51 protein-coding genes and 1 tRNA gene (1 of these 52 running past the window's edge) are annotated in these 57,671 nt (G+C 55.9%); 24 read left to right on the forward strand and 28 right to left on the reverse strand.

Translation table 11 applies throughout. The annotated features are described in order from the left end of the window. Together VEV40_RS11690 and VEV40_RS11695 are read right to left on the reverse strand one after the other, a co-directional pair. A partial coding sequence (locus tag VEV40_RS11690) for a nucleotidyltransferase family protein (protein WP_324832521.1) occupies positions 1-1,066 on the reverse strand: 1,066 nt, incomplete at its 3' end. Between the two features lie 54 nt (positions 1,067-1,120). Beyond that, complete coding sequence (locus VEV40_RS11695) at positions 1,121-1,873, reverse strand: acylneuraminate cytidylyltransferase family protein (RefSeq protein WP_324832522.1); 753 nt, start codon at positions 1,871-1,873, stop codon at positions 1,121-1,123. A 215-nt stretch (positions 1,874-2,088) separates the two neighbouring features. On the opposite strand from VEV40_RS11695, the gene VEV40_RS11700 reads away from it, so the two are divergent. The 3 genes from VEV40_RS11700 to VEV40_RS11710 are packed head-to-tail and all read left to right on the forward strand — an operon-like array spanning position 2,089 to position 3,361. Beyond that, positions 2,089-2,481 (forward strand): N-acetylneuraminate synthase family protein, encoded by a 393-nt coding sequence (locus tag VEV40_RS11700; protein ID WP_324832523.1) that lies wholly within the window; start codon positions 2,089-2,091, stop codon positions 2,479-2,481. Continuing rightward, complete coding sequence (locus tag VEV40_RS11705; protein ID WP_324832524.1) at positions 2,465-3,022, forward strand: N-acetylneuraminate synthase family protein; 558 nt, start codon at positions 2,465-2,467, stop codon at positions 3,020-3,022. The genes VEV40_RS11700 and VEV40_RS11705 overlap by 17 nt, the downstream gene beginning before the upstream one ends. A gap of 39 nt (positions 3,023-3,061) precedes the next feature. Beyond that, positions 3,062-3,361, forward strand: coding sequence for a hypothetical protein (locus VEV40_RS11710; RefSeq protein ID WP_324832525.1), 300 nt, complete (start codon positions 3,062-3,064; stop codon positions 3,359-3,361). A 64-nt stretch (positions 3,362-3,425) separates the two neighbouring features. On the opposite strand, the gene VEV40_RS11715 is transcribed toward VEV40_RS11710, so the two are convergent. Further along, positions 3,426-3,659 (reverse strand): hypothetical protein, encoded by a 234-nt coding sequence (locus tag VEV40_RS11715; RefSeq protein WP_324832527.1) that lies wholly within the window; start codon positions 3,657-3,659, stop codon positions 3,426-3,428. Between the two features lie 280 nt (positions 3,660-3,939). On the opposite strand from VEV40_RS11715, the gene VEV40_RS11720 reads away from it, so the two are divergent. From VEV40_RS11720 to VEV40_RS11735, 4 genes are all read left to right on the forward strand, one after another. Continuing rightward, positions 3,940-4,479 (forward strand): DUF4136 domain-containing protein, encoded by a 540-nt coding sequence (locus VEV40_RS11720; RefSeq protein ID WP_324832528.1) that lies wholly within the window; start codon positions 3,940-3,942, stop codon positions 4,477-4,479. Between the two features lie 43 nt (positions 4,480-4,522). Continuing rightward, positions 4,523-5,245 carry a hypothetical protein gene (locus VEV40_RS11725; protein ID WP_324832529.1) on the forward strand — a complete coding sequence of 241 codons (723 nt, stop codon included), beginning with the start codon at positions 4,523-4,525 and terminating at the stop codon, positions 5,243-5,245. A gap of 156 nt (positions 5,246-5,401) precedes the next feature. Continuing rightward, positions 5,402-6,913: a DUF3300 domain-containing protein gene (locus VEV40_RS11730; protein ID WP_324832530.1), complete on the forward strand. Its 1,512-nt coding sequence runs from the start codon at positions 5,402-5,404 to the stop codon at positions 6,911-6,913. A 186-nt stretch (positions 6,914-7,099) separates the two neighbouring features. Further along, positions 7,100-7,933, forward strand: a complete 834-nt coding sequence (locus VEV40_RS11735; RefSeq protein WP_324832532.1) for a DUF2950 domain-containing protein — start codon at positions 7,100-7,102, stop codon at positions 7,931-7,933. 52 nt (positions 7,934-7,985) lie between these two features. Here the strand turns inward: VEV40_RS11735 and VEV40_RS11740 are convergent. Next, positions 7,986-8,075: transfer RNA gene (locus VEV40_RS11740), tRNA-Ser, on the reverse strand. A gap of 136 nt (positions 8,076-8,211) precedes the next feature. Here VEV40_RS11740 and VEV40_RS11745 point away from each other — a divergent pair. From VEV40_RS11745 to VEV40_RS11770, 6 genes are all read left to right on the forward strand, one after another. Continuing rightward, positions 8,212-9,576, forward strand: coding sequence for an MATE family efflux transporter (locus VEV40_RS11745; protein WP_324832534.1), 1,365 nt, complete (start codon positions 8,212-8,214; stop codon positions 9,574-9,576). 65 nt (positions 9,577-9,641) lie between these two features. Further along, a complete protein-coding gene (locus VEV40_RS11750) occupies positions 9,642-11,024 on the forward strand; it encodes an APC family permease (RefSeq protein ID WP_324832535.1) in 1,383 nt (460 codons plus the stop codon). A gap of 349 nt (positions 11,025-11,373) precedes the next feature. Next, positions 11,374-11,709: a PadR family transcriptional regulator gene (locus VEV40_RS11755; RefSeq protein ID WP_324832537.1), complete on the forward strand. Its 336-nt coding sequence runs from the start codon at positions 11,374-11,376 to the stop codon at positions 11,707-11,709. A 5-nt stretch (positions 11,710-11,714) separates the two neighbouring features. After that, on the forward strand, positions 11,715-14,414 hold the full coding sequence (locus VEV40_RS11760) for an ABC transporter permease (protein WP_324832538.1): 2,700 nt from the start codon (positions 11,715-11,717) through the stop codon (positions 14,412-14,414). Between the two features lie 198 nt (positions 14,415-14,612). After that, on the forward strand, positions 14,613-14,942 hold the full coding sequence (locus tag VEV40_RS11765) for a PadR family transcriptional regulator (RefSeq protein WP_324832539.1): 330 nt from the start codon (positions 14,613-14,615) through the stop codon (positions 14,940-14,942). 1 nt (position 14,943) lies between these two features. Next, positions 14,944-17,601 (forward strand): ADOP family duplicated permease, encoded by a 2,658-nt coding sequence (locus VEV40_RS11770; RefSeq protein WP_324832540.1) that lies wholly within the window; start codon positions 14,944-14,946, stop codon positions 17,599-17,601. Between the two features lie 108 nt (positions 17,602-17,709). Here VEV40_RS11770 and glgA read toward each other — a convergent pair whose 3' ends face one another. After that, positions 17,710-19,164, reverse strand: a complete 1,455-nt coding sequence (gene glgA, locus VEV40_RS11775; protein WP_324832541.1) for a glycogen synthase GlgA — start codon at positions 19,162-19,164, stop codon at positions 17,710-17,712. A 100-nt stretch (positions 19,165-19,264) separates the two neighbouring features. Here glgA and rsmA point away from each other — a divergent pair, with 100 nt between their 5' ends. Continuing rightward, complete coding sequence (rsmA, locus tag VEV40_RS11780; RefSeq protein ID WP_324832542.1) at positions 19,265-20,053, forward strand: 16S rRNA (adenine(1518)-N(6)/adenine(1519)-N(6))-dimethyltransferase RsmA; 789 nt, start codon at positions 19,265-19,267, stop codon at positions 20,051-20,053. Positions 20,054-20,180: 127 nt separating this feature from the next. Here the strand turns inward: rsmA and VEV40_RS11785 are convergent, their stop codons facing one another. The 7 genes from VEV40_RS11785 to VEV40_RS11815 all read right to left on the reverse strand — a co-directional run bounded on the left by VEV40_RS11785 (position 20,181) and on the right by VEV40_RS11815 (position 27,652). After that, entirely contained in the window at positions 20,181-21,767 is a 1,587-nt protein-coding gene (locus VEV40_RS11785) for a DUF6600 domain-containing protein (protein WP_324832544.1), read from the reverse strand. Between the two features lie 132 nt (positions 21,768-21,899). Continuing rightward, a complete protein-coding gene (locus VEV40_RS11790; RefSeq protein ID WP_324832545.1) occupies positions 21,900-22,526 on the reverse strand; it encodes a hypothetical protein in 627 nt (208 codons plus the stop codon). A gap of 49 nt (positions 22,527-22,575) precedes the next feature. Next, a complete protein-coding gene (gene ruvC / locus VEV40_RS11795) occupies positions 22,576-23,085 on the reverse strand; it encodes a crossover junction endodeoxyribonuclease RuvC (protein ID WP_324832547.1) in 510 nt (169 codons plus the stop codon). A 227-nt stretch (positions 23,086-23,312) separates the two neighbouring features. After that, a complete protein-coding gene (locus VEV40_RS11800; protein ID WP_324832548.1) occupies positions 23,313-24,965 on the reverse strand; it encodes a B12-binding domain-containing radical SAM protein in 1,653 nt (550 codons plus the stop codon). Positions 24,966-24,982: 17 nt separating this feature from the next. Beyond that, positions 24,983-25,216: a hypothetical protein gene (locus VEV40_RS11805; protein ID WP_324832549.1), complete on the reverse strand. Its 234-nt coding sequence runs from the start codon at positions 25,214-25,216 to the stop codon at positions 24,983-24,985. Between the two features lie 344 nt (positions 25,217-25,560). Further along, on the reverse strand, positions 25,561-26,331 hold the full coding sequence (locus VEV40_RS11810; RefSeq protein WP_324832550.1) for a thiazole synthase: 771 nt from the start codon (positions 26,329-26,331) through the stop codon (positions 25,561-25,563). 529 nt (positions 26,332-26,860) lie between these two features. After that, positions 26,861-27,652, reverse strand: a complete 792-nt coding sequence (locus VEV40_RS11815; RefSeq protein ID WP_324832551.1) for an ABC transporter ATP-binding protein — start codon at positions 27,650-27,652, stop codon at positions 26,861-26,863. 47 nt (positions 27,653-27,699) lie between these two features. Here VEV40_RS11815 and argJ point away from each other — a divergent pair, with 47 nt between their 5' ends. The 3 genes from argJ (at position 27,700) to VEV40_RS11830 (ending at position 31,987) form a co-directional block, all read left to right on the forward strand. Beyond that, complete coding sequence (gene argJ, locus VEV40_RS11820; RefSeq protein ID WP_324832553.1) at positions 27,700-28,920, forward strand: bifunctional glutamate N-acetyltransferase/amino-acid acetyltransferase ArgJ; 1,221 nt, start codon at positions 27,700-27,702, stop codon at positions 28,918-28,920. Between the two features lie 202 nt (positions 28,921-29,122). Beyond that, positions 29,123-29,929 (forward strand): thiamine pyrophosphate-dependent enzyme, encoded by an 807-nt coding sequence (locus VEV40_RS11825; protein WP_324832554.1) that lies wholly within the window; start codon positions 29,123-29,125, stop codon positions 29,927-29,929. 261 nt (positions 29,930-30,190) lie between these two features. After that, positions 30,191-31,987, forward strand: a complete 1,797-nt coding sequence (locus VEV40_RS11830; RefSeq protein WP_324832556.1) for a capsule assembly Wzi family protein — start codon at positions 30,191-30,193, stop codon at positions 31,985-31,987. Positions 31,988-32,034: 47 nt separating this feature from the next. Here VEV40_RS11830 and gpmI read toward each other — a convergent pair whose 3' ends face one another. From gpmI to eno, 3 genes are all read right to left on the reverse strand, one after another. Next, complete coding sequence (gene gpmI / locus VEV40_RS11835) at positions 32,035-33,651, reverse strand: 2,3-bisphosphoglycerate-independent phosphoglycerate mutase (RefSeq protein ID WP_349255859.1); 1,617 nt, start codon at positions 33,649-33,651, stop codon at positions 32,035-32,037. Between the two features lie 29 nt (positions 33,652-33,680). After that, positions 33,681-34,304 carry a DUF2059 domain-containing protein gene (locus tag VEV40_RS11840; RefSeq protein WP_324832559.1) on the reverse strand — a complete coding sequence of 208 codons (624 nt, stop codon included), beginning with the start codon at positions 34,302-34,304 and terminating at the stop codon, positions 33,681-33,683. A 68-nt stretch (positions 34,305-34,372) separates the two neighbouring features. Then, the gene (gene eno / locus VEV40_RS11845) at positions 34,373-35,665 is read right to left on the reverse strand and encodes a phosphopyruvate hydratase (protein WP_324832612.1); all 1,293 of its coding nucleotides are present in this window, start codon (positions 35,663-35,665) and stop codon (positions 34,373-34,375) included. 374 nt (positions 35,666-36,039) lie between these two features. Between eno and VEV40_RS11850 the strand changes: the two genes are divergently transcribed. From VEV40_RS11850 to VEV40_RS11865, 4 genes are all read left to right on the forward strand, one after another. Next, complete coding sequence (locus VEV40_RS11850) at positions 36,040-36,978, forward strand: hypothetical protein (protein ID WP_324832560.1); 939 nt, start codon at positions 36,040-36,042, stop codon at positions 36,976-36,978. 87 nt (positions 36,979-37,065) lie between these two features. Further along, positions 37,066-37,887, forward strand: coding sequence for a helix-turn-helix transcriptional regulator (locus VEV40_RS11855; protein ID WP_324832561.1), 822 nt, complete (start codon positions 37,066-37,068; stop codon positions 37,885-37,887). Between the two features lie 67 nt (positions 37,888-37,954). Next, the gene (locus VEV40_RS11860; RefSeq protein ID WP_324832562.1) at positions 37,955-38,407 is read left to right on the forward strand and encodes a VOC family protein; all 453 of its coding nucleotides are present in this window, start codon (positions 37,955-37,957) and stop codon (positions 38,405-38,407) included. A 12-nt stretch (positions 38,408-38,419) separates the two neighbouring features. Next, positions 38,420-38,758, forward strand: coding sequence for an MmcQ/YjbR family DNA-binding protein (locus VEV40_RS11865; RefSeq protein ID WP_324832563.1), 339 nt, complete (start codon positions 38,420-38,422; stop codon positions 38,756-38,758). Positions 38,759-38,769: 11 nt separating this feature from the next. On the opposite strand, the gene VEV40_RS11870 is transcribed toward VEV40_RS11865, so the two are convergent. The 5 genes from VEV40_RS11870 to VEV40_RS11890 all read right to left on the reverse strand — a co-directional run bounded on the left by VEV40_RS11870 (position 38,770) and on the right by VEV40_RS11890 (position 44,518). Next, positions 38,770-41,232: a protein kinase domain-containing protein gene (locus VEV40_RS11870; protein WP_324832565.1), complete on the reverse strand. Its 2,463-nt coding sequence runs from the start codon at positions 41,230-41,232 to the stop codon at positions 38,770-38,772. Between the two features lie 58 nt (positions 41,233-41,290). Then, entirely contained in the window at positions 41,291-41,557 is a 267-nt protein-coding gene (locus VEV40_RS11875) for a hypothetical protein (RefSeq protein ID WP_324832566.1), read from the reverse strand. A 17-nt stretch (positions 41,558-41,574) separates the two neighbouring features. Continuing rightward, positions 41,575-43,404 carry a sodium:solute symporter family protein gene (locus tag VEV40_RS11880; protein ID WP_324832567.1) on the reverse strand — a complete coding sequence of 610 codons (1,830 nt, stop codon included), beginning with the start codon at positions 43,402-43,404 and terminating at the stop codon, positions 41,575-41,577. 179 nt (positions 43,405-43,583) lie between these two features. After that, positions 43,584-43,958, reverse strand: coding sequence for a hypothetical protein (locus tag VEV40_RS11885; protein ID WP_324832568.1), 375 nt, complete (start codon positions 43,956-43,958; stop codon positions 43,584-43,586). Then, positions 43,955-44,518: an RNA polymerase sigma factor gene (locus VEV40_RS11890; RefSeq protein ID WP_324832569.1), complete on the reverse strand. Its 564-nt coding sequence runs from the start codon at positions 44,516-44,518 to the stop codon at positions 43,955-43,957. The genes VEV40_RS11885 and VEV40_RS11890 overlap by 4 nt, the downstream gene beginning before the upstream one ends. A gap of 126 nt (positions 44,519-44,644) precedes the next feature. On the opposite strand from VEV40_RS11890, the gene VEV40_RS11895 reads away from it, so the two are divergent. Further along, positions 44,645-45,061, forward strand: a complete 417-nt coding sequence (locus tag VEV40_RS11895; RefSeq protein ID WP_324832571.1) for a hypothetical protein — start codon at positions 44,645-44,647, stop codon at positions 45,059-45,061. A gap of 232 nt (positions 45,062-45,293) precedes the next feature. On the opposite strand, the gene VEV40_RS11900 is transcribed toward VEV40_RS11895, so the two are convergent. From VEV40_RS11900 to VEV40_RS11920, 5 genes are all read right to left on the reverse strand, one after another. After that, positions 45,294-45,851: a peroxidase-related enzyme gene (locus tag VEV40_RS11900; RefSeq protein WP_324832573.1), complete on the reverse strand. Its 558-nt coding sequence runs from the start codon at positions 45,849-45,851 to the stop codon at positions 45,294-45,296. 10 nt (positions 45,852-45,861) lie between these two features. Further along, entirely contained in the window at positions 45,862-46,434 is a 573-nt protein-coding gene (locus VEV40_RS11905) for a peroxidase-related enzyme (protein ID WP_324832575.1), read from the reverse strand. Positions 46,435-46,541: 107 nt separating this feature from the next. After that, positions 46,542-47,780 (reverse strand): ABC transporter permease, encoded by a 1,239-nt coding sequence (locus VEV40_RS11910; protein WP_324832577.1) that lies wholly within the window; start codon positions 47,778-47,780, stop codon positions 46,542-46,544. 18 nt (positions 47,781-47,798) lie between these two features. Beyond that, positions 47,799-49,055, reverse strand: a complete 1,257-nt coding sequence (locus tag VEV40_RS11915) for an ABC transporter permease (protein WP_324832578.1) — start codon at positions 49,053-49,055, stop codon at positions 47,799-47,801. A 160-nt stretch (positions 49,056-49,215) separates the two neighbouring features. Beyond that, the gene (locus VEV40_RS11920) at positions 49,216-49,428 is read right to left on the reverse strand and encodes a hypothetical protein (protein ID WP_324832579.1); all 213 of its coding nucleotides are present in this window, start codon (positions 49,426-49,428) and stop codon (positions 49,216-49,218) included. Positions 49,429-49,557: 129 nt separating this feature from the next. On the opposite strand from VEV40_RS11920, the gene treY reads away from it, so the two are divergent. Then, positions 49,558-52,497: a malto-oligosyltrehalose synthase gene (treY, locus tag VEV40_RS11925; RefSeq protein WP_324832581.1), complete on the forward strand. Its 2,940-nt coding sequence runs from the start codon at positions 49,558-49,560 to the stop codon at positions 52,495-52,497. A gap of 25 nt (positions 52,498-52,522) precedes the next feature. On the opposite strand, the gene malQ is transcribed toward treY, so the two are convergent. From malQ to VEV40_RS11940, 3 genes are all read right to left on the reverse strand, one after another. After that, a complete protein-coding gene (gene malQ, locus VEV40_RS11930; RefSeq protein WP_324832583.1) occupies positions 52,523-54,052 on the reverse strand; it encodes a 4-alpha-glucanotransferase in 1,530 nt (509 codons plus the stop codon). An 86-nt stretch (positions 54,053-54,138) separates the two neighbouring features. Then, on the reverse strand, positions 54,139-56,118 hold the full coding sequence (locus VEV40_RS11935) for a peptidylprolyl isomerase (RefSeq protein WP_324832584.1): 1,980 nt from the start codon (positions 56,116-56,118) through the stop codon (positions 54,139-54,141). 127 nt (positions 56,119-56,245) lie between these two features. Beyond that, positions 56,246-57,121, reverse strand: coding sequence for a metallophosphoesterase (locus VEV40_RS11940; RefSeq protein ID WP_324832585.1), 876 nt, complete (start codon positions 57,119-57,121; stop codon positions 56,246-56,248). A 91-nt stretch (positions 57,122-57,212) separates the two neighbouring features. On the opposite strand from VEV40_RS11940, the gene VEV40_RS11945 reads away from it, so the two are divergent. Beyond that, positions 57,213-57,671 carry the beginning of an ABC transporter permease gene (locus VEV40_RS11945; protein WP_324832586.1) on the forward strand. It continues 1,983 nt past the right edge of the window, so only the first 459 of its 2,442 coding nucleotides appear in the window; the start codon lies at positions 57,213-57,215; its stop codon lies off the right edge, out of view.

The following is a 57,671-nucleotide window of genomic DNA, read 5'->3' on the forward strand; positions in this document are numbered from 1 at the left end:
GCGCAGCGTCTACCGACGCGCGCTCGTATTGTTCCATCTGTCCGACATCAAGCCAGTATTCGCGTATGGGAAAACAAATTACCCGTCTGCGCGCGCTGATCAGGCTTGTAATCAGATCGGGCATGTCGAACGCCGAGTCTGGAGGAACCATGCGGCATACGTCCGGTTGAACCAGGTAGATACCAGCATTGATGAAGTGACGCACGGATGGCTTCTCCGCAATACTGACCGCATCAATGCCCTGAGTTGCGATCACGCCATACGGGATTTGCATTTCGCGCTGCTGAACAGCAACGGTCATGTCAGCCGCGTGCTCGCGATGAAATTCGAGCATCGCCCGGAAATCGATAGATGTGAGAATGTCTCCGTTGATAACGAGCAGAGGAACGTCGCCGGTGGAAGCGCTCGCCAATGCTCCGGCAGTGCCCATAGGACGGTCTTCGCCGACATATTCGATGTTGATGCCGAAATTTTTCCCGTCCTGAAAGTGCTCAACGATGCTGTCCGCCATGTAGTGGGTCGAAATGCTGACATGCTGGATTCCAGCAGCGCGAAGATTGCAGACCAGATGTTCAAGGATGGGTCTACCGCTCACGGGCAGCATCGGTTTCGGACAGTTTTCAGTCAGGGGCATCAGGCGCTTGCCAAAGCCGCCCGCCATGATAAGGCCATCCAGTTGCAGGGCCGATTGAGCTAAATAATCTGACTCGATAGCGATGTCTATGACACGCCCATCCGCATCAAGCAGCGGAATCTGCCGGACCTGATACTCGGACATTAGCTGGCGTAATTCCTCGGGTAAAGCTCCATCGCGGGCAGTTACAGGAGTACCGCTGCGTCCGTTGTCCTTGCGCGTTGCAAGGAGACTGCTGATCGGCTGGTCAAGTCCGATTCCAAGGAGCATAGCGCGTCTCACGTCACCATCGGTGATGGTCGCCTCGAGCCATTGGCGCTCATCAATGATCAAAGCGATGCCTAATGCGCAATGGTCCATGAGGGCCATCAATTCACGCACCGCACCCATTTTCGTTATGAGGGGCAACTCACGCGACGGGTTAGCGGTCATAGGGGCGTTTCCGCATATTGCCGCGAGTATAGCATCTGATCAATGCGCTCTCCATCATGGCTTCGGCGTGTGTAGATCAAGCCACGGGAAGCCAATCACTCCGTCCCGCAGCATCAACTCGGCGAGGCGGAAATCGTGCAGGGTATCGATGTCTATAACTCGGTTTTCAGGAATTTCTAACATGCAGTGCGGCAATTCAAAGTAGCGAGGAGAATCGGAGCCTGCGACATGATCACGCCGCCATAAATAAAGCGCACCGTTGATGCGGTAAATGGGCGGAACGTCCTGCCGTCTTACATAAACATTGCCGTCGGGAAAGCTCTGCTGCATGTAACCGTCAGCAGTGATGTCGATGCAGGCCCAGCGCGGATTGAATGATGGAGTGGATGCGGCGACAACTCCGACTGCCTGCTCGTCTTGTTCAAGCAACTGTGCTGCATGCGAAACATCTTCAGGCAGACGCGATGGACTGACAGGCGAAAGCAGAAGAACGCTGCCGTAGCGGCAGCGTTCGCGCGATTCCATTTCGGTCAATGCGTGACGGAGAACAGGCCACATAGGCGTATCATCCTGGGCAAGATCTGAGGGGCGCCGAAACGGAACCTCGGCGCCATATTCGCGAGCAACCGCAGCAATCTGCCTGCTGTCCGTTGAAACGATGCACCTCGCAATTTCGGGGCATAATTTTGCAAGCCGGATCGAGTGAGCAATGAGAGGGATCCCTGCCAGTGGACGGATGTTCTTTACCGGCACGCCTTTTGGGCCGCCGCGGGCGGGAACTACAGCCAGTACGGGTTGAATGCTCATGTTGGTCCATCATCGGTCGTGATAACGCAGGAAGCAAGGCTGTATGACTGCAATACGAGTCGTGGAATAATCCTGGTACGGTCTTGAAGAAGGGAATCTTAGTGGTTCACGAGGCAGAGAGCAAAACCATTTCCGTTGATGCGCGACGGGTAGGGCATGGAGAACCCTGCTTCATCATTTCCGAAGCAGCGGTCAATCATAACGGAACCTTGGAAATGGCCCGCGAACTAGTCTACGTGGCCGTCGAGTCCGGATGCGACGCGGTCAAGTTTCAGACTTTCAAGACGGAGAATGTGTGCTCACCTCTGGCTCCAAAGGCAACATATCAGATGCAGACTACGCAGGCCACAGAATCGCAACTAGACATGATAAGGAAGTTCGAGCTTTCTTTTGAGGCATTCCGCGAGCTTTATCGCTATTGCATCAATAAAGAGATCATTTTTCTGTCTACCCCTTTTGATTACGAAAGCGCAGACCTCCTGGCTGCATTGCCGGTGCCTGCATTCAAGGTTCCATCGGGCGAGATTACAAATTTTGTATTTTCTGGAACATGTGGCGAGAAAAGGGCGTCCGTTAATTGTTTCAACTGGCATGGCGACCATGGATGAAGTGTCGGTTGCGGTTGAAACCATCCATGCATCTGGAAACAGGCAAATGGTGCTTCTGCAATGTGTCAGCAACTATCCGGCTAGTCCTTCCAGCATGAATTTGCGCGCGATGCAGGCTCTGGAAGAGGCGTTTGGAGTAGATGTTGGGTTGTCTGACCATACAGCTGGAACGGAAGTAGCGTTTGCCGCGGTCGCGCTTGGCGCATGCGTAATAGAAAAACATTTCACGCTGAGCCATGAGCTCCCTGGTCCTGACCATCTCGCATCAATGGAGCCGAAAGAGCTTGCCAGTCTGGTAAAAGGCATTCGCAATATCGAAACGGCGATGGGAGACGGGGTCAAGCGTCCTGTGGCGGAAGAGCTGAACACTGCCGACGTGGCTCGCAGATCGCTGGTTGCGGCCAGGTTCATACCGGCAGGAACCGCGATCACGGTGGACATGCTCGACATTTTACGGCCTGCACCGGACTTCCGCCCGCGATGCGTCCGCAACTCTTGGGAAGACGTGCGCGCCATGCTATTGAAGCAGGCACGATATTGAGACTTGATATGCTGGCATGACGAAACAGCGATCCCGCCTATGCATGACCTTCCCTCGCAAAATGTGACAGCACCTGAATTGGAGGCTGCGGTTCCAGTTATCCACACCATGATACGACGGCTGGCGAAGTCGTTTGCCGTGTATGGAGGGGCTAACTTTGGCATCCGGGTGCTGAACTTTCTTCTCGTCGTGGTTTACACGCATTATCTGCGTCCTTCTGATTATGGAATCATTTATCTCGGCGAGATTGTCGCCTCGTTTCTGGTAATCTTCGCAGGGCTTTCCATGGATAGCGCGCTGGAGCGCGCTGTACTTCCAACACAACTGTACTGCAGATGAGCTTCGCAGCTATCTAGGGAGTGCGATCCGATTCGGATTCCTTTGGATGGTCCTGTTCCTTGTTTTAGTTTTGCTTGTTGGCGCGGGTATTCAGCTTCATCTTCCTGCTCATGCGTCTGTACCGTTCTTCCCTTACTTTGCGATGGCGCTTACTAGGCTGCCGCCGGCTGCCGGTGCCGCGGTCCACAGCATAGGCGTCGCCACCGACTTCAGCACCAATAGATGTCTGCCTGACCCAATAGCGCATAGATCGGTTGCGGATTAGGAATGAAGAAATCGGGTCGAGATTGGGATTCATGTATCCGTTGCAAGGTTAATTAAACCAATGAGATATGTTGGCTCTTCCTGGAAAGACCCTGGGTAATTTACATATCCCAGACAGCAAGATATTCGCTCGAGATCATTCACTTCGCCTGAACTGAATGCAGGATAAAAATCTTCCTCGTGATCAAGCGCTTCCTAACTGTCTCATCTGACAGTTGTCGACTCATTCCGGCTGCAATAAACTCAGACCCGAGCCGTTGATTTGCGCAAAAAAAATTGGCCCTCGAAGGCTCTTGCTTTGTCAGGAGGTAACTATGCACGCCAAAAGAATTCACAAGATAGTCGGGCCGGCTATTACCGCTGCATTTCTAATGCTTATTGCGGTGATGATGGCCGCGCAGGACGTTACTTACAACGCTATGCCCGGTACAAATTTCTCGAAATACCACAGTTACAAATGGATCGATATTCCCGGTGGTGCTCATCCCAATCAGATTATGGATGCGGAAATCAAGCAGGCTGTGGATGGGCAACTATCGCCAAAGGGCCTGACCAAGACCGATGCCGAGAACGCCGATCTCCTGGTCGGCTACCAGATCGCTGTCGATCAGCAGAAGCAATGGAACGCGTATGGAATGGGCCGTGGATTTGGCGGCGGGATGGCTACTGCCAGCAGCTCGAACATCGACATTGGGACCATGGTTCTCGACATGTATGATCCGGCGACGAAGCAGCTTGTTTGGACCGGACGGGCGACCAAGACACTGGATCCCAGCTCGAATCAGGAAAAGAACCAGAAGAACCTCGACAAAGCGATGGCAAAGCTGTTGAAAAATTATCCGCCGAAACAGTAGTGAAAGGACGCGCGCCGTTCGCCCGAGGAAAGGATTTTTTGTCATGAGAGATAGATCACACCGTAAAAGGATTTACTTAATCCTGAGCTTTCTCGCGGCTGGTTCAGCAGTTACGTATTCCACTGCGGCGCAGAGTCCTGAATTGCAACAGAAAGTTGCAGAGATCAAAGAAGCAGTTGCGCAGAACAAGCAGGCTCTTGCGCAATACACGTGGGTTGAGCAGGATACGATCTCGCTGAAAGGCGAGCAGAAGAAGCAGGAACACTTCCAGGTGCGCCTGGGTCCTGACGGCAAGCCCCAAAAGACTCCCCTTGACGCGCAAGCAGCACCCGCTGCCCCTAGTGGCGGGCGTCTGAAACAACATGTCGTCGAGAAGAAGAAAGAGGAATACAAGGATTACGCGGACCAGATCAGAGCCTTGATTCAGCAATATCTCCCGCCGGATAAAGATGCAATCGAACAGGCACGTCAAAAGGGGAACATTGCTTTGAGTCCGGAAGCCGGCACGCCCGGACAATACAAGCTGGTGATTTCCAACTACATCAAGCAGGGGGACAATATGACACTGGTCATGGACAAGACGCAAAAGAATCTCGTGAGCTTATCCATAGCCAGCTATTTGAACGACCCCAAGGATGCGGTGAAGGTAACAGTTCAATTCAGCGCGATCCCAGGCGGACCCAATCATGTGTCAACGGAAACCATTAACGGCGTAAGCAAACAGTTGACGATTGCCATCGAGAACAGCAACTACCAGAAGACATAGCCAGCAAATTCACTCTTGCTGCTCCAGTTCGGCCAGTACTCCACGAATCTCAGTGATGCTGTCACTTCTGCCAGTGGAAGTGCGCCCCTTTGTTCGATAACTTAGGGGCGTCTTGAAAAACCGCGGATGTTTGCGAATGAATTAAGGAGTGGAGATATGGGTACTTCCTTGCTGCTGGAGACGATGCGCAGGGATGCCGTCGGTGCTGACCCTTCCATCGCGCACTTCGAAGCTGAGATGAAACCGATCTTCGCCAAGCTGAAAAAGATACTGGTATATCCGCTCAGCTGCATTTTGATCCTCGCGGCGATCCCCGAGGATATATTGTCACAGGCTCCGGAACCGCAAAACGCGCCAAGCGGGGCTTCGTCGTATGCGGGACAAGGCGCACCACTATCGACGAACCAGCTGCAACAACTGGTGGCGCCCATTGCTCTATATCCCGATGCCCTGGTTGCCCAGGTTCTTGGAGCCGCCACTTTTCCAGACCAGGTTGCGGCAGCCAACGATTGGCTTCAGCAGAATAAGAACCTCACCGGCCAAGCTCTTATGCAGGCCGTTGATAGCCAACAGTGGGATCCGAGTGTGAAAGCACTTTCACAGTTTCCCTCTGTCCTCGACAACATGGCGAAGAATCTCAGCTGGACTTCTGCGCTGGGAGAGGCGTATAGCACGCAGTCGGCTGACGTGATGACGGCGGTCCAGACTTTACGTGCCCAAGCGCAGGCGGCCGGCAATCTGAAATCGGGCTCGCAAATTACGGTCGTGCAGCAGTCGCCGCAGACGATTGTGATTCAGCCGACCAATCCGCAGGTGGTGTATGTTCCGCAGTACAACCCGACGGTGGTCTATGGCACGCCATATACGACGCCGGGTTACAGCACCGGAGCCATGGTGGCTACCGGGCTGCTTGCTTTTGGCGCCGGCATCGCAGTAGGCGCGGCGATCAATAACAGTTGTTGCGGATGGGGCTACAGCTACTGGAACTGCAACTGGCACGGCGGTGCCGTGGTCTATGGAGGCGGCGCCTATTACGGAAACAATGCATGGCACGGCGGCTATTACGGATCCAGCGCGACGGCTTATGGCCCGAACGGCGTCGCGCGGGCCGGCAACGCGTACAATCCTTCAACCGGGACTTATGCGCGAGGCGGATCGGTGTCAACGCCCTATGGACACGCGGCTGCTGGTCAGGCTTACAACCCGAATACCGGGGCTTACGCAGCCACGCGCCAAAACTCCAACGCGTACGGGAACTACGGTAGTTCGGTTGTCTCAAAGAACGGCAATACGGCGTACACCCAGCACCAGACAACTGCGAACGGCTCAGTGGGAACAGTGCAAACTTCCGACGGTGGCAGGGGTGTTGCCGGAACGAACGCGAACGGGAACTATGCTGCGGGCCAAGCAGCCAACGGCAACAAGTATGCGACTGCGAACGGCAACGAATACAGAAACACTGGAAGTGGATGGCAGAAAAACACAGACGGAACCTGGAACAATGTGCAGAAGCCTAGTTCCAGTTCCTCGAACGGATGGGGGCAGCGGGAAGGCGCCAACCGCACATCGGCCTTTGGTGGGGGAGGCAGCGGATGGCAATCGCGAGAGGCGAGCGCTCGTGGCTCGGCAAGCCGCGGTGGTGGCGGCGGATGGCATGGTCGCAGGTAGAGCCGACAGTATGCCTCGAAACGAAAATTCACCTCTGGTCCGTGGTATTTGCAAGAGGTTTGCTATGGATTCTTGGAGGACTTGATGTCGCATAAACTCGGCCGAATTGCACTTACGGCACGGTTCCTGCTTCTGGCGGTGGTAATCCCACTCGCAGCTTGCAATTCGAGCAAGCCTTCGCTAGGAATGTTTGCTACGCCCGACGAAGCTGGCAGCGCACTCGTGGCTGCAGCGAAATCAGGCGATCAAAACACACTACTCGCAATTTTTGGCCCTGACTCAAAAGAGCTAATCTCCTCAGGCGATGCCATCCAGGACAAGAACACCGTCGCGGCATTTGTGGCAGGGTATAACGTGATGCACCGCTGGCGCAGGATGCCTGATGGCTCCCAGATCCTGCTGGTCGGATATGACAATTTTCCATTTCCTATCCCGCTGAAGAAGAACGATCAAGGACAGTGGTATTTCGACACTGCGTCAGGAAAGGAAGAGATCCTTAATCGCCGCATTGGTCGGAACGAACTAGCAATCATCGATGTTTGTAATGCGGCGGCCAATGCGCAAGCTGAGTACTTCTCGCAACTACATGACGGCGCAACCACGAAACAGTACGCTCAGAAGTTCATCAGTGATCCCGGCAAGCACAATGGTTTGTACTGGAGTTCTCCTGCAGGTCAGCCCCAAAGCCCGCTTGGGCCGCTGGCGGCGTTTGCAACCGCCGAAGGCTATAGTGTGAAGCCCGACGCTCACGCACCTTTCCACGGCTACTACTTCCACATACTGGAGGGGCAAAGTGGTAATGCGCCGGGCGGTGCAAAGCAATACGTAGCGGATGGGAAGATGACCGGCGGATTTGGTTTCGTTGCGTATCCTGCCGAATACGGCAACTCCGGGGTAATGACCTTCATGATCGATCAGGATGACGTGCTGCTCCAAAAAGATTTAGGGAAGAACACTGCAGAAATAGCAACTACCATGAGCAAGTTCGATCCCGATAAGAGTTGGACAGTTGTGGAGTGACGGCGCAGACCTGATAGTGGTGGATGTTATTGGAACAGGAAAAATAGGGGAATGGCGGAGAGAGTGGGATTCGAACCCACGTTAGAGTTTCCCCTAAACACGCTTTCCAAGCGTGCGCCTTCAGCCACTCGGCCATCTCTCCAGACGCACAAATCTCTTTTAAAGTTAACACATTTGAGCAGTGGCCTTTGGTGCGCCTCTCAGTGACGCTGCTTCATAAGAGCGCATATAAGGGGCCTAAATTACTCATCCACAACCTCATTGGTTAGAGTTGTGCTATGCGGGCACAGTCAGCTCAGACCGGTTTGAAGGAGGAGTTGCGCTCGCTGCTCGCGCTTGCCATCCCTGTCATTTTGTCTGAGCTGGGATGGATGTCGATGTCGATCGTGGACACGATCATGGTGGGGCGGTTGAGCGCCGAAGCAATTGGCGCGGTCGGCATGGGGAATGCCATCTATTACGCGCCGGCGCTGTTCGGCATCGGAATACTGCTGGGACTCGACACTCTTGTCTCGCAGGCTTATGGGCGCGGAGACTTTGACGAGTGCCATCGCTGGCTCTCGCAAGGCGTTTACATTGCGCTTGCCTTTACGCCTGTGCTGATGGTGTTTCTCTGGGCAGCGCCGCTGGCGTTCCCTTATCTGAGGATCAATCCGGCGGTCAGCCAACAAACTTCGGATTATCTGCGAGTGCTGAACTGGGGCACTCTGCCGTTGCTGCTGTATGCGGGCTTCCGCCGCTACCTGCAGGGGGTGAAGCGCGTTGGGCCGGTAACGTTCGCGCTCATCTCCGCCAACCTGATCAACTGGGGCGGCAACTGGGCGCTCATTTATGGGCATCTGGGATTTCCAGCAATGGGCGTGCGCGGGTCTGCGCTCTCCACTTGCTTGGCCAGGGTTTACATGGCCGCTGTGCTGATATTTGCAGCGTGGAAGAATGAAGCAGGACGCGGTCATCCGCTTTTTGCCCACTGGCCGGGTATCGCTCTTGAGCGTCTTAGAGGGCTGCTGAAGCTCGGAGTTCCAGCGGCAGGCCAGATCGTGATGGAAGTCGGAGCATTCGGCGCGGCCACTGTCATGGCTGGACGCCTTGCTCCCGCCGCACTGGCTGCGCACCAGATTGCGTTGAATTGTGCTGCATTTTCATATATGGTCCCGCTGGGAACCTCTGCTGCGGCCGCTGTGGCTGTTGGTCATGCTGTTGGCGCGGGCGATGGTCCACGCGCGCGTCGCGCCGGATGGCTAGCGCTGGCCATAGGAGTCAGCTTCATGGCGTGCGCGGCTGTTGTTTTCCTGCTCGCGCCTCATGCGATTCTCGTCATCTACACGAACCAGGAAGCGGTAGTGGAAATGGGCGTGCCACTGCTAGCGCTGGCGGCTGCATTCCAGATATTCGATGGCATTCAGACCATCTCTACCGGAGCGCTACGCGGCCTGGGTGAAACGCGTATGCCGATGTTGGCCAATTTCGCCGGATACTGGATCTTCGGTCTGCCGCTGGGCTATGTGCTCTGCTTTCGGCACGGAAGAGGCATCTTCGGTCTCTGGACGGGGCTTACGCTTGCACTGATCTTCATTGCGCTGGTGCTGCTCTTTCAGTGGAGGCGCGATTCATCGCGGCTTGCCCTCGCTACTCTGCCGTAGCCAGACAGTTCTCCTATCAGGCAGACTGGTAGGGACTCAAGCCACATCATCAGGAGCTCCGTTCGTTGCCGGCAACACAGCAAACCACACAGACACACGATCTGCCGCGCGTATTGGGCGCGTCGCACGCCACTGCCATCGTAGTAGGGACGATTATCGGCAGCGGCATCTTTCTTGTGCCGCACGAGATGATGCGGGCGGTCGGCAGCTCGGGGCTTGTTTATCTGGCGTGGATTGTTGGCGGGCTGCTTTCGCTCTTCGGCGCGATGACCTATGCCGAACTCGGCGCGATGATGCCCTATGCGGGCGGCGAATATGTCTATATCCGCAACGCGTATGGCGATCTGCCGGCGTTTCTCTACATGTGGACGTGGTTTGCCGTGGCCAAACCGGCGTCGATTGCCAGCGTGACGAGCGGGCTGGCGCGCACACTGGCAATCTTTGGCGTGTTTGCGTGGCTGGAGCGGCCTGTCTTTCACGGCTCGAACGCGCTCTACTGGTCGCAACTGTTTGCCATTGGCGCGACCTGGCTTATTACGGGACTCAATTATCTCGGCATGAAGAAGGCGGGCGACTTTCAGCTTATCTTTACCTGGCTGAAGGCTGTCCTGATTGTAGTGATCGCAGGTTTCTGCCTCTTCTCGCATACCGGGTCGCTCGGGAACTTCAGAACGTCGTTCACTGAAGCGCAGGGCGGATTTGGCGGATTCATGGTGGCGATGATCGCCGTGCTCTGGGCGTACGATGGCTGGAACGATCTGACGATGGTTGCGGGCGAAGTGAAGCGCCCGGAGCGCAGCCTGCCAATCGCTTTGATCTTCGGGCTGTTTATCGTCGGCGCGCTTTACATGGCGACGAATGCGGCTATCCAGTACATTCTGCCCGCGGCGCAGATTGCCGCGTCACCGCGCCCCGCGGTTGCGGCGATGGCGGTTGTGTCGGGACACGCTGGTGCGATTCTGGTTTCGGTGGCGATGGCGCTGAGCATATTTGTAACTCTGAATGGCACAATTATGTCGGGCGCGCGCGTTCCCTTTGCGGCGGCGCGCGACAGGCTGTTTTTTCAGAGCATTGCGCACATCAACCCGCGGTTTCAGAGTCCGTCTACTTCGCTGGTGGTGCAGGCGCTGCTCAGTACGCTGCTGTTGCTTGTGGTTGGGCGGTTCCAGCAGCTTTTTGAGCTGGCGATTTTTGCCGAATGGCTCTTTTATATGATCACGGCCACTACGATTTTTGTGTATCGCAAGCGGCAACCCGATGCGCCACGGCCTTACCGGGTGTGGGGATATCCGGTGCTCCCGGCGTTATTTGTTGCGGCTTCAGCGGTGCTGCTTTATTTTTCGTACGCCGAGAACTTCAAGAATTCTCTGGTGGGGACGGCGATTATTCTGGCGGGTGTTCCGCTGTTTCTGGGGATACGCAGGAATTATGCGGGCGCCAGAGTCTGACCTCCCTCCCCTCCTCCGGTTTACGGTTTTTCAATGACTTAGCGGGGGGTCATCCCCTGCTATGCTGCTGATTATGCTTGAGTTAGATGCATTCTAGTGTTTTCAATCACTTACGAGAGGATAGCTCTTCTGTGCAATTAAAACGCCCGCTTTGCGCGGGCGTTCTTGTCCTGTTTTCTCTCGATTTCATCATAGCAGGGCTGTCAAGAAGCAGCCCGGGCCACCGCAATTAATTCCGATGGCCAATCACTCCGATCAATAAGTGACTCGCCCTGTTGTCAGCAAATTGGATTTGATATGATCATCACATCTTGACAATCAAACGGAACGAGGCATAGCATACTCCGGCATGGACGACAAGAACACCGATATTATCCAGGGAACTCTCGACATGCTCATCCTCAAGACCCTCAGTCTTGAGCCAATGCATGCCTTTGGGATCGCCCGGCGGGTTGAGCAGATCTCGCGCGGAGTCTTCAAGGTCAATCCCGGTTCCCTGCTCACCGCATTGCAGCGCCTGGACAGGTCGGCATGGATTGATGCGGCGTGGCGGCAGACCGAGAACTCACGGCGGGCCAAATTCTACTCGTTGACCCGTGCAGGAAAGAAACAGCTTGAAGTAGAGACTGCCGACTGGGCGCGCCGGTCGTCGGCGATTGCAAGGCTGCTCAAAGCGGAGGCTTAGCCCCGATGTCCGTCTGGCGTCACCTCTTCATTGGCCTACGCAGGCTGGTCAGCCCAGCCTCGAGGGATAAAGAGTTAGATGAAGAGGTACGCCAGTATTTCGAAGAGACGACGGCCATATGGGCTGCTCGTGGACTCTCCCCGGAAGATGCAAAGCGGGCAGCAATCCTCGAGGATGGAAATATGGCGGCAGTCCAAGAGCAGGTACGTTCTTACGGGTGGGAAAACAGTGTCATCGCACTGTTTTCTGATTTCCGTTACGCGCTCCGTCAAGTCATTCAGAATCCAGGCTTCGCGATAGTCGCTATCTTCACACTGGCCCTTGGGATCGGCTCCGCCACCGCGATCTTTAGTGTGGTCAAAGCGGTTGTTCTCAATCCCCTCCCATTTCGGGAGCCTCAGAGGCTCGTTCACCTGTGGGAAGGCGTGGGAGACGAGCGCTACCGCATGGGTGATGAAGCGTACTTCAGCAGCGTGCGTCCAGGCAATTATTTCGGGTGGAAGCTCGGCAGCCAGAGTTTCGAAAACATGAGTGCTTATTTCTGGCGGACGATGCTGCTCAGCGACAAAGATCGAGCCGACCTGGTATCCGCACACGAGGTGTACCAACAGTTTTTCGAAACGCTCGGAACGCCCGCTCTTTTGGGCCGCACCCTGCAAGCCACCGACTACACGTCTAATGCCGGCCGCGTTGTCGTGCTCAGTTATACGACATGGCGAAATCGTTTCGCCAAAGACCCCGGGGTGCTCGGCAGGCGCATCCTCCTGGACCGCCAGTCTTACGAAATCGTGGGGGTAATGCCGGACGGCTTTTATCCCACTCCAGGCGGCCGTCCGGAACTTTGGACTCCGCACTGGGCATCGCAGACAGAGCTACAGGATTTCTCCACCTGGGGAAGGGTCGTGATCGGTCGCTTGAAGCCGGGCGTGACATGGACTGAGGCGCAGACCGAATTGTTTGTGCTTTCGGCGCAGATCACGCGCGACCGGCCAATGCTGGAGAAAGTGCATGCCATCGTGGTTCCCATGAGCGCACAAGTGATCGGCAGCAGTTGGAAGCTGCTACTGCTTCTCTCGGTGGGTGTCGGGTTGCTGCTACTGATAGCTTGTGTCAACGTCGCCAACCTGTTCCTTGCGCGGACTGTCGATCGGCAACGCGAATTCGCGGTGCGCGCGGCACTGGGCGCCAGCCGGGTTCGTCTGATCCAGCAACTGATTTCTGAGAGCCTCGTCATCGCCGCGGCTGCCGGTCTCACCGGACTTGGCTTCGCGTGGACCGGCATCCACACCATGCTTGCCCTGCTGCCACAATCGGACATGTTGCCGCGTCTTGACACAGTCCGCCTCGATCTGGGAATGCTGACCTTTGTCTCCGCGCTCACTTTGCTGATCAGCCTGCTTTTCGGCTTCATTCCGCTGCTTCGGACATCGAAGATGCGCCCCTATGATCTGCTCAAGATGAGCGGGCGCACGGCTTCGGCCAGCAAGAGCACACGACGCCTTGGGCAGATCTTCATCTTTTGTGAATTCGTTTTTTCTCTGGTACTGCTCATCCTCGGTGCATCGCTGGTCGAGAATTTTGTCGAGTTGCTTCACGCTGATCCGGGATTCGACACGAGCCACCTGCTCGTATTTCAGATCCGCGTTCCGGATGCGGACTACGGAAAATACATCGACGGCGAATATAGTCCCACACGAGAACGGCTATATGAGCAATTAGAGTCGGTTGTGCTTTCGGCACCGGGCGTGGAGTCGGCCGGCTTCACCGAGAGGCTGCCGCTTTGGACTGAGGGGGGCGGTTCCCCGGTGCAGATCGAAGGCCACGCCATTCCGCCCTCCCGCAGCGAAGGTGACACTGGTACGGAGATGGTGAATCCCGACTTCATACAGGCGCTGCGATTACGGCTCGTTCGGGGCCGCTTTCTTGAGGAGCACGACAGAACCGGCACTCCCGTGGTCGCGGTCGTCAATGAGTCCTTCGTCCGCAAGTTCCTGCCCTCGGAGGACCCCATCGGGAAGCATGCAAACGTGTGGTTTGCCAATGCGCAAATCGTCGGCGTCGTGGCCGATTTCAAGCTCAATGCACTGGATAGGAATCCCCATCCCGAAATCTTCTGGACCGTGCGCCAATCGCCTCCCCGTAACGTGTGGATCATGGCGCGAACCAGAGCCAATCCTTCTGTCGTTGGCGATGCCCTTCGCCAAAAAATTCGGCACTTCGATCCTGATCTGCCCGTTGTCGAAATGCAGCCTATGTCCAACGTTGCCGCCAACTCGCTGTGGCTAAAGCGCATATCTGCTGATCTGATCGGGCTGATCGCAGTCTGTGGCATGATCCTGGCGGCCACGGGCATCTATGGCATCACCTCGTACGCGGCAGCTCAACGCGAGAAGGAAATGGGTATCCGCATGGCCTTCGGCGCCGACAGGACCGCTGTATTCGGACTTGTGATGAAAGAAACATGGTGGCTGGCCCTCGCCGGCTCCGCTGTTGGGTGCATCGCGGCCGTGATCGTTGCGCGGGTGGCGACTAACATTTCTTACCTGTCTCCAGAAATGGCATCTACGCAATCCCGTGATGTGCTCCATCCGGGAGTCTTCATCTTGAGTTCTTTGTTTCTTTTCGCTGTCGCCAATGTTGCCAGCTATGCGCCTGCTCGCCGAGCTCTCAATACCGACCCAGCGGACATCCTGCAGCACGAATAGTCCACCAATGACGGGTTCAATTTGGCGGCTTTGACCAGCATCGCATCTGAGCAGCTTACGGCATGGCTAAAAAGCCATGCCCTTACGAAACCCTGACTCAATCAGAGATTCCCGTTTCCGAAACCTGGACTTCATCAGAGATTCCATAGGTTGCCTATTGACATCCATACCTAGATATCTATATAAAGACATCTAAATATGGCCAAGACCGATGCTCTGCAAGGTTCACTCGATTTGCTCGTGCTCAAGATATTGTCGCGGCGTCCGCGGCTTCACGGATACGCAATCATGGCTGCGGTTGCCAGTACATCCGGCGATGTGCTGCGCGCAGAGGAAGGTTCGCTCTACCCCGCGCTGCACCGGATGGAGGAAGCGGGCTGGATTCGCGCGGAGTGGATCAAGAAGGATTCCGGCCGCCGCGCCCGCGTCTACGAGCTGACCGCTGCAGGCAAGAAGCAACTGGGCGTGGAAGAGTCGCGCTGGCAGTCCGTCAGCTTGGCAATCAACCGGGTTCTCAGGGAGGCATGACATGTCTCTGTGGTCGCGTATCTTAAATGCCGTGCAAGGCGAACGCTTGAATCGAGAGATCGACGAAGAGTTGCAGTCGCACATAGAAGAAGCGATTGCCTCGGGGCGCGACCCCGACGAGGCACGCCGCACCTTCGGTTCGATTCTGCGCCAGCGCGAGGCGAGCCACAGCATTCGTGTTGCCGGATGGCTTGAATCGCTTCTCGCCGATGTAAGATTCGGCTGGAGGCAGCTATGCCGTAACAAGGTCACGTCCGTGGCTGCTGTGCTTTCTCTCGCTCTCGGCATCGGCTCCTGTGTCGCCGCCTTCCGTCTTATCGACGCCCTGCTCTGGCGCCCTCTGCCCATCTCCAATTCCAGCAACCTATACGTCCTCTCCCACAAGATGACCGGCTTCGACGGCAAGCCTCTCGAGGACGACCATTGGGCCACGCCGGAGTTCAACCTCATGCGCAATGCCGTCAAGGACCAGGCTGATCTCATCGCCATCAGCGAGGCCGACCGCATGGACATCACCTGGTCCACCGACGACGACGTGGAGAAGGCCCACGTTGTTTATGTCTCCGGTAACATGTTCCCGCTTTTCGGCCTTGAGCCTGCGCTCGGCCGCCTGTTCGTCGCCGCCGATGACCGCGCCCCCGGCGCCGCTCCCTATGCGGTCCTCTCCTGGGACTACTGGAATCACCGCTTCGGCCGTGATCCTCACGTCCTCGGCCGCTTGCTCCATATCGGCGACCAAAACTTCCAGATCATCGGCGTGGGTCCGCGGGATTTCACCGGAGTCGAAAAAGGAACTGTCACCGACATCTTTCTGCCCCTCAGCATGAACACCTTGGCCGCTCAGGACAGGGCCGACTGGCACCGCGTCTTCCTGATGTTGAAGCCCGGCGTCAACCCGACTACCGCCCTCGAGCCGCTGCGGCAGCACCTCTCCGCCGTCAATCACACCTTCGGAAGCGCGTGTTCCACATGCTTCCGTGGCGAGACCCAGGCGGACATCGACCGCTATCTCAATCAGAAACTTGTCTTCTATTCGGCTGGCGCCGGCATCTCCGCGCTCCAGAAGGAATATCGCCGGTTACTTGTCGTCCTCGGCCTCCTGGCCGCTCTCGTTCTGTTCATCGCCTGCGTCAATGTCGGTAACATGATGACCGCCCAGGCCGCAGCCCGCGCCCAAGAGATGGCTCTGAGGATTTCGATCGGCGCCGGCCGTCGTCGCCTCGTGCAGCTCATCCTGGCCCAGAGCGCGCTGCTCGCGCTCCTGGCTTCCGTCCTCGGCGCACTCTTTGCGGCGTGGTCGGCGCCTTTTGTGCTCGGCCTCATCAATCCGCCCGACAACCCTGCGCGCCTCGCCCTTTCCGCCGACTGGCGTGTACTTCTCTTCGGCTTCGGGCTGATTATTCTCGTTGTTCTATTGCTTGGTTTGCTTCCTGCTTTACGTGCCTCTGCCGTCCGGCCCGTTGCCGCGCTCAAAGGTGGTGAAGATCCGTACTCGCCGCGACGCCTTATGCGCGGAGCTATTGCTCTTCAGGTTGCTTTCTGCTTCCTCACTCTCTTTCTTTCTTCACTCTTCGTCGCCTCCTTTCAGCGCCTGCAGAACCGCCCCCTTGGTTTCTCCACTGACCGCCTGCTCCTGCTTGAAACGGTTGCCGGAAAAGGCCAGACCTCGGTCGTCTGGAATCAAACTGCCGAGGCCCTCCGTGCCGCCCCGGGCGTCGACTCGGTCGCTATCTCCGGCTGGCCCCTTCTTGGGCGCATCAGGATAAACAGCGACATCTCCATCAATGGCGCGCCTCCCAGTCCGACTCCTGCCTTTTTCCTGAACATTTCCCCCGGCTGGCTCCCGACGATGAAGATCCCTCTCGATTCCGGCCGCGACTTTGGCCCTCAAGACACCTCGCCGGGAGCCGCCATCGTCAGCGAAACCTTCGTCAAGACCTACTTCCCCGGCCAGGACCCCATCGGACGCACCTTTTCACGTGGCGCCAATCAACCTCTTAATACAATCGTTGGCGTCACCCCCGATGTCCCTGACCACGACCTGCGCGAGCCCAATCTTGCTGTCTTCTACGTCCCCTTCAACGAAGTCGACGACAAATCCGTCCCCAAGACCGTCGACTTCGCCACCTTCGTCATTCACACCGATACCCGGAACCCCCTCGCTCTCACCGATTCCCTCCGCCAGCTCATCGCACAGCGCCACAACGGACTTCGCGTCTCAAACGTCACCACGCAGCTCGAACTGGTCCGCGACCAGACCGTTCGCGAGCGCCTGATCGCCATGCTCGCCGCCTTCTTTGCCGCCGTGGCGTTGCTCCTCGCGGGCATCGGACTCTATGCTGTCCTCAACTACTCGGTTCTCCAGCGCCGCCGCGAGATCGGTATCCGCATGGCGATGGGCTCGCCTCGTGCGAGCATAGTGCGCGTCGTCACACTCGATGTCTTTTTGATGATCGCGCTCGGAGGCTGTACGGGTGTCGCGCTTGGATTCGGCGCGGCGCGCTATGTCGAGTCGCTCTTCTACCAGGTCAAAGCAACCGATGCGGGCATGATCGCTTTGCCGGCGTGCGCCATTCTGCTGACCGCGCTCGTTGCCACACTCCCGGCCGTGCTTCGCGCATTGCGCACCGACCCCACGGAGATTCTGCGCGCGGAATAAACGTCATGAAAAGCAGATCCTTCCCCTTCATTCCACTCAGCGTCAGGATGACAGCACCTATAAAACTGGTTCGGCAGCGCACGTCTAGTGAATTTTCGGAACAGCACACTAGCTTCTTCTCTGCGCCACTTCCTTGTATAACTTGATGTACTCCTCGCTGGGTTTAGCCCAGGAGTAATCCAGCCCCATGCCGTTGCGTATAAGCGTATGCCAGGTGTCCTTGTCCTGGAATACGGCGAGTGCGCGCTGAACGGCGTTCAGATATTCGTCTGCATAATAGGTACGGAACTTGAAGCCGGTCCCGGTGCGTGATTCGGGATTCCATTCTTCTACGGTGTCGTCGAGGCCGCCGGTCGCGTGAACTACAGGCACCGATCCGTACTTGAGGCTGTAGATCTGGTTCAAGCCGCAGGGCTCATAGCGCGATGGCATAAGGTAGATGTCGGACCCGGCGTGCACCTTGTGCGCAAGCGTCTCATCGTAGGTGATTCGGACAGAAACCTTTTCCGGGAATCTTTCATGCAGTGAACGGAAGAGGTTTTCATAGTAGGACTCGCCCGTGCCCAGGACGACGAGGAAGATGTCCTCAAATGTGAGTCGCTCGATGATCTGGGCGGTGAGGTCAAAGCCTTTCTGCGTGGCCATGCGAGAGACGATGCCAAGTACGGCTGTCTCTTCTTTGATGTGGCCAGCCCCAAAAGCGTGCAGCAGATCAAGCCTGCAGGCGGCTTTTCCGTCGAGGTCTTTTGCCGAATAATGCGCGGCTATTTTGCCGTCTGTAACAGGGTCCCATTTGGAGTAGTCCACACCGTTCAGGATGCCGTGGAGGTCAGCGGCGCGTTTGCGGAAAACACCGTCAAGGCCGTTCCCGAATTCCGCAGTCTGGATTTCCTCAGCGTATTTGTGGCTGACGGTGGTCAGCGCATCGGAATAGACGGCGCCGCCCTTCAGGAAGTTGAAGGTGTTGTAGTGTTCCAGGCGGTCCATGGTGAAGATGTCCCAGGGAAGAAGCAGGCGCTCGGTGGTCTGTGGCGGGAACCAGCCCTGGTAGCCGGCATTGTGGATGGTGAGAACCGTACCCACATTGCGCAGCATCGGGTCAAAATAATAAATGCTGCGTAAAAAGACCGGAAGCATTGCCGTTTGCCAATCGTGCAGATGGAAGATGTCGGGCACGCCAAGCTGTTTGCTTGCTTCCAATACGGCGCGGCAGAAAAGGCCAAAACGCTCCCAGTTGTCGAGATATTCGCCGGCCTGAGTGCCGTAAACGCCCTCGCGGTCAAACAACTCCGGGGAATCGATAAAGTAAAATTGCACGCCGTCGCGCTTCCCGCCATCGATTACAGCTACAAAGCGGTTGTAATACTGAAATGGAACGGTGATGCTCTGGAGAGCGATCTTTTTCTGGGGAAAGTGGCTCTGCACCTGCCGGTAGAATGGCAGATACACTGTGACCTTGTGACCCCGACTGGCAATTTCTCGCGGAAGTGATCCTATGACATCGGCAAGTCCGCCGGTTTTTACAAAAGGCACGCATTCTGGCGCAACGCAAGCAACGTGCATGTGAATTGCTCCCTGATTGCTCGGATGATGAAATGGCTTTTGCTTCTATATGTGGTGCATTGAATAGTGTAAGCCTGTTCCGATTAACAACTTATATAAGATGTCGCAGAAACCAAAATTAGGGCAGAACTTTCTTACCGACCGGAGTGCCAGCAGCCGCATTGTTGAGGCACTGGGCGACATCTCTGAGAAGACGGTGGTGGAAATCGGACCGGGCAACGCGGCAATTACCGAACTGCTGGCGCAGAAGGCTCACAGGTTGATTGCGGTGGAACTGGATCGCGCACTGGCAGCGAACCTGAAGCGAAGATTTGCCGGCTCACAGGTTGAGGTGATTGAGCAAGACATCCTGATCTTCGATCTGGCTTCTCTTCGTGACAGCGATGAGAAGCTGCTGGTGATTGGAAACCTTCCCTACTACATCACGTCGGACATCCTGTTGCACTTGTTTCGTTATCACAATGTGATTTCGCGGGCGGTGTTGATGATGCAGCGCGAAGTGGCCGATCGCGTTGCAGCAGCGCCTGGATCACGTGATTATGGGCTGCTTTCGGCCACAACGCAGCTCTATGCCCAGGTGGAAAAGCTGATGACGCTTCCGCCGGGCGCATTTGCGCCGCCCCCGAAAGTCTATTCGAGCGTGCTGAGGCTTACGTTTGCGACACGCTTTTCGGAACTTGGGGTTGATGCCGACGGATTTATCGCGTTTCTGCGGCAATGCTTCGCGCAGAAACGCAAGACGCTGGTGAACAATTTGCGGGCTGCGGGGTTTGATGCGCCCGGAATTGCTCGGGTGGTTGAAGCTTCTGGAATTTCGGGACAGGCGCGGGCCGAGGCGGTCTCGCTGGAAGTTATGGCGGGGTTGTATCGAGGGCTGACCCAAGGCTAAAGCCTCTTTTGTCGAGGATGGCTATTCACCGGGCTAAAGCCCGGTGCTTCTACCTAAAGGCGACTTAAAATGCAATAGAAAAGGCTGCCAAAAACATGCATGGCAGCCTTTTGGATATCGATCAATTTCAGTGCGGTCTTGCGCCACCTGATGGAGCGGACGGGGCCGGAGCAGACGCTGCCGGCGCGGACATTCGAGCGCCGGATGAATAAGACGGCGCTGACGGAGCCGAATAGTGGGGTGAGCCACCGCCCATCCCGCTGCTGGGAGCGGGGTGATAGGAAGGCGGCGGAGCCATTGTGCTTCTCGGCATGGAAGGCGCGATGGTATTGCGCGGCGCTCCACCAGCAGCTGGAATCCCTGAACCTGAGGGGTAGGTAGCGCGCAAGCCCTCATTCGGCAATGCTCCTGAGCGGAAACCTGTCTGAGCCGGAGGAACATAGCCGGACGCTACACTGAAGCTCTCTCCCAAAGGACCCGACATTCGTGGATGAACCGAGGTCTCAATCGGCTGAAGTGTTTTGCCATCAAACCTAATCGGAGTTGCAACCGGTTTCTCACCACCAGCAGTCCAGGGCTTGATTGTGCCTGGCGTAGGGGCGTGACCAACAGCGATCAATGCTTGCTGTGGAGGCATATGAACTGGCCCGCGCACAGGTGTAATAGGACGTTTTGGCACGACGTAGTTTGGCGGCATATTCCAGACGGTGGTAACCGGATACCAGCCATTTCCGTATGCGCCCCAGCCACAGTTACCGGGGAACCACATCCAGCCAGTGTTGTTAAACCAGTTCCAGGCGCCGCAATGATAGGGCAGCCAGCCCCACTGATAAGCCGAGATCCAGCTGTAGCCGCCGTAAGCTGGATAGTAGCCCCAATAGCCCGAACCGAACGGATCGAATCCCATGCCCATGCCAGCGGGCATCCAGCCGTAGCCGTAGCCGGGCATGTCATACCAGTTGCCATAAGCATCGAGATCGTTCCAGGCAGGGTCATCCGGATTTCCGCCCATGGCACGAGCCATCGTTGCCCGCGCGCCGAGTTGCGCCAGATGTTGGTCGCGGTCTGAGTTCCACTGATCCCAGGAATCCGCAGCAATGCTCTGCGCCACGTCATAGCTCGTCGTGTCTTTCATGTCGAGCGAGGCGGTTTCGCTGGTATGCGCATCGAGTCCACCATCGTTGCCGGTGTCGATGTGGACTTCTCCCTTCATGACGGCGATCTGCGCCGGGTTCTGGTCAAGCGCAACGCGAAAAATGCTGCTCTTGGTGGCTGAAACTGTATAAGGACCGATGCGGACGGCATACTTTCCGCCGCGGTTGTTGAACTCATAGTAGGTAAGGCCTCCGGCGGCCTCAACCTGGGTAACCGTGCTGCCCTCACTGGTGCGCTGCAGATGGTCGAAATTCATCGCGCTATTCGGCGTAATCCGAGCAACGCTGCCATCTTCAAACTGCACCTCAGCGCGGCCATCGCTCCCTGTCTTCAGGTGCATATCCTCGGTCACCGGCATATTGGAGTGCGCCTGGCCGAAGACAACGCCGTTGTTGTCGAGTATTTGGACTGTACCTTCGACGTCACTGATGCGAACGGCGCGAACATTGTTCATGTCCTGCGCATATGCGAACGATGTGATAGCTGCTGCGAGCAGCAATTGAAAAACAAAGCCGGTTCGAGACCAGCCTGTTGATTGAGAGTCTTCCGAGTGCCGCATGCGACATCTCCTTCCGGGCCCCTTCAATTTCCCCGCTCTATTAGAACACTGAAAACATGCCGAGGTCTCTATCTTTTTGACCTCGTCGTAACTCAACTTGGACGTAGCCAAAACCATAAAGTTGCAATAATTTCAGCCGGATTTGCCCTCGCTTTCGAGAAGCTGACGCGCCCTGAGGCGGGCCCGCGCAAGGATGCTGTCGTCCGCGGCAATGGCCTGCAACTGCGGTGCAATGTTCTGGATCTGCTGAGCCCGGCCTGCTTTCACCGCATCCTGAAGTTGCTCCAGTTCCGCGTCAAGGCCAAGGCGGTTGTGCTCATGCTCTACAGTAAGGCGACGGCCTTCTTCCAAGGTGAATGCAACCGCAATCAGGTCATCGGCGATCTTCATCAATTCCTGATCCTTGGACCAGTTAAACGTGCAGGATCCTTTGCCATCCGGACCGGTGTATTGCAGCGCCTTCTTACCGGTGAAAGCGACTTTGGACTTTGTGCTCTCGCAAGCCACGTTGAAGTAATTATGGGAGCGCGCGATCTTGAAGAGCCTACCCCGCAATGGCTCGTCAATTTTGATGTCAGCAGTCACTGGTTGAGGGGCGATGCCTTCCGAATCTGCAAAGGTAGCGCTTCCCGGCTTGGACTGGAAATGACCGGTGCCGTCTTCATTGATGTCGAGCACATAGCTGGCTGGCTGGAGTTGAGGGTTCTCAAAGATAAACCGGATGTGCGCGGTCGTGGGTTGCTGCGCTATAGCTGTCACACTTCCAAAGGCTAAATAGATCCATGCGGTCAAGATTTTCTTCATCGTTTTAACGACCGGCCCTTTGCAGTGTGAGGGTTTGGGAAGTGTGAACATGGCAAATGGCAATGGCGAGGGCATCGGCGGCGTCGGCCGGCTCAGGCGTGACGTCGAGTTGCAACAATCGCGTGACCATGAATTGCACCTGCTCCTTTTGCGCTAATCCGTAACCGACTACGGTGGATTTGATGGTGAGGGGTGCGTATTCGGCTACAGAAAGATTGGCATTCGCGGCTGCAAGCAGGGCCACTCCGCGAACCTGACCAAGTTTGAGCGCCGACTTGGCGTTCACAGAATAAAAAACTTCCTCAACGGCGACAATATCGGGCTGATAGGCAGTGAGGAGCGTGCTCAACTCCGCGTAGAGCAGAGCGAGACGATGCGGCAGCGACTCTCTCTTTGGAAGGCGGATGCCACCGCATCCGAGCGAGACCAGATGCGGCTCGCGGCAGGCGTCGTCCCACTCGACGATGCCGTAGCCGGTACACTCGGTTCCGCAGTCAATGCCGAAAACTCGCATCGAGGATGAGTTTAGCTGATGAGGGTGAGAGAGAACAGTGTTGCTATTGGTGCGGTGGGAGTGCGGAAGAGTATTGCGTTCAAGCCGGATAAAAGTCCGGGGCTAAAGCCCTTGATTTTTATACCTCTGACGCGGGGCTGAAGCCCCGCTCTTCTACCCGAAAAACAGATCCTTCGCTACGCTCAGGATGACAGCGTTTTTTTATATAAGCGAAATAGGAAACTAGATCAGGCGGGCTGCGGCACTTCGACGCCCAAGTCTTTCAGGAAATAGCTTCTGTTCCGCAGGACGTATTCGTTGCGAGCATCGAGCAGGTTTTCGACGAAGACGCGGCATTCTTCACGAAGTGCATCCTGGGAATATTTCGGCTTGCGGTCTTCGATAAACGCATAGACTAGGTCTTCGACGACTTCAAACAATACTTCGTTGCTCTGTCGGGTGATGCGCCTAAGCGTTTGTTTATACGCCTGAACGTCGGGCACCGATGGAAACAGGCGCTCGATTACGGCAAATTCTGACCAGGCGTATTTTAACTGTGGCGACAGCGCCTGCAGGCCGTGGATCCATCCGGTAATATTCAGCATCTCGTTGACGGCTACATAAAAGTCATAGAGGTGCGGGTCAAGAAAATCGTAGTCGGGGTGGCAGATGTCTCCGCGAAGGCGTCCCTGCTGCGCCAACTGGTCTTTGATGGGCGTGCCGTCATAAGGAATCATGCGGCAGAACTCGGCGGCCATATAGCCGTCTCCGACAATGCGGCGCAGGAAGGCGACGTTTTCGAGAATGGATTCGAAGGTGCTCGAGGGATCGAGCAGCATGAAACCAAAATCAAAGAGAATGCCCAGTTTTTTCAGGGAATCGACGGCGCGGATGTTCTGCTGGACAGTAATGGACTTGTTGAGGGTTACTAACCCTTCTTCGCTGCCGGATTCGAGGCCCATATAGACCAGATACATGCCTGCATCGCGCATCTCGGCGAAGAGTTCGGGGTCGATGGCGTCGGCACGGGCATTAATCTTCCAGAGAATGCGGCCCGGGAGATCCTGGCGGTAAAGCTCGGCGAGAAATTCGCGCGTCCAGCGATGCCATGCAGGACCGAATACCGGGAAATCATCATCCTGAAACAAGAAGAGGCTGATGCCACGCTCTTCGTGCAGCATTTTCATCTCGCAGGCGATTTCGGCGGGCCTTCGCGTCCTCACAACTTTTCCTGGAGCGCTGCGATAGAACATGTGGATGGAGCAGAAGGAGCACGTGCGCGCGCAGCCGCGGCTGGCAAGCATCTGCATAACGGGACGCCCGAGAATGATGTGCGGCTGGATGGCGCGGTCGGGATAAGGCAGCTCGTCGAGATCATGAACAAGAGCACGCATCGGCGTCGCCACGATGTAATTGCTCTGGCGGTAGGCAATGCCCTGAATTGAGCGCCAGTCCTGTCCTGTGGTGAGACAATCGACAAGTTCGAGCAGAGTCAATTCGCCTTCAAAACGGACAACGCTGTCCAGCTGCGGAGCGAGCTCCAGCGCGTGCTCATGGCTGAGGCTGGGGAAATGGCCGCCCATAGTGAAGTGCGCGCTGACGCCGTCGGCGCGCAGATGGCGCATCAGTTCTTCAAAGCGGAAAATGTAGAACTGGAAGATCAGTGAGAAGCCCACAAGCACGGGTTGCGCGCGCAGAACGGCGTCCCGGATTTTTTCGTATGGGTCCTCGAAATCCAGAATCTCAACCGGGTAGCCGCGCGCCCGCAGCGTGGAAGCCAGATAACCGAGGCCGAGGTTTCCCTGCCGCTTGAAGCCGACCAACACTACCGGGCGGGTGGTGTCACGCGGGCGCGCAAGCGTGTTCCCGAAGTCGGAGCACACGTTTAGTAGATCAGGCATAAGAGACAGGAACCGCTTTAGACTCCGCCCTGTGTTTTGCCGCCAATGATTCCGGCAATCTTGCCGTATGCGGCTCCCTTGATGTTGGCGATGGCGCCTACCGCTTCACTGATGACCGAGACAACGGCCTGTTGCCTTTCCTGCGGAAGCGAAGCAACGACGCGGTATATTTCCGGCCCCGGATCGCCTGGGTTGATTGGATTAAAGCGCAAAAACTCTTCGAGACGGAAAACTTCCTTTTCGAGTCCCATAAGTAAACCCTCCGGATATGGATCCAAAACAGCTAAAGCTGTAATTTGCATTAACGGATGAAATTCTGAAGAGGTGCAACTAAGACGCAAGACCCTGGGTTCGGCCCTGGAATTTGGCATTCCTTAGATTAGGGCATTAGAGTACCGCGGCTGCAGTTTGTCAATCTGGAATTTTGTGAATTTTAGAGGACGGGAATTCGTAGTCGCAGTCGATCCAGATCTCATAGCTTGTCTGGAAACATAGGGTGAGCCAAAGGTTAGCGTAAGCCTTACCGCAAAGGACGCAGAGAATCGCAAAGGTACGCAGAGGAGAAAAACTGCGGGGGGACAGTAGGCCTTGAACATTACCGCGAAATGCCTTCTAGTGGGGAACTTGCGGTTGCATATAACTTGCGTGCCATCCTGCCAGCTACATAAGCCTGTCGTCCGGCGAGCACAGCGTGCTGCATCGCCTCAGCCATGAGGATTGGGTTCCCCGCAGCGGCGATGGCGGTATTCATGAGCACACCATCCGCGCCGAGTTCCATGGCTAGAGCCGCATCGGAAGCAGTGCCTACACCCGCATCGACAATGAGCGGAACCTCGGTGATCATTTGGCGAAGGATTTGGAGCGTGGCCCTGTTCTGGATGCCGAGACCGCTGCCGATGGGAGCGGCCAGAGGCATGACTGCCGAAGCGCCGACATCGATAAGTCGTTTCGCAAAGACAATGTCATCGGATGTATAGGGAAGAACGGTAAAGCCTTCTTTTACTAATGTCCGAGTGGCTTCGAGGGTGGCTTGCACATCTGGATAGAGCGTTGCCTGATCGCCAATGACTTCAATTTTCACCCAGTCTGATAAACCGACTTCGCGCCCCAGGCGCGCTGCACGAATGGCTTCATCAGCCGTATAGCATCCAGCGGTATTGGGCAGCAGGAAGTAGCGCTGCGGATCGATGAAATCGAGCAAGGATTCTTTGGACCGGTCTAGATTGACGCGACGCACGGCCACAGTCACCATCTCGGCGCCAGAGGCTTCTATGGCAGCCTGCGTCTCCGGACCGTTCTTGTATTTGCCCGTGCCTACGATGAGCCGCGATTGAAAAGCTTTACCTGCGATGACGAGGGGTTCCATGGATTTATTGTAAAGCGGGTCGCGAGGGTAAGCGGAGAGGCAATCCCATTCATGCTCTGGAAGATAGGCGAGACAATATCGCCGATTATTTTGCTCTTACCCTGAAACCAGCCAAAAATTTCATCCTTGTGCTCTGTCATAGACCCTCTTGCAAAGACTATCGGCCAAAATGCACGAAGGCCCGCTCCCAGATTCGGCAAAGCGGGCCTTCAATAGCGGTGAACTGTTGAGATTGACCTGAGGCACCCTTCGATCTTTGAGTGGGCCTCGGCGAATGTGTTTGCGGTCGCCAGGACTAGAGCAAAGGGTGCTCTAAGCCTCAGTCACCTCACGTAGGATCGTGCAACTACTACCATCAGAACTTTTCATTGGCTGGATCAACCTCCTTTCCCGTGTACTTCAGACCATAAGACTGTGCGCTGAGGAAATCAAGTCGAGGCAGTGAGACATTTCGAGTTTGGGATAAGAAAACAGATCCTTCGGCTTCGCCTCAGGATGACAGCTTTTGCTTTTCAGGCTCATAGTGTACCTACCAACTGTGCCAATAGCCGTCGCGTTCAGTGAGCGCTACTTCCACTCCAAAAAGTTCGCGCAGTTGCTCCACCGTGATCAGCTTCTGCCGAGGACCGTCGGCGACGATGCGGCCAGAGCGCATCATGATGATGCGATCGATCTCGGGGAGAATGTCGGCCAGATGATGGGTGACAATGATGATGCCAGTCCCCTGCTGCGCGACGACGCGCAGAGCATCTCTTAGCTCGCGCTGGGCAGCGAGATCGAGGGCGTTCGATGGTTCATCAAGTAAAAGCATTCCCGGCTTATGAACGAGGGCGCGGGCGATCATGATGCGGCGCTGCTCGCCCGCAGACATTTCACCGACGAGCTTGTCGGCGAGATGTGTGGCCTCCATCAGCGCCATCGCCTCTTGGGCGCGTTTACGCATTTCTTCCGTAATGTGGAGATTGGGCCAGATGGTGGAGGCGGAGAAGAACCCGGCAACGACTACGTCACGACCTTTGGAGACAGGCGTGCGCTCGCCGGGCAGATCTGCGGACACGACTCCGAGATGCTGACGGAACTGCGAAACATCCCAGCGCTCGCGGCCCAACAGACGGCACTGCATTTCCGAGGTATGGATGGGATAGCACTCGCAGGTGATGGTCTTGATGAGCGTGGACTTGCCGCAGCCATTGGGGCCGAGGATAGCGACGTGCTCTCCGGTCGCAATCGAGAGGTTGATGTCATGCAGAACGACCGCTTCGCCACGGGCCACGCTGACTTGCTTCATGCGCAAAAATTCTTCAGGTTGTTTGATGGCCAATCTTTGTCCTTCCTGAATTGGTATCTTGATTAGAGTACAGACCTACAATGAATGATTCAGCCCTCATCCCTGATGAAGCTCTGCCTCTCGGCTTTCGCTTTGCTGCCGTGAAGGCAGGCATCAAGCCAAGCGGCAACGCTGATTTTGCTGTTGCCGTTGCGGACGCCGCGACCAGCGCTGCCGCCATGTTTACCAGCAATCGCGTAGTTGCCGCGCCGGTCATCGTGGACCGCAGGCATCTTGACCGCAGTGCTGGACACATGCGCGTGGTTGCGGTGAATGCGGGCAATGCAAACTGCGCGACCGGACAGATCGGTATCGATGCCTGTGAGCAGGTTTGCGCCGCTGCAGCGAAGACGTTCGAGTGCGAAGGGCACGAGATCTTCCCTTCTTCAACTGGAATTATCGGCGTGCTTCTGCCTGCGGAAAAGCTGATTGCGGCTATGCCGGAAATTGCGGCCAAACTTGGAGCCGCCGCAGAGAACTTCGCGCAGTTTGCGCGCGCCATCATGACGACGGACACGCGGCCGAAGACCGCATACGCATCCCTGAGCGTTAATGGCAAGGCGGTGCGCATTGCGGGCGTATGCAAAGGCGCAGGCATGATCCATCCGCAGCTTGTGCCTCACGCCACGATGCTGGTGTACCTGTTTATGGATGCCGCGATTGAGCCAGCGGACCTGGACGTATTGCTGAGGCAGAGCATTGAAGTCAGCTTCAATCGCATCTCGATTGACGGCGACACCTCAACCAACGACACCGTCCTGCTGCTGGCATCAGGCGCAAGCGGCATAAGGATTGAATCTGACAACGCAGAGTTTGTCGCGGCGCTCACCAAGGTCTGTACATCTCTCGCCAAACAAATCGTGGCGGACGGAGAGGGCGTTACGCATGTTGTTGAGTTGCAGATTGAAGGGGCTGCCTCAGACCGCGATGCGCTCAAGGTCGCAAAGGCAATTGCTCATTCACCACTGGTGAAGACGGCATGGGCAGGCTGCGATCCTAACTGGGGCCGTTTGATGGCAGCTGCCGGCTACTCCGGTGCGGAGATTGATCCGGAGCGAATAAGCATCTGGTTCGGCGAACAGGAAATATGCCGGAGCGGAGGACGGGTCCAGGATCTCGATGAAGCTGCGGCGCATGAATATCTCAAGTTACCAGAGTTCACTGTACGCATGGATCTGGGCATCGGCGACGGTCACTGCCAATTCTGGACCACAGACCTGACGGCAGAATATGTGCGCATCAACGCAGACTACTCGACTTGAGACGGACTGCATGAAGTGTTTTGTTGCGGATTGGCTGCACTGCAACAGAAAGAGTGCAGAGAGCTAAAGGCCGCGTCATTCCTTAGTTTCTGCGCTTTCAGAACGGGTCTTACACAGGCTTATTCACAATTCTGTTGAAAACCTTGCCGGATCGGGAGAGCCGAATCTGAAGATTTTGGGTGAGCTACAATTGGCCGGAGATATGCTGGAAAAATCAGTGGATGGCGCGCCGTCTATCATCAGCAGCGACAAATTGCGACAGCTTTACACGACGATGCTCAAATGCCGCATTCTCGAATCGCATGTGCGCAAGTTCAGCGGCGTTTCATCCTGGAAAGGGAGAGAGGCGGTTGCCACAGCCGCTGCCATCGACCTTCAACTTCACGACGCGATTGTGGCTTTCCCCAGTACGGTCATCCCTTCTTTTCTAAGGGGAACCGCGCTGCAATCGGTCCTGGATTCGCATTCTGCTGCACAGAAGCTAAATAAATCGCAGGCGGAGTGCGCTCTTGCGACTGGCATTGCCTATGCGCGCAGCGTGGAGAACAAGGAGAGCGTCACGGTTGCATTTCTATCAGACAGCCCGGAAAGATACGATGGCGGTCGCGAGGCTTTGCGATTCGCCGGGGAACACAAACTGCCGATTCTCTATCTGTATGGCGGACCGCTGCCGGATGCGATGCAGGCATACGCGTATGGCTTTCCCCTGATTCCGGTAGACGGCAATGACGTTGTCGCAGTTTACCGGGTTGCGCATGAGTGCTTAGTGCGCGCGCGGCAAGGAGGCGGGCCAAGCATGATTGCCCACAGCGGCTGTTCCAGGAATGGAGCACCTGCAAAGAATGATCCGATTCTCAAAATGGAGCGGTATCTGTCCAGGAAGGGCCTGTTTACGGATGAGCTGAAACTGAGGACGATCCGCGAGTTTGAGAAAGCAATAGCGGCGTCAAGAAAGGCTTCGGGTTCCCGAAAAATTCAGCAGGAATCTTTGCAAGTTTGCATTGTGTAGAATGAAATTCTGTTTAGGCCGCCTGCAAAAAGCCAGATGCCGAAGAACATCTGGAAAATAACCCAGTTTCATTGCCCTCTGTGAACCTGACATGGGTTCTCTGTCTTACAGCCAAGAGCAGAATTGGGCCGCTTGTCACGGCTGGTTCATTCATCTAGCCTTAAGGGAACGTCGTTACATTGATGGCACTTTTCGCAGTACTTTGCTGCAAACTGAGAATCCGAACCCCTGTCATTCGAGGTGCGAGTGAAATTTGTTTCCTTGATCTGTTTTTTGGCAGCGCTTGGCTTTCCGCTGCAATCCACATTCGCTCAGGAAAATCTGATCCAGCCCGCCACTACGGACACGAGTGCCGACGGCGGAACTCCGCAGCAGCCCATTCCACCCAACTACACCCCTGCTTCGCCAATAACGTACATCAGCACTGTTGGATCGCCGTATATTCCGCTAGACAACTGGGTGTATCCGGCGCTGGTTCGACTGCAAGGGCTGGGCTATCTTGATACCGCATTTCTTGGATTACGCCCGTGGACGCGCCTGAGCGTGCTGCACATGCTGCAACGAACGGCAGACAAGATCGACGCCGACACAAATAACGACGAGGCGCGCGAAATCTATCTCAGGGTCCTGCACGAGGTCGCTCCGGGACTTGAGAACAATTTTGGCCAGCGCACTGCGCGCGCTGAATTTGAGAGCGCCTACACGCAACTACGCGGCATTAGCGGAACCCCGCTCGTTGACAGTTATCACTTAGGGCAGACTGTTGTTAATGACTATGGGCGTCCCTCCCAGGAGGGCTTTAACAACTACACAGGCGCGAGTGCATACAGTACACTGGGCCGCTTTGCGCTATACTTCCGTGGCGAGTATCAACATGCGCCCAGCGCCACGGGTTACTCACCGGCATTGTTCGCGTTTCTCTCTAATTTAGATCAGGGAATCCCAGTCGCATCGAACCCTAAGCAGGATACGATTCCGCTCGGACCAATCCCAACGACCAATACTTTCAGCGTCAGAGAGGCATATCTCTCGTACAACATTCTGAATCACGAAATTTCATTTGGTAAGAGCGATCATTGGTGGGGACCAAACCAGAGTGCCAGTTTTGCATTTAGCAACAACGCGGAGAATATTTATGCATTTCAGATCGATCGCACTGAACCCTTGCGCATTCCCTGGCTGTCACGCCTGACTGGTCCATTCCGTTACGATTTTTTTGTCGGCAGCCTGAAGGGACATAGCTATCCGAATTCGCCCTGGATACACGCGGAGAAGATCAGCTTTAAACCAACAGAAAATCTTGAGTTTGGATTTGAGCGAACTGTTATTTGGGGTGGTAAGGGACACGTTCCGATTACGATCCACAGTTTCCTGAAGAGCTTCTTCAGCGTGACAAACGTATCTTTCGCGGAAAAAAATTCGCGTGATGACCCCGGCGCCCGCTTTGCCACATTTGACTTCTCTTATCGTCTGCCATTTCTGCGCAAGTGGCTCACTCTCTATACTGATTCGCTTGTGCATGACGATCTAAGCCCACCCAGCGCTCCACGGCGTTCGGCTTACATGCCGGGAATTTATCTATCTCATTTTCCGGGGCTGGAAAAGCTGGATCTAAGAGTAGAAGGCGGGACGACAGACACCGTGAGCACTGGAGGACCTAATTTCCTTTATAACGAAACAATTCAAAAACAGGGGTATACAAACAAGGGATTCATTATGGGTAGTTGGCTTGGCCGTCAATCCACTGGCGGGCAGGCTTTTCTCACATGGCACCTGTCGCCTCAGGAGCAGATACAGTTCAGCTATCGAACGATGAAGATACCGCAAGCCATTGTAAACTCACAGGGAGACGTGATCTCAAAAGGATTCCTACCCGGTGGAACGACCCAGAACGACTATCAATTCAATATCGTTAAACGCGTCCACAAAGACATTGAGATCAACGGATGGTTTCAACATGAGCGCTGGGTAGCACCCGTCTATAAAAGCGGGGTCCAGAATGATACGACGGTTGCAGCGCAGATCACATGGTATCCGCACGCGCAGAAAGTTTTTTAAAGAGTTCGGAATACTTAAGCCCTCATCCTAGATGAGGGCTTTTTTCTTCAGCCAACCAACTTGTTGATGGGCCGTCGTAGATCGCCCCCAGTCATCTGTTTTGGCTGATCGATACCGAGGATTCCGAGGAGTGTCGGCGAGATGTCACGCAATGAGCTGTTGGGCCTCAGCGAGTAGTTCCCGGCATCGTCACTCACCAATATGAATGGCACGGGGTTGGTCGTGTGCGCGGTATGAGGGCCTCCGGATACCGAATCAACCATCATCTCCGCATTGCCGTGATCGGCAGTGATGAGCAATGATCCACCTCTCTGGCGGATGGATTGATAAATGCGTCCGAGGCAGGCATCGACTGTTTCCACGCCTTTAATTGTTGGCTCCAGTTTGCCGGAATGGCCAACCATGTCAGCGTTGGCAAAGTTCACGACCACAAGATCGAAGGCAGTATCTTCGACGGCTTTCACGACGGCGTCGGCAATACCCGCCGCGCTCATTTCAGGCGCGAGATCATAGGTAGCCACTTTCTGTGACGGCACGAGCACGCGGTCTTCTCCGGAAAAGGGCGTTTCAATTCCACCATTAAAGAAGTATGTGACGTGTGCGTATTTCTCGGTTTCGGCAACGCGGAGGTTCCTCAGATTTGCCTGCGCCAGCATGTTTGCCAGAAGGTTCTCCATAGATTCCGGCAGAATGACCATCGGCAGTGTGAAGTTCTTGTCATACTGCGTCATGCAGACATAGTGCAGATTCTTCGGAACTTCGCTTCGTGGAATAGTTTCGTCCAGTTCGGCGGCATTGATGAGTTCCCTTCCGCCTTCTTTAGTGAAATTGCTGTTGCGTGCCAGAACGCGGGTAATCTGCCGCGCACGGTCGGCGCGGAAGTTAAACATGATGCAGACATCCTCGTCGCGGATAATTCCGTTGGGATGGCCATGCTCATCTACAACCACGAACGGCACTATGAACTCGTCGGTAACGCCGTTGTTGTAGGACTCCTTAATGCGCGCGATTGGGTCGCGGTGCGCGCCACCTTCGGCGCGGCCTTGCACCATCGCATCGAATGCCTTCTTTTCGCGCTCCCATCTGCGATCGCGGTCCATGGCATAGTAACGACCGGAAACTGATGCAATTTTGCCGACTCCGTATTCGCGCATCTTCTGCACAAGCGCGGCCAGATAGCCCGCGCCACTGGTGGGCAGGGTGTCGCGCCCATCCATGAATGCGTGCACAAGGACCCGCTCCACACCGTGCTGTTTGGCGGCCTTAAGCAGCGCGTAAAGATGCTCCTGGTGCGAATGCACGCCGCCATCTGAGAGCAGTCCAAAGAGATGCAACTGGCGGTTGCCTTCACGCGCTCTCTTCATGGCATCAGCAATCACGGGATGCGTGAAGAAATGGCCGCTGGCGATCAACTGGTCGATGCGTGTGATGTCCATCTGAACGATGCGACCCGCGCCGATGTTGAGATGACCTACTTCGCTGTTGCCCATCTGTCCGTCAGGCAGGCCGACGAAATGATCTGAGGCATGAAGCAATGTGCTCGGGTATTCGGCCAGCAGCTTGTCATAGGTGGGCTTGCGCGCCAGGGCAATGGCATTATTTTCAACCTGAGGGCGATAACCCCATCCATCCAGAATCGTAAGGATCAGCGGCCTTTTTTGAATCGACAACTTGTTCTCCCTGTATTGCTCTACTACTGCTTCTGCGGCGTGTCTGTGGAAGGCTTAGTTGGTTCAGGCGTAGTGAGCGAAGGCTTCTTTTGCTGTTGCTCTTCGATGTATTTCTTCTGCGCCGCCTCAATTTCGTCTTTGTGGCGCATCATTACGTCCCGCGCCGTCTGCTGCGCGATCTGAATCGCAGAGCGTTGTAATTCCGACGCCATGTACGGTTGGGCGGCAATCATGCGCTGGCCTGCCGGTGACTTATAAAAAGCAATGATCTGTGTCGCATCCTCGGTGGAGATGTACTTGGGATAGATTTCTGCGGCGTGTGATTCAAGATCGGCATTCTCAAGGCTTTTGTCCAAGTCATCGATCACATCCGGCGGCACGTATGGCGGGAACTGGCTGCGGTAAGACTGCAAGGCTAGTGACACGATGCGCTTCTTCATTGCCTCGGCGCCCGTAAGTTGTTGCATTTCCTTGATCTGCGCGGACGTAATCGGATTCGATGGTGGCTTGATAGCCGGCTCGGATGGAGCAGATGAAGTTTGGCTTGTGGGCACAGCCGGCTTTGGCGTTGTCGACGTGGATGGCTGCTGCGCCAGCGCCGAAACTGACAACGTCAAAATGCAGGCCGCTATTCGAATGATTCGCATAAATACTCCTGAGATGGATGAAAAAGCAAAACGCGCGGATCATTTCTGTCCGCGCGCCACCGATTTACTTACTCGCCAAAGTTTACCGCTTCGAGGCCCAGGAATTCAGCCGCCTGGCCTAATTCCTCTTCGATGCGAAGAAGCTGGTTGTACTTTGCAATGCGGTCGGTGCGCGAAGCCGAACCGGTTTTAATCTGACCGACGCCAGTTCCGACAGCCAGGTCGGCAATGAAGGTGTCTTCCGTCTCGCCGCTGCGGTGAGAAATGATTGACGTATAGCCATAGCGACGGCCAAGGGCGATGGCTTCCAGCGTTTCGCTGATAGTACCGATCTGGTTGACCTTGATCAGAATCGAATTTGCTATGCCTTCTTCGATTCCGCGCTGCAGGCGTTCCGTGTTGGTTACAAACAGGTCGTCGCCAACAAGCTGCACATGGTCGCCGACCAGGTCCGTGAGGTACTTCCAGCCCTGCCAATCGTCTTCAGCCAGCCCGTCTTCAATGGAGACGATGGGATATTGGCGAGTCCAGCTCTCCCAGAAGCGCGCCATTTCTTCGCTGCTCTTCTGGCTCTTGTCGGATTTCTTGAAGACGTACTTGCCTGATTCTTTGTCATAGAACTCGCTCGATGCAGGATCGAGTGCGATGGCGACGTCTTCACCGGCTTTGTATCCAGCAAGTTCGATGGCTTCAAGAATGACTTCAATCGCTTCAGTGTTTGACTTGAGTGAAGGCGCAAAGCCGCCCTCGTCACCGACAGCCGTGTTGTAGCCCTTTTTCTTGAGGACGCCCTTCAGAGTGTGAAAAATCTCTGCGCCACAGCGCAGCGCGTCCGCGAAGCGCTCGGCGCCAACAGGCATCACCATGAATTCCTGAAAATCCACATTGTTGTCGGCATGGGCACCGCCGTTCAGGATGTTCATCATCGGCGTGGGAAGGATGGAAGCATTTACGCCGCCAAGATAGCGGTATAACGGCACTTTGAGCGCACTTGCCGAAGCGCGCGCCGCAGCCATCGACACTGCGAGGATTGCATTCGCACCCAGTCGGCCCTTGTTGGGCGTGCCATCAAGCGAAATCATGGTTGCATCGAGCAGGCGCTGGTTGGTCGCGTCCATGCCTGTCAGTTCAGGAGCGAGAATGCTCTCCACATTCTCAACCGCCTGCAACACTCCCTTGCCCAGATAGTGGCCCTTGTCGCCGTCGCGCAGCTCAACGGCTTCGTGCTCTCCGGTCGAAGCACCGCTCGGCACCGCGGCCCGGCCCACTGAGCCATCGGCAAGCACCACATCGGCTTCGACTGTAGGGTTTCCGCGCGAATCAAGAATTTCGCGCGCATGAATTGCTGCAATCTCTGTCATTTCGTCCCTCGAAATCTGGTGTCTTAACCGGTCTTTAAGTTTGGGGCGTCGGTCCACACGGATCGGCTCACCGGCATAGCCGCCTATGGTATCTACAAAGCCCGACATGCAATGAAATAACCTTTCCTGAGGAAAATCTTCGACGAATGTTCTTGAAAAGGATAACAAAGACGCGGGTGTTTCTGCAGGCGGGAAAGCAGCTAAGAACCGGACCATAGCTGACCGAATCACCGCTGCTGTCTGTTGTCTGTTCTGGTTCGCTGCGCTCAACACGATATGGGCACGCCAATTTGATTCGTCTAATCTTGTTGAAGACGCGACTGTTTCGCATTTCCCGGGTCTAATTGCATAGCGGACAGCGCATGGAGTCATGTATGAAGAAGACGGGAAATTCTCTCGCATTGATGGCATTTGCCGGCACGCTGCTGCTGGCTCCCGCGATATTCGCGCAGCAATCAAGCCAGAACCCCTACCAGGGTGTTTCCAATCCGCCGCCGGATAGTACGATTGTCACCAGCCAGGACCAGACGGCAAACCCTCCGGCCGCCAAGCCTTCTCCAGCGGTTTCGGCGAAACCCGCTGCGGTTGCAACGACAGCAAGCGCTTCTGCCTCAGTTACGAATCCTGACGATGACATTGTGTCGTCGGTACCGACTGCTTCGGCAAGCACTGCTGCGCCCGCGACAAGCGCGACCCTGGAAAAACGTCCCTACAATCCAGACGAGGACATTGTTGGCTATGTGCCTTCGCCTAGCAACGAACTGGCCGAGGGGACTAACATCCGAGCACGGCTTATGGATACGCTCTCGACGAAAGACACGAATGCCGGCATCGCATTCAAGGCCCAGGTTGCGTCGGACGTCTACAAAGATGGGCGCGTCATTATTCCTGCTGGCTCGGAGTTGCGCGGCCGGGTTGTGAGCGTGAGCCAAGGTCATCATTTTGGGCCCGCCGCTACACTACGGTTGCGGCCTGACGTGGTTATTCTTCCCGATGGCACGGCCTATCACCTGTATGGGCAGGTCGTGGAATCGAAGGCCCCTAATACGCGGACAGACGATGAAGGCGGCATTCAGCCCTCGTCGCAGCTGAAAAAAAATGCCATTGAATATGGTATTGGAGCTGGCACCGGCGCGGTTGTCGGCGCGAAGATTGCCGGCGTACACGGCGCGGTGATCGGCTCTCTGGTCGGTGCAGGAGTCATTACGGCACATTTGCTGATGCAGCATCCGGAAATTGCAGAAGTGCCAAAGGGTTCCATCGTTACCTTCAGCCTTACTGAGCCGATGGATCTGATGCCAACGAGAAATTGAGCCTTATTGATAGCGAAAAAAGGAGCGCTGCGGCGCTCCTTTTTCATTGCCTAAGATGAAAGCGTAGACTCTTGGGCAGGAGCCTGTATGACATCGTTTCGATACAAGCCGCCTGCTCCGCTGGGCAACTTCATACAGTGTTTCTGGTATTGGGAAGGCGTTCCAGAAGGCTCGCATACGCACGAACGGCTCATGCCCAATGGCGAAGCAACAATTGTTTTCAATCTGCTGAACACGCCGATACGCATTTACCATCCTGACGATGTTCGCCAATTCGACACTTATGGACACGCTGTTCTTTCCGGAGCGCGCACGAATTTTTTCGTCATTAGCGCCGCAGAGCAGGAGAGGGTCATCGGCATCCAGTTTCAACCTGGAGGCTCATTTCCCTTCTTCCGCGAACCTGCTGACTGTATGGAAAATGCCTCAATTGCTCTCGATGATCTCTGGCGGTCTCGTACCGGCGAACTGAGTGAACGATTATTGGCAGCATCATGCCCGAAGGCCATGTTCCAGGTCCTTGAGCAGGACCTGCTTGCACAACTGGCGCGGCCACTTACATGGCATCCGGCGGTGGGCTATGCGCTTAGGCATCTTCGCAGTGTGCCGCATGCAACTACGATTGCGCGAATGACAGAAAGGATTGGTCTTAGCCCCCGCCGATTCATTCAGCTCTTTCGCCAACAGGTGGGGCTTACGCCGAAAGCTTTCTGCCGCGTGCAGCGCTTTCAGCAGGCGCTCGTTACTGTTCATGGAGCTAAACAGGTTGACTGGAGCGAGGTCGCGCTGGACTGTGGGTATTACGATCAGGCTCACTTCATTCATGATTTTCAATCGTTCTCTGGAATGACGCCGTCTGCCTACCTTGCAGCAGCTACGCCACACCTGAACCATGTGCCCATCGCGTAGCGCAGGTCAAATTTTTACAATACCGGGCTATAAGGAATCGACGACAATGATCGGCGATGGAGGATTTATGTCACAAGTAAAAGCGGTTCCTGATGGCTATCACAGCATTCAGCCCTATCTGCATATCCGTGGAGCAGCGGAAGCGATCGACTTCTATAAGAAAGCATTTGACGCAACCGAGCGTATGCGCATGCCGCAGGGAGACGGGCGAATCGGCCACGCGGAGATTCAGATAGGCGATTCCGTCATTATGCTGGCCGACGAGTTTCCCGAGAAGGATATCTACAGCCCGAAACACTTTGGCGGTTCAGCTGTCAGCATCATGCTCTATGTCGAAGACTGCGATGCGACCTATAAACAGGCGCTGAATGCCGGTGCAAAGAGCCTGCGCGAGCCCGCTGACCAGTTCTACGGCGACCGCACGGCCGGAGTCGAGGACCCGTTCGGCTTCCAGTGGTGGCTGGGAACGCATGTCAAGGACGTGTCCATGGAGGACATGCAGGCGGCTATGCACAAATAACAGAGACCAGAGATGACTGCCAAAGATTTTCGCCGCCTCGCGCTCAGCTTCCCTGAAACCGTGGAAGCTGAGCACATGAATCACCCCGATTTTCGTGTGGCGGGGAAGATCTTCGCCACTCTCGCTTATCCAGACAAAACGTTTGGCATGGTCAAACTTCCACTGCTCGATCAGGGCAAATACATTCAGGAGTGGCCGGAGATCTTTACGCCTGTTCCCGGCTACTGGGGAAAGAATGGCGCAACGCATGTGCATTTGAAAAAGGCCACAAAGAAGGCTCTGCAGCCAGCGCTGGAAGCGGCGTGGCGCAATGCTGCGCCGACCCGGTTGGCGAAGAGTTTCGGAAAATAAACGAGTGGTGGCTATTCCTGTGGGGCCTTCGGCACCTGCTGCAGAAGCCGCTTCCACGTTTTCTGGTTGCGGCGAAAGCTCTTTTTCAAGTCTTCAAGGATACGTGTGAAATCTGCGTGTCCATGCAGACGGCCCCACGCCGGATTTTTGGCAAACCAGGGATAGTTTTCGTTCCCGAGATAAATCGCGCGGCGGAGCCAGTGAAGCGCTTCGCTCTCATCTCCTTCAACAGCGAAATAGGTGGCGAGGCGATATGCCATCTCGCCTTCCGCTTCTGCGGCGGAGAGAGAGCCTTCGGTAATAAGCGACGCGGCGCGCTTGCGCTCACCCACCTGCACATAGCACATGGCCAGAGTTGGATATGCGATGCGCATGCTGTCGTCATCGCGGATGACCGACTCAAGCATTTTGATGGCCTGGCGCAAGTCTCCCTGGCGCATAAGCTGATAAGCTACCGAAGTTCGCAGCAAGGGATGCTTCGGCTCCAGCGTCACCCCTTTTTCAAGTTCTTCGTCGGCGAGTTCGAGTTGGTTCTGGTATTGATAAACACGCGCGCGATGGTTGTAGATCATTGGCGCGTTCGAGGGGTTCAGTTTGAGCGCCTGATTGAACTGCTCCAGCGCTTCTTCATAGACACCATCGAGCCGCAGGGTCATGCCGGCCACCAGATGCACGTTCCAGTCATTCGATGAGGTCCGCAGCAGATGCTCGATGCCGTGCCGCGCGCTCTCTTTTTCGCCGCGCGAAAGGAGCATGTAGACGCGGTAGAGGTTTGCCTCGACTGAACCGGGATCGAGGTCGAGCGCCTGATCGAAGGCGCGGCGCGCGGCCATAACGTGCATGTGGCCACCAAAGCCGTGCCTGACATATTGCAAATGTGTGATGCCGAGACCGCTCCATGCTGGAGGAAATGAAGCGTTGTCCTCAACGACTCGATCAAACAACTCGCGCGCGCGATCAAGATCGGCTTTGCTGCCGGTACGCTGCATAAACGACGACAGCATGGCGCGCGCTTGCAGATATTCTTCGGAAATTTCTTCGGTAAGAGTTGTGCGCGGCGCGCCGCGATCATTGGTCTGATTAAGCTGGCCAATTCCCTGCAGTGAAGCGAAGACCTCATTGCAGATTTCCGTCTGCACGGCTACAAGATCGAACGAGGGTACGCTAATGGCTCCTCCACCGCTGACGCTCTGCCCTGATATGTCGAGCAACTGCCAATTCAAATCAAAGCCTTTTTCTGAGCGTATGAAATTACCCGTCAGCACCCATCGCACCAGCAGTTTTCGTCCTATTTCAAGCGGATCAAGCTGTGTCAGCGGAAGGTGCATCAAGGCGCTTGAAGGCCGGACAACGAGCGACGACATGCGTGAAATTCTGGCGGCAATCGCATCGGCAAGGGCAAATCCATAGAGCGGTGTTACTTCAGAAGGACCAAAATTCTTGAATGGCAGAACAACGATTGTGTTTTGCTTTGTCTGAGTATCCGCAGATTCGCGAAAACGTTCGGCCAGCATGGAAAGCAGCCCTGTGGTCCGCTTTTCGTCTTCAGGAGCGGACACCGGCAGTTGAGCCGCGGCTTCACCGGGGATGATGCCGGTCTCAATCTGCAGCGCCTTCATGATGGTCTTCAGCGCTTCGCGAACTTCGGCTGCGCTCGCATACCGTTCAGCGGGATTTTTTTGAAGGCAGCACAGGATGACCGAGCTGAGTTCGGTAGGTACGTCGGGGCAGCACTGGTCTAGCGGCTGCGGGTCAATGAATTGAATGGCACGGATGCTCTGGAATTCATCAATGTCAGGCCGGGCAAAAGGATGGCGCCCGCTAACCAGCTCGTACAGGATCACGCCGAGCGCCCAGATGTCACTCTGTACACTACTTTGTCCGGTGACAAACTGCTCGGGCGCCATGTAAGCGATGGTTCCGCCTCGCGCAGTATAGGTTGCAGCAACCGGTCCTGGTTTGCGATGAGATGATTTCGCTGGATCGAATTCCGCTTCTTCAGGATTGATACGGCGCGCAAGACCGAAGTCCAGAATCTTCACCAGGCCGCCATCGGTGAGGATAGCATTCGCAGGCTTCAAGTCACGATGGAAGATACCGAGCGAATGGGCTGCGCTCAAACCATCGGCAATCTGGATGCCGACGGAAAGGGCGAGTTGCATACTCGCCGGCCCTTTGGCAATGATCTTATCCAGAGACTGGCCGGGCACATACTGCATTACGATGTAGGCTTCTTCGCCCTCCTCGCCCACTTCGTAGATCGCGCAGACATTTGGATGCTCGATCGCGGACGCCATGCGCGCTTCGCGCAAAACAGTGGTGCGCATCTGTTCCAATGTCAACGCGCCGCGCTTGAGGATTTTGAGGACAACAGGCCGCATCAACAGCGTGTCATTGGCCAGGTAGACTACGCCGCTGCCGCCTGCTCCCAAACGGCGGACCAGTTCATAGTGCTTGATTGTGCGATGCTTCATCTAAAGACAGTTTAGCGGGAGTTGCGATGCGCACAGACGCGGCAATGAAGGCACTGAATCAATGCCCCATACCGTGGCCGTGTCCGCCAAGTGGACGGTTCGTGCCCTCAATGGGTTCGGCTGCGGCGCGCTTGTCGCTGGCGCGTCCGAGCAGAAACATCATAAGCCCGAAGGCGAGCATGACCAGTCCCCAGATGAGATTGATGTTCAATCCGGAGGAGCGCTCGTAGATGGCGCTGCCTCGCGTAAAAAATCCGAAGAGACCCATGATTAATCCAACGATCATGAACATCAGGCCCATGGGGATTCGTAGATCGAGATTCATTCGTGTTGCTCCTTGGGTTAGCGGAAAACCAGGTTCAGCGCGATGAGCAGCGCAATCAGGCCAACAGCAATTACTTTAGGTCGCGCGTACCAAGCCATGTGATGTTCGACAGGTTTGGGCGTGAGTGAATATACCAAGCCGACCAGTTCCTTTTCCGGCCGCGGCTTGGTCATCAGGCTGATGACTACCGTCAGAACGAAGTTTACGGAAAACGCCCAGATTGCCGTCCAGAAGTTCTGCGCCATTTCACTTGGATAGGTGTGCATAACTGCAATCCATCCACCATGAATGCCGGGATGCGCATCTGCGGGCAGCGTCAGCCCGTGATGTATGACGGCTGCAACGGTACCACTCACCAGACCGGTAAAGGCCGCGTGTCCGGTGGACCGCTTCCAAAACATCCCAAGCAGAAACGTTGCGAACAATGGCGCATTCACGAACGAAAACACGAGCTGCAGCGTGTCCATAATGTTGTTGAAGGATGTGGCGGCATAGGCTGTCGCCATTGAAAGCAAGATGCCGCCGACCGTAGCCCAGCGGCCCATTTTCAGGTAATGCGAATCAGGTGCGTTCTTGTGAATGTATGACTGGTACAGGTCATAAGTCCAAACGGTGTTGAACGCCGTCACATTGCCGGCCATTCCGGACATGAAACTCGCCAGCAAAGCGGTCAGCCCGAGGCCAAGAATGCCGGTCGGGAAATAGTGCAGCAACATGTTGGGGATCGCAAGATCGTAATCAAGCAGCGGCTTGCCATGCTCGTCCGTCATGACTTTACCGGTGACCGGATTTACTTTCGCTGGAATGAGTCCTTTGCTGTAGTTCGCTGGCGCGGAGGTGTCTGTCACGGCTGTCTGCGCGGCGGTGGAAGTTACCGCGGGAGACTGCGCCATGGCGTGCTGCGTAATTGCCGGCGTTGCAATGGCAATCAGTCCGGGCAGAATGACCAGAAAGGGGAAGAACATCTTCGGGATGGCGGCAATCAAAGGAACGCGGCGCGCCGACTCTTCCGAATCCGAAGCCATGGCGGTTTGAATTACGAGGAAATCCGTACACCAGTAGCCGAACGAGAGTACAAAGCCCAATCCCATCGAAAGCCCAAACCATTCCACGCCTAAGGGATTGTTATGCGCGTTCGTCATACCGTGCCAGGAATGGCTATAAGCCTCGGGCAACGCGGCTTTGAGTCCGCTCCAGCCGCCGACATTTTTCAGGCCGACCCAGACCAGCGGCAGAAAGCCGGCTACGATCAGGAAGAATTGCAGGACCTCATTATAGATGGCGCTGGTAAGACCGCCAAGAAAGATGTATCCCAGCACAATGAGCGCCGAAATAATGATGGCGAAGTGGAAAATCCAACCCAAGGGTAAATGGAACTTCAGGAACAGCGAATCGAAGACGTGCAGAGTCTGAATGAGCCGCGCCATGGCGTACATCGAGATGCCGGAAGAAAAGACGGTCATCACGGCGAAGGAGCAGGCGTTGTAGCCGCGCGTTTTCTCGTCAAAGCGCAGACGCAGGAACTCCGGAACTGAGCGCGCTTTCGAGCCGTAATAGAACGGCATCATGAAGACGCCGACAAAAATCATAGCGGGAATCGCGCCAATCCAATAGAAGTGGCTGGTAGCTATGCCGTACTTCGCGCCGGAGGCGCCCATGCCGATGACTTCCTGGGCGCCAAGATTGGCCGAGATGAAGGCGAGTCCGCAGATCCATGCGGGCAGAGAGCGGCCCGCCTGGAAAAAATCCTTGCTCGTCCGCATAAATCGCTTGAGGGCAAAGCCGATGCCCAGCACAAAAGCGAAATACAGCAGCATGATGAGCCAGTCGATAAATGTCAGGTCCACAGTGCTTGATTAATTCCCTTCATTGGAATGCCGTATGAAAATACGCGCATAAAGCTGGGGGTCTTACCGCAATGTACCCGCTTTCACTGTGAACGTCCAGAAAAGAACCGCATTGATCAGCCGACCACTGACGCTGGGCAGGGTTACGGGTCTCAGTAGTGCATGTTACTTGCGCGCAATTAGCGCTGACCCACAGCAAAACGAACCGAGAAGAACGTCGATAGAAATGCGAGCAGCAGAGCGACTGCGAGCCAGCCGGCATTCACTTGCGCCAAGGCGTGCTCTACTGCTGGAGCCAGCAATGGCCTCTGCACGGCGGAAGCAGGCATATGGATCAGCTCCACAAACCCCGAAATGAGCATCGCGATCACGGCAGCCAACGCAAGAAACATAGGCAGGGCGCGCACCCAGGGGAATGCAAGTGGCGGGAAGGGGCCGGGATCAGGAACGGCGGCTTCGCGGCGCACCGCATCCATAACCGACGACACGAATCCAGAGGACGGCACGATTTCGTCTTGCCGCGAAAGCATACGATCCAATTCGTCTTCCATCATGCCTCCTTTGGTCTCGGGCCTTCCAACAGCTGTGAAAGCTTGTTGCGCAAAATTTCACGTCCGCGAAACAGCCTGGCTTTTACCGTGCCCTCCGGAACCCCCAGGCTATTCGATGCGGCGGGCACGTTCATTTCATGAAAATAGTACAAAACCATAGCGTCGCGATACTTAGGCGGGAGCGCCATGACGGCTTTGCGGACCATCCGGTCGCGCTGGTGCTCCTCGAATTCGCGGGCGTGGGAGTGCTTGTCCATCAACTCAGCCACATCGTCGAGGGCGACGTTGCCGGCGGGAATGTGCTTCAACTCCGACCGATAGAGATTGGCAGCAACAGCAAAGAGCCAGGTTGAAAATGCCGCGTCGCGCCGCCAGCCGGCGAGCGAACGATAGACGCGCAGGAATGCTTCCTGTGCCATTTCCTCGGCGCGCCCACGGTCATTGCAGAAGCGGTAAGCCATATTTACGAGCGGCCCCTGCCAGCGGTGCACGATGCCTTCAAAAGCGGAGATGTCTCCGCCAAGAACTCGCTCCACATCGGCCAAGTCTTCAGTCGCGCTCACGCCTTGCTGTTTCCTCGCAGGATATGACCAGCCCGCATCCATGATGGTTGCATTTTTATCGGGAGAAATAAAAATGCAACCGCTTAGTCAGGGGTCAGGTCTTACTGGGCGTCAAGGAGGTTCGTGATGATGTTTGAAGGTCCAGGGATCATTTTCTTTTTTCTCAGCGTTGGGGCAGTTGCTCTTTTCGGATTTCTTGCGGTAGCTGCGTGGTCGGGCGCGCGCCAGCAAGAGCGTGAGAGCTACTACAAAAATGACATGTTAAAGAAGCTTGCCGAGTCGGACACGCAAAGCGCCGTTGCTACTCTGGCCTATTTACAGGAGAAAGAGCGAGCAAGAGAAGCGAAGAGCGAGGCCAAAAAACGCGAAGGTTATTTGCTCGGCGGACTCATCAACATAGGCATTGGTATTGGGCTTATAGTTTTCCTGACCGCAATCGTCAATGACAACAGGGCTGTTGGCCTGGTTGGCTTTATACCTGCCTTGATTGGCGTTGCATTACTGATCGCCGCATTTCTGCTCTCGCCGAAGAAGGCGGCCTAGGCCGCCTCAGATCGATGAAAGAAACAGATCACATCATCACAGCCATCCCTCAGGGGCAAAGCCCGATGTATTTTCAGCCAATGCGGCACCCTTCGGCTTTGCTCAGGGCAGGCTCTTGAAGTCGTGCCCTGATACGAAACATTGGCTTTTCTGCATTCTCTAAAGCCGTGACCTGATACGATAGCGCGATCTGACAGCAATCTAAGGCCGGCCTAGGCCGCCTTCTTCAATTTCATGCGACTTCGGCGGTAGACATTGAGGGCCTGCGATAGCCTTCCGCAGCCAGATGCTTTCCCATAACCGCATACATGGATTCATCTTGCTGCTGCCATGTTCCCAGGCCGTCCACATAGCGGTTATACATGCAGAATGCGGCAGCAATCAGTACCGTGTCGTGGATTTCCAGATCAGTCGCACCGAGATTGCGTGCCTGCTGCACATCATCGGACGTGACGTGCTTTCCGCCCTTCTGCACCTTGCCGGCAATTACGAGTAGCGTTTTCAGTTTGTCTGAAATGTCAGCGTGCTGGAAGTCCGCCTTGACGCGCTTCACGATTTCTTCATCACCAAGATGAGCGGCGGCGGCAGCGCCGTGACTCGTCTGGCAGAAGTAGCAATCGTTCAGATACGAAACGTAGGTTGCGATCAGCTCGCGCTCGCCGGAGGTGAGGCTGTTCGGTTCGAAGAGAAGAATATGCGCCAGCTCGCGCATCGGCTTGGCTGTCTCTGGACGGAACGCAAAGCCGCCGGTGATGCCAGGCAGTCCTTCAGGAAGTGCAATGTGCGCCATGTTTTTCTCCTTAGCGGGCCACCGGGTGAGTGGCGAGATATTCCTGGCTTACCGTCACATATCCATCGCGGGCCACGCGCTTGCCGCGCTCGCGATAACTCGCTTCATCACGCGGCTGGACTGTTCCGAGGCCATCAACATAGCGGTTGTACATGCAGAAAGCGGCGGAGATTAAGACGGCATCGTGGATTTCGAGGCCAGTTGCGCCCAGGTTGCGCGCGGCAGTCACATCGTCAGCCGTGACGTGCTTGCCGCCCTTCTGTACTTTGCTGGCGATTACCAGCAAGGCTTTCAACTTATCGGAGATGTCGGCGTGTTGGAAATCCGCCTTGACACGCTTGACCAGCTCTTCATCGCCGCTAAGGTTTGCGGCTGCGATTGCGCCGTGGCTCATCTGGCAGTAGTAGCAGTCGTTCAGGTAAGAGACATAGGTGGCGATCAGTTCGCGCTCCGCCCGCATCAGCGAGTTGGGGCCGCGCATCAGCACTTCGACCAGTTCGTTGAGCGGTTTCGCGGTTTCCGGGCGGAAGGCCATTGCGCCACGAATACCAGGCAAATCATCGGCCAGTTGAATATGAGGCATCTTCAATCATTCCTTTCAGGAAAGGTGGTCTCAGCCACTTCAGCAGAGAATGTCATGCTACTTGGAAAGGACGGCAGCGGCATCCACCTAAAGATTGAGATGTGTTGTTATTCGTATCGCAGCGCTTCAATCGGATTCAGATTGGCGGCCTTGATGGCGGGAATCATGCCGCTGACCATTCCGACGATGATCAGGATGCCTGTGGCGACGATGACAATCGTCGGCGAGATCAGCAGGCGGATATCCGCAGCTTCGGCATTCGTCGCGAGCGCGCTGTAGAACGTGATGCGGCCCACGCCAATCGATACCGCATAGGCCAGCACGATGCCGATTGCGCCGCCGACACCGGTGATGACCAGCGCTTCGGCCAGGAATTGAATCAGGATGTGGCGTTTGCGCGCGCCCAGCGCTTTCTCGATGCCAATCTCGCGGGTGCGCTGCTGGACCGCGACAAGCATGATGTTCATGAGGCCGATCCCGGCGATGCCCAGCGTCAACCCGCCGATGAACAGCAGCAGCACCTGCAACGCCAGCGTGAGCATGCGGAACTGCTTCAACTGCTCCATCAGGTTGGCGACGAAAATTGCGTTGTGGTCTGAGGGCCGGAAATTGTGGGCCGCTGCAAGTGTGTTGCGAATGGCCTGTTCCACCACCATGTGGTTGCCGGTGTAATTCAGCCAGATGCCGTCCAGATATTTCAGGTCTTTGATGTCGCCCATGGTGTGGAAGGGCACATAGACCTGACGGTTGATGTCGTCGTCGCCTTCCTGCATCTTGGGCTTGAGCACGCCGATTACCGTAAAGCTGATGCCGTTCAAACGCATGCGCTGGCCGACCGCGTATTCGCCGGAGAAAAGCTTGGTCTTCGCTTCGGAGCCGATGACGGCGACATGATTGCGCTGCTGGTCATCAACGTCAGTGAAAAACCTGCCTGAGTTCACGTCGAACTTGAGGATGTCCTGAATTTCGGGGCGATAGCCTATCACTGACCATGTGTAGGTGTGCAGATCATTCGCGACGGGCACATCTTTCATGACCATCGGCGAGATGTGCTGCAGATTCGGGACCATAGTCCAGAGGCGGTCAATGTCGTCGGTGGTGAAGCGCACCTGCACGCCTGCCTTGGTGCCGCCGGCCTGCTCGCTGGTGCGTCCGGGAAAGACGCCGATCATCTGCGTGCCCCATTGGGCGAAGATGGCCTCGATGGCGCGTCCAAAGCCTGCGCCGTAAGCAAGCAGCAGGACCACGGTGGCAATGCCCCACGCCATGCCGACAATGGTGATCGCCGTGCGGCGTCGGTTGTAGATCATCGCCTCATACGCCTGTCCCCACAGATCACGCAGCATGTTGACTCCTTGCAATTCTTATTCGCGACGCAGCGCTTCGACCGGCTCAAGCGCCGCGGCCTTACCGGCCGGATACAAGCCGGCAATGATTCCGCTTACGCTGAGTGAAATGATGGCGAGCGCCGCCGACCATGGCACCAACTTCGGCGGATCGAATCCAGGCATACTGTTTCCCAATGTGCTTTGGAGCACGAACATCAGGAGGGCCGCGCCGCCAATACCAATGAGTCCGCTGACCCCGGTCAGCAGAAGCCCTTCAAGGAAGAACTGAGTCAGGATGCTGCGGGAAGTCGCGCCCAGTGCTTTGCGCAGCCCGATTTCGCGCGTCCGCTCGCTCACCGATACCAGCATGATGTTGATGATGCCGACGGCCCCGAGGCCGAGCGTCACGATGCCCACGCCGCCGAGGAAGACATCCATCGCTGTCCATATCTTGCCCACCATCTGCTCTTCCTTGATGGTGTCCCATTCGTTGAAAGCGTCTTTCGAATTGGGATCGAAGCCGTGCCGTCGCGCGACAATCTCATGCACCTGGTGCGTCGCCGCCACATTGTCGCCGCGAATTCGCGGCTGATACTGGATCGAAGTCACTGAATCTGCGGGGATGTTTTCGCCTTTCAGAGGAAACATCTCGAGCATGACGGAAAGCGGGATATAGATTTTCTGGTTGTCATTATCGTTGTTGCCGCGTCCAGTCTTGTCAGCAATGCCTACGATCTGAAAGCGGGAGCCGTTCAGAAGGACAGTCTCGCCCATTGCCGGACGGCCTGGAAACAACAGCCTCGCGCTCTTATCGCCAAGGATGATGACGCGGCGGCGGTCGTGCATGTCGGCATCGTTAATGAAACGGCCTTCTCTAATGGGCAGAAAGCGAATGCCGCTGTAGTTTGGCTCGGCGCCGATGGCCTGTCCGCCCGCGCTTTCATAAGCGCTTTGCTGCTTGAGGTCATTGCGATTGATGAATGCTGTAGCGTTGCGAACTTCGGATGCCTGGGAGCGGATGGCGTCGGCATCGGAAAGGGTTAGATTGTAAGGACGCATGCCGGTATGCTGATTCGCGACTGCGGGGATGGTCCCGCCCCACATCATAATGAGGTCGTTGCCTAGCGTCGCCAACTGGCGACGCTGGCCGGAGCGGAAGCCTTCGCCCACGCTGATGAGCAGGAGCATCGATCCAACACCCCATGCAATGCCGAACATGGTGAGAAACGAGCGCAGCTTGTTCGACCAGATGGCGCGAAAGACCTGCCCGAAGATATCGCCGACATTCTGCATTCGCTAGCCGAAAGTACGCATCCAGCTGTCCTGTGGTTCCCGGTTTTTAGACGGGCCGGAAGCTAAATGGAATCAGTCAGGACTGGCTCTTCGGCTCCGCTTCGCTGCGTGATGTTCCGCTCAAGATAACTGCGGTACCACAAAGTTTTTCGGACGCCAGTTACTTGCTCTGCAAGGACGAGATCACCGTCTCCACGCTCGTCTGCGCATTTTTCAGATATTCGCTTACGCGCTTGCGCTCCTCCGGCGTCAGGGTCTGCGCCAACGCCAGCACGCGGCGTAACGTAACGGTAACGTCGTCAACATAGTTCATCAATCGAATAGCTTCGCCGGAAAGAGGCATCGGTTCCTCGTCGTACAGAGTTTCTTCCATTGTCTGCGCTACGGCCGGATTTCGTAAAGTCGCGGCCCGAAAACTGGCGGGCCTGTTTTCCGCATCCAAGAGCAGGTGTCTCTCAGAGAACTTCATGAACCTGAAATAAAGGAGTGTATTGAACGGGTTGTGCACAGCAATACGCGCGCCCCGATATCGACGTATCGCCTGCAGATGAACGGGCAATTCATCTTCGCCGATGCGGTAAAAATCCTTCCCTACCTTAAGGAATTGGGCATTGGAGACGTTTACAGCTCTCCTGTTTTCAAAGCGCGCCCTGGGAGCATGCACGGGTATGATGTGATTCGCCACGACCGCCTGAATCCGGAGCTCGGCGGTGATGAAGGCTTCAACCATCTTTCCACTACTCTGCGCGAAGCGGGCATGGGGCTTCTGCTTGACATCGTGCCTAACCACATGGGCATCGGCAATGATTCGCAGTGGTGGCAGGATGTGCTTTTGAATGGACGCTCGTCCGAATACGCGACATTTTTCGATATCGACTGGGAGCCGCTCAAACCGGATATGCACGGTAAGCTGCTGCTGCCAATTCTCGGGAAACAATACGGCGAGGAACTCGAAACCAAAAAAATTCAGATTGCATTTGAGGATGGTCACGCTCGCATTCATTATTATGATCACTCACTTCCCATAGCTTCGCGCACGATTCCGTTGCTCTTTCCCGAAGATGACGACGGAGTTCCACAGTGGTTTCGCGATCTGCTGAAGGAATTGGCCCATGTCCCGCCGCATGATACGGCAGACCCGAACCTCGCGGCGCAGCGGCGAGCACAATTGTCCGAGCTTCGTCCACGCTTGCAAAAAGCACTTCGCTCTCCGGAGCTTCAGCCCGTCCTGGAGCACGCTGCCAAGCGGGCAAATGGAATACAAGGCAAGCCTGAGAGCTTCGACCTGCTCCATTCCTTGCTCGAAGTCCAGGCCTACAGGCTCGCCTATTGGCGGGTTTCATCGGAAGAAATCAACTACCGCCGTTTTTTCGATATCAACGACCTGGTGGGCCTGCGCATGGAAGACCCCTCGGCTTTTGCTCAGACGCACTGCCTCATTCGCAAGCTGCTTGCTAAGCGGCAGATAACCGGCCTGCGCATCGACCACTGCGATGGGATGTTCAATCCACGCCAGTACCTTATTCGCCTGCAATTGCTCTATGTTGCCAGCCAGTGCTCAGGGAGTGCGGCAAAGGAGCCGCTTGCGCCAAACGGCATCGAAATGGAAATCCGCGAAGCCCTCCGAGGATATGACTGGGCGCAGAATCGGGGGCCGCTCTACACCGTGGTGGAAAAAATTCTTGAGCCGCGCGAGGCACTGCCGCGCGAATGGCCTGTGAGCGGAACCTCCGGATATGACTTCCTTCACCTCGCCAACCATGTCTTTATCCAGCCGCAAAACGAAGTCAAATTCACGGCACTTTACACCAGGGTTCTCGGACGCGAAATAGACCCCAGCGAACTCATCTACCGTTGCAAGCTGCAGGTCATGCAGACTTCGCTATCAAGCGAAGTCTACGTCCTCACCAACCTGTTAAATCATCTGGCAATCAATGACCGCAGGGCACGCGACTTCACTGAAGGTATCCTCGAAAGCGTAATTCGCGAAACCATCGCCTACTTCCCTGTTTATCGCACTTATATTGACGACCGTGGTCAATACACTGAGCGGGACATCGCCTTCATCGCACAGGCAATCTGGCGCGCAAAATACCGCAATCCAGAGATCGATGCCTCCGCGTTTGAATTCCTGCAGAACACGCTCCTTCTCGGAGACAGGGGCGATGCAAGATATCAGGCGTGCCTCTACTTCGCGCTCAAGTTTCAGCAGCTTACCGGTCCGGTGATGGCGAAGGGCGTGGAGGACACGGCCTTCTATGTCTATACTAGGTTCCTCTCGGCGAATGAAGTTGGCAGCTCGATAAGGGCCTTTGGCGTCTCTACTGATTATTTCCACGCTTGCAATCAGGACCGGCTGCAGAATGCGCCGGATTCGATGCTGGCGACTTCAACGCACGACACCAAACGCAGCGAAGATGTGCGCAATCGTCTTAACGTGCTTTCCGAAATGCCGACGGAGTGGTCCTCTGTCGTGCGGCGCTGGATTCGTCTAAACGCCCGGCACAAACAGAAACTCTCCGATGGCCGCATCGCTCCCGATGCCAACGAAGAATACCTCATCTATCAGACCATTGTCGGCGCATGGCCCTGGCGGATGGAAACACCTGACGATCGTAACGAATTCCTGGAGCGCATCAAGCAATACTGCACCAAGGCCCTAAGTGAGGCAAAGGTCAATCTTAGTTGGACTAACCCGAACCCGCAGTATCTCGAGGCCGTGAACAATTTCCTGGCCGCGCTCCTGCTGCCCAAGGGACGCGCGCGTGAAACGCGCTTCGTAGAAATTCTGAAAGCTTTTCTCCCCACTGTACAGATGTTCGGGGCGGTCAATTCTCTATCGCAGCTTGTTCTCAAAATCACATCTCCCGGAGTACCAGACTTCTATCAGGGTTCAGAGCTGTGGAACTTAAGCCTCGTCGATCCCGATAATCGCCGACCAGTTGACTTCGGGCTTCGCGCAGAGTTGCTTCGTACGTTACAAGACCTGTATCAACGCGAAGGATCTGCCGCTGTCTGCGCTAACGTGTTGAATACGATACCCGATGGTCGGATTAAGCTCTGGACCACGCATCGCGCCCTTGTCACCCGCCGCGACTTGCACTCGCTCTTTCGTCACGGCGAATACATCCCCTTGAATGTCGATCTGGAAAAGCGGCAAAACGCTGTCGCCTTTCTCCGCCAGGACTCGGCTACGAAACACTCCGTACTCGTCGTTGTTCCCCGTTTCGCGTACTCGCTAGCGCATACAAAGCCGCAGTTACCCCGCGCCGACGCATGGGGCAAGGCGCAGATCTCATTGCCTGATCAAACGCCTAGTAGCTTCGTGAATATATTCACTGATAAGGAAATTCACGCAGAGAATGGAAGCTTGCGCCTCCAAGACATCTTTGCGGATTTTCCCGTTGCGATACTGGTGAGCACGAACTCAACTTCTCATTGACGTTCGTGGTCTGTGTCTATGAATCTCAGCCGGCGGTTTCAGCTTCAATCGCGCCGTCACGGTCGGTAACCACAGTAAGCTCGCCCAGCTTTGCCGCCAATTCCGGTTTAAGCATTCCCTCGGGACAGCGCCACACCCAGTTATCTTCCGGTTTCGACGGCACGTTCATGCGCGCCTCCGGGCCAAGATTGAGAATGTCCTGAAGCGGGAAAAGACAGATGTCCGCGACCGAAGTTGCCGCAGCGCGAATCAGGGGCCAGACCACGCCATCACCTTTTGGCTGCACATATGCCGTGACTGACGCTTTCTCAGTGTCAGTCGCGCCGTGCTCCCACCATCCGCGTGTAGTATCGTTATCGTGAGTACCGGTATAAACCACTGTGTTCTTCTCGTAGCGATGCGGCAGGTAATTGTGTGCACCGCGCCCTGAGAATCCGAACTGCAATACACGCATCCCAGGCAGATTGAACTGCTCGCGCAGGGCATCGACCTCCGGAGTAATCAGCCCAAGATCTTCCGCGATGAAAGGAAGTTCGCCCAGCGCCTCCCGCAATGTCGAAAATAGTGCTGTCCCAGGAGCCTTCACCCATTCGCCGTTAACGGCCGTCTCGTCTTCGGCGGGGATCGACCAGTAAGCTTCGAAGCCGCGAAAGTGATCGAGCCGAATCAGATCGTAAATCGAATGAGCGCGGCGGATGCGGTCCACCCACCAGTCGAAGCCGCGCTCTTCGAGGACATTCCAGCGGTAGATCGGATTGCCCCACCGTTGCCCCGTCGGGCTGAAATAATCGGGCGGCACTCCTGAAACGCGGACAGGAGAGAGGTCATCGTTCAGGTCGAAGATGTCGCGGTGTGTCCAGACATCGGCGCTGTCGTAGTTCACAAAGATGGCAACATCGCCGATGAAGCGGATACCTCGTTCCGCGCAGTATTGACGCAGGGCCGTCCATTGCTCGTCAAAAGCAAACTGAATCACCTGCTCGATGGCCAGTTCTTCACTGTGCTCTTTTTCCAGCCGCGATAGGGCTTCAGGATCGCGATATGCGTATTCCTTCGGCCACTCATTCCAGCAGGCGAAATTGAATTTTCGTCGCAGCGCGCTGTATCGCGCATAATCATTGAGCCAAGATGCATTTGTTTTGCAATATCCGTCGAAGCGTGTCCACTGTTTCGCCAGAGACGCCTTGCGATGGTGATGAAGAAAATTGCGCGCCGCTTCCACGAGCTGCGGCATTTTCTTCTTTTCAACTTCGTCGAAGCGGACATTGCCTGAGTGCCCTGGCAACTCCTCGATGCGCTTCGCATTGATCCAGCCCCATTCGACTAGCTTCTCCAGGCTTATCAGCAATGGGTTGCCGGCAAACGCCGAGAGGGCTGCATAAGGCGAGTTGCCATAGCCGGTGGGGCTGAGCGGGAGCACCTGCCATAGCCGCTGCTTGCTCGCTGCAAGGAAATCGGCGAAGGCGTACGCGGCTGGTCCAAGATCTCCGATGCCGCCGTATGAGGGCAGCGATGTGATGTGCAACAACAATCCTGAAGAACGCTCAAATGACATACTGTTTCCATCTGCCTGCAAAAAGGCCCGTGATTCGAGTGATTCCAAACCACGGGCCCCGGTTGCTCTTGCCTACTCTTACTGCGCTACGATCGCGGCGCTCCCGGCAATCCAGGCTGCTGTTGCATGCGCCGATTGACGCGGATGCGGCCTGCCTTCTGATACTGGTCCACCAGGTTTGTTACAAAGACCTCGAACATTTGTTCGCGCTGCTGATTAAGCAGCGAGTCACGGGTCTGCTCGAAGTTTTTCTGGATTTCGTCCGGTGTCGGCTGTTGCTTGTCGGTCAACTTCGCCACAGCACCTGTGCGCTGGCCGTTGATTGCGTTGCTGAACTGCCCTACATTCAGGTCAAAGAGAGTAGGCGCGACTTGTGACAGCTGGCCGATATCAGGAACTTGGGCGTCGCGACCAACCAAATCGCTGGACTTCATCGTCGCCCCAACTTCTTTCGCGGCCTTTGCCAGGTCATTGTCAGCCTTTGCCTTGTCTGCCAGCTCCGCCGTCTTGCGCGATAGTAGCGAAGGCAACTGCTCGTCGCGGAAATCATCCAGTACATGCGATTTGTACTCGTCGAATGTCGGCGCATGGGCGGCATGCACATCTACAACCTGAAACACTGCATAACCATCACCCGTCGAGGCAACTTGTGGGGCTGCCCCCGGCTTGGCAGAGAATGCGCTCGTCAGCATCTGTGAACCGTCAGCCAGTGTCGGGATGATTGCAGTCTGTGCGAGATAGTCGGTCGTGGCTAACTGCAAGTGGTGTGCTGTCGCTGTCTGCGCCATGCCCGTTTTCTGCGCTTCACTGGCGAGTTGCTGGCCAAATGCCTGCTGCGCCTGTGCTTCCTTCTGCCTCGTCAGCAGGGCGACGATTGTTTGCTTTACTTCGTCAAGCGGACGGGTGTGCGCCGACTGTTTTTCTTCGGTCTGAATGATGTGATAGCCGAACTTCGTCCGCACCAGATCAGAAATCTGTCCCGGCTGCAATGCAAAGGCCGCCTTGTCGAATTCTGGCACGGTCACGCCGTGCTTGATGAATCCGAGCTCGCCACCCTGGTCCTTGCTACCGGGGTCGTCAGAATACTTCTTCGCCAGATCGGCAAAATTGCCACCGTTATGAAGCTGCTTGAGGATGTCCTCGGCCTTCTGCTTGGCCGCCTCGTCCGTTTTGGCGTCGGCATTCTCATCGACTTTGATAAGGATGTGCCGGACCTTCACCTGGTCGTCGACGTGGTAGTCGCTTTGGTGCTGGTTGTAATACTGCTGCACCTCGGCATCGGTCACCTGCGGAGCACCGCCGGGCAGGTTCGCCGTGGCGAAGGCGATGTACTCGATCTTCCGCTGCTCAGGAATGGCCTTGGCGTACTTTGGCGCGTGCTGCTTGAAGAATGCCTGCAGCTCCTGGTCCGTGGGGTTGATGGTCTTGCTCAGATCGTCGGAGCTGATCACAGCATAGTCAAACTTGATTTTCGTTCCCTGCTGCCTGTAGGCGTCGCGCACCTGCTGGTCGGAAACCGTGACGCCGGCAGTTATAAACGAACGCAACCGGTCTTCCTGTAGTTCTTTCTTCAGTTCCTTCTCGAACTGGTCGCGCGAGATACCGAAGTTCTGCGATACGAGGCTCGCATACTGCTCGTCGCCGATGTACCGGCCGTTGGGAAAGAGCACCTGGCCCCAGGTTCCGGTGTGAAGGAAGTTGCGCAGATCATCGTCGGTCACGCTCACGCCCAGACGGTTGGCTTCCTGCAGCTCAATGTGCTGCTGGATCAGTCCCGTCCCAACGCGCTGCATCATGTACGGCAGCACGAAATCCGGCAACTGCTGGCGCTGCAGCATGCGCTGGGCAAGCTGCTGCACTTCCTGCGTGGACACGTCGTCGCCGCCAAAAAAGCGTCCAAGTATCCCAGCGCCGCGAATGGTCGCATAGGTGTTGGAGCTAGATCCCTGGTCGCCGCTGAACATGCCTGGAACCAGGAAGATGACCATGAGGACGCATGTAGCGGCGATAATCGCGATGAAGATACCCTTCATCACGCGGCTGTCTTTCTGAAGAAAACGAATCATGTATGGGTATTGACCTTCTCGATCTGGCGCTTAGAAGCGTCCCGGTCGGGCGGAACGGCTTCTCCTGAGTGTGTCAGATAGCTATCTGGATTATAAATCAGCGCAGGTGATGTTTCCTCGCTGCGGGCTATGCCAGTGTAATCAGCGTGATTTCCGGCGGACAGTTCAGCCGGAAGGGCAGGCCCACGGTGCCGATTCCGCGATTTACGTACAGCTGGGTCTGCCCGAGCCGGAAATAGCCTTCCACATAGTCAACGCCCATCGGCGGAAGGTGCAGCGGTGGCAGAAACGGAAGGCGCACCTGGCCACCATGGGTATGCCCGGAGAGCATTAAATCAAAGCCGTGTTTTGCCACCCTGGGCAGGATGTCCGGCTCGTGGGCCATCAGGATCACGCGCTCGTTGTCTCCGCGCGCGGTTTTCGGGACCGCCTTTTCAAAGTCAGGCCCGGGATTACCGCTCAACGCGTCGGCGATACCAGCCAGCCAGATGCGCTGGTTGCCGTGTTCGAGCGGGACTGACGCGTTGTTCAGCACGGGAATGCCGTGGGTGGTCAGAGCGTCCCGCGCAGCCGCTTCACTCACAATGCAATCGTGGTTGCCGAGCACGGCATAGCGCAGGGGGCATTGGATGCGGGTCAGCAGCTCGCCGCATGTGTAGGCCCAACCCACAGAGCGGTGCTTTGCCAGAGGGCCGTAGCTGACGAAATCGCCGGTCAAGGCCACCAGATCAGGCTTGAGGGCGTTGACCGCATGCAGCACGAGCTTGAGAAAAGATGCTTCAGTGTATTCCCGGAAGTGGATATCGGATATCTGCGCAATACGGAAGCCTTTAAAGCTTTTCGGCAGGCCGGGAACTGTGATTGTGCGCTGGACGATGTCGATTTCGTGACGCGCAATCTCGCCAGCATAGAAACCGAGTCCGAGCACCGAAAGACCGGACAGGCTCAGGAACTGGCGTCGAGTAAGGACACGCTCCTTCTCAGCGGCAACAACACTCATCATTACTATGATGCCAAGAAATTCTCGCGAAATCGAATTGGCGGGAACCAACTTCCTATCCGTCGCGTAATCTCAGCCATCAGGGAGCACCCGAATGGCACACCTGTGGCAGGAGTTGTTCTACACCTTTCGGCGTCTTTCTCGGACGCCCGGTCTCGCGCTGGCAGTCATCATCTCCATCGGACTCGGCATAGCCGCTAACGCAACCATCTTCTCCATGGTCAGCCGCTTTGTGCTCAAGCCTCCGCCGGTCCGCGACCCCGGCACGCTTCTTTCCCTACACATAACGGACAATAACCAGTGCTGCAACACTTTCTCATGGCCCCTCTACACTGATCTCCGCGACCAGTCCAAGTCATTTTCCGGACTGCTGGCATACTTTTGGTTGCTGCCGGCTTCCATCGGCGGCAAAGGCGAACCGGAACGCATCTGGGGACAGGCCGCGACAGCGAACTACTTCGACGTCACCCAGCTCCGCATGACACTCGGGCGCGGCTTCCTCCAGAGCGAGGAGCGCCAGCAGGTCATCGTTCTCGGCTACCGCCTCTGGCAG

The organism is Alloacidobacterium sp. (genome assembly GCF_035631355.1).
Taxonomy (GTDB): domain Bacteria; phylum Acidobacteriota; class Terriglobia; order Terriglobales; family Acidobacteriaceae; genus Alloacidobacterium.

Coding starts and splice junctions, on each gene's coding strand:
- VEV40_RS11860 (WP_324832562.1), top strand. CDS start 37,955: ATGTCACAAGTAAAAGCGGTTCCTGATGGCTATCACAGCATTCAGCCC.
- eno (WP_324832612.1), bottom strand. CDS start 35,665: ATGACAGAGATTGCAGCAATTCATGCGCGCGAAATTCTTGATTCGCGC.
- glgA (WP_324832541.1), bottom strand. CDS start 19,164: ATGCACGTTGCTTGCGTTGCGCCAGAATGCGTGCCTTTTGTAAAAACC.
- VEV40_RS11875 (WP_324832566.1), bottom strand. CDS start 41,557: ATGAATCTCGATCTACGAATCCCCATGGGCCTGATGTTCATGATCGTT.
- VEV40_RS11900 (WP_324832573.1), bottom strand. CDS start 45,851: ATGGCGCACATTGCACTTCCTGAAGGACTGCCTGGCATCACCGGCGGC.
- VEV40_RS11715 (WP_324832527.1), bottom strand. CDS start 3,659: ATGAATCCCAATCTCGACCCGATTTCTTCATTCCTAATCCGCAACCGA.
- argJ (WP_324832553.1), top strand. CDS start 27,700: ATGAATGATTCAGCCCTCATCCCTGATGAAGCTCTGCCTCTCGGCTTT.
- VEV40_RS11720 (WP_324832528.1), top strand. CDS start 3,940: ATGCACGCCAAAAGAATTCACAAGATAGTCGGGCCGGCTATTACCGCT.
- VEV40_RS11920 (WP_324832579.1), bottom strand. CDS start 49,428: ATGGAAGAAACTCTGTACGACGAGGAACCGATGCCTCTTTCCGGCGAA.
- ruvC (WP_324832547.1), bottom strand. CDS start 23,085: ATGCGAGTTTTCGGCATTGACTGCGGAACCGAGTGTACCGGCTACGGC.
- VEV40_RS11865 (WP_324832563.1), top strand. CDS start 38,420: ATGACTGCCAAAGATTTTCGCCGCCTCGCGCTCAGCTTCCCTGAAACC.
- VEV40_RS11810 (WP_324832550.1), bottom strand. CDS start 26,331: ATGGAACCCCTCGTCATCGCAGGTAAAGCTTTTCAATCGCGGCTCATC.
- VEV40_RS11855 (WP_324832561.1), top strand. CDS start 37,066: ATGACATCGTTTCGATACAAGCCGCCTGCTCCGCTGGGCAACTTCATA.
- VEV40_RS11710 (WP_324832525.1), top strand. CDS start 3,062: ATGCATGACCTTCCCTCGCAAAATGTGACAGCACCTGAATTGGAGGCT.
- VEV40_RS11940 (WP_324832585.1), bottom strand. CDS start 57,121: ATGATGAGTGTTGTTGCCGCTGAGAAGGAGCGTGTCCTTACTCGACGC.
- VEV40_RS11885 (WP_324832568.1), bottom strand. CDS start 43,958: ATGATGGAAGACGAATTGGATCGTATGCTTTCGCGGCAAGACGAAATC.
- VEV40_RS11700 (WP_324832523.1), top strand. CDS start 2,089: ATGGCCCGCGAACTAGTCTACGTGGCCGTCGAGTCCGGATGCGACGCG.
- VEV40_RS11825 (WP_324832554.1), top strand. CDS start 29,123: ATGCTGGAAAAATCAGTGGATGGCGCGCCGTCTATCATCAGCAGCGAC.
- VEV40_RS11935 (WP_324832584.1), bottom strand. CDS start 56,118: ATGATTCGTTTTCTTCAGAAAGACAGCCGCGTGATGAAGGGTATCTTC.
- rsmA (WP_324832542.1), top strand. CDS start 19,265: ATGTCGCAGAAACCAAAATTAGGGCAGAACTTTCTTACCGACCGGAGT.
- VEV40_RS11765 (WP_324832539.1), top strand. CDS start 14,613: ATGGCCAAGACCGATGCTCTGCAAGGTTCACTCGATTTGCTCGTGCTC.
- VEV40_RS11895 (WP_324832571.1), top strand. CDS start 44,645: ATGATGTTTGAAGGTCCAGGGATCATTTTCTTTTTTCTCAGCGTTGGG.
- VEV40_RS11785 (WP_324832544.1), bottom strand. CDS start 21,767: ATGCGGCACTCGGAAGACTCTCAATCAACAGGCTGGTCTCGAACCGGC.
- VEV40_RS11705 (WP_324832524.1), top strand. CDS start 2,465: ATGGCGACCATGGATGAAGTGTCGGTTGCGGTTGAAACCATCCATGCA.
- VEV40_RS11725 (WP_324832529.1), top strand. CDS start 4,523: ATGAGAGATAGATCACACCGTAAAAGGATTTACTTAATCCTGAGCTTT.
- VEV40_RS11770 (WP_324832540.1), top strand. CDS start 14,944: ATGTCTCTGTGGTCGCGTATCTTAAATGCCGTGCAAGGCGAACGCTTG.
- VEV40_RS11905 (WP_324832575.1), bottom strand. CDS start 46,434: ATGCCTCATATTCAACTGGCCGATGATTTGCCTGGTATTCGTGGCGCA.
- VEV40_RS11695 (WP_324832522.1), bottom strand. CDS start 1,873: ATGAGCATTCAACCCGTACTGGCTGTAGTTCCCGCCCGCGGCGGCCCA.
- VEV40_RS11760 (WP_324832538.1), top strand. CDS start 11,715: ATGTCCGTCTGGCGTCACCTCTTCATTGGCCTACGCAGGCTGGTCAGC.
- VEV40_RS11840 (WP_324832559.1), bottom strand. CDS start 34,304: ATGCGAATCATTCGAATAGCGGCCTGCATTTTGACGTTGTCAGTTTCG.
- VEV40_RS11730 (WP_324832530.1), top strand. CDS start 5,402: ATGGGTACTTCCTTGCTGCTGGAGACGATGCGCAGGGATGCCGTCGGT.
- VEV40_RS11850 (WP_324832560.1), top strand. CDS start 36,040: ATGAAGAAGACGGGAAATTCTCTCGCATTGATGGCATTTGCCGGCACG.
- VEV40_RS11870 (WP_324832565.1), bottom strand. CDS start 41,232: ATGAAGCATCGCACAATCAAGCACTATGAACTGGTCCGCCGTTTGGGA.
- VEV40_RS11735 (WP_324832532.1), top strand. CDS start 7,100: ATGTTTGCTACGCCCGACGAAGCTGGCAGCGCACTCGTGGCTGCAGCG.
- VEV40_RS11755 (WP_324832537.1), top strand. CDS start 11,374: ATGGACGACAAGAACACCGATATTATCCAGGGAACTCTCGACATGCTC.
- malQ (WP_324832583.1), bottom strand. CDS start 54,052: ATGTCATTTGAGCGTTCTTCAGGATTGTTGTTGCACATCACATCGCTG.
- VEV40_RS11805 (WP_324832549.1), bottom strand. CDS start 25,216: ATGGGACTCGAAAAGGAAGTTTTCCGTCTCGAAGAGTTTTTGCGCTTT.
- VEV40_RS11915 (WP_324832578.1), bottom strand. CDS start 49,055: ATGCAGAATGTCGGCGATATCTTCGGGCAGGTCTTTCGCGCCATCTGG.
- VEV40_RS11800 (WP_324832548.1), bottom strand. CDS start 24,965: ATGCCTGATCTACTAAACGTGTGCTCCGACTTCGGGAACACGCTTGCG.
- VEV40_RS11745 (WP_324832534.1), top strand. CDS start 8,212: ATGCGGGCACAGTCAGCTCAGACCGGTTTGAAGGAGGAGTTGCGCTCG.
- VEV40_RS11910 (WP_324832577.1), bottom strand. CDS start 47,780: ATGCTGCGTGATCTGTGGGGACAGGCGTATGAGGCGATGATCTACAAC.